Here is a 56,480-nt window from a genome sequence, read left to right as displayed (position 1 = left end):
TGCCGTTCCCGGTACCACGAGGCCGGAGATGTCTGTCCCACCGCCTGTAAGGAAGGTGATGAGGGGGTTGATGATGTTGTCGGTGAGCGAGGTGACGATGGCCGTGAAGGCGCCGCCGATGATGACGCCCACTGCCATGTCCATCACGTTGCCCCTGGCGATGAACTCCCTGAACTCACTCATGAACTTGCGCATGGGACTCCTCCCCTTGCCGCGGACGGACGGGCCTCTCCCGCCGCCCCGCGTCACGCTCGTCACGCCCTGCGGCGTGACAGCTCGTCCGTATCGATCATAAGGGTCACGGGGCCGTCGTTCACCAGCGAGACTGCCATCTCGGCGCCAAACACGCCCCTTCCCACGTGTGCCGCGTCCCGCTCCGCGAGGGAGCAGAAGTACTCGTACAGCGGCTCGGCGACGTCCGGTGACGCCGCGCCGGTGAAGCTGGGCCTCCTGCCGTGACGGACGTCAGCGTACAGCGTGAACTGGCTCACCACCAGCACCTCGCCTTCCACGTCGGTAAGCGAGAGGTTCATCTTCCCCTCGCTGTCGTCAAAGGCCCGGAGGTCGCGGACCTTCTCCCACAGACGTCGCGCGCTGTCCTTCGTGTCTCCCGGCCCGACGCCGAGAAGGACGAGCCAGCCCTTCCCACAGTGCCCGACCTCCTGGCCGCCCACCGCGACCTCCGCGTGGGTCACCCGTTGTACCAGCGCCCTCATCGCAGGCCGTAGATGTCGGAGAACTTCTCGTCCAGGTACTCGACGTAGTACCGCGCGGAGAAGGGCTCGCCGCAGGCGTCCTGGATGATCTGCCCGCTGTCCTTGGCGCGTCCCCATTGCCACACGCGGTCGCGGAGCCACTCGCGGATGGGCGCCAGGTCACCGCTGCCCAGGACGCTGTCCCAGTCCATGCCCTCCACGATCATCTGGTGCCTGAGCTGGGCGCCAAAGGCACCGCCCAGGGCATAGGTGGGGAAGTAGCCCAGGAGGCCGTCCGACCAGTGGCTGTCCTGGAGCGCGCCGTGGGTGTCGTCCTTTACGTCCACGCCAAGGTAGTCGTGGTACTTCTTCCTCCACAGCGCGGGCACGTCGGCCGCCTTGGCCTCGCCGGAGAACAGCGCCTGCTCGATCTCGTAGCGAACGAGGATGTGGAGCGGGTAGGTGAGCTCGTCCGCCTCGGTGCGGATGGGCTGGCCCTCGGCCCGGTTGGTCGCCAGGTAGAACTGGTTGGGCGTGACCCTTCCCAGCTGGCCCCTGAAGTGCCGGGCCATGACCTCGAGCAGCCGAGGGGCGAAGGCGCGGTCGCGCCCGACGTAGTTCTCGAAGAAGCGGGACTGGCCCTCGTGCATGCCCATGGAGGTGCCGCCCTTGAGGGAGGTGTAGTTGAACGCGGGGTTTACGCCCGTCTCGTATAGCGCATGGCCGCCCTCGTGGAGCATGGTGTAGACGTTGCTCACCACGTCGTCGGGGTACACGTGCGCGGCGATGATTGCGTAGTTGGTGGTGAGGGCGTCGGAGTAGGGGTGCTCGGTGCTGGTGAGGAACATGACGTCGGGGTCCAGGCCCTCAAGGGCCATGAGGTCGTGCGCGAGCTCCCACTGGCGCCTCTCGTCGAAGTGCCCCTCGATGACCGAGCGGTCCGGCTGCCAGCCGCGCTTGCGGATCTCGGCGTAGAGGGGGACCACCGCGCCCTTGACCTCGGCGAAGAAGTTGTCGTAGAAGGCCCGGTCGGTGCCCGGCTCAAACTCGTCGAGCCACACGTCGTAGGGGTCGCGCGAGGGGTCGCGCAGGGAGGCAATCTCCTTCATGGCCACAACGATTCGATTGAGGTAGGGCTCGAACGAGGTCCAGTCGTTCTCGGCCTTGGCCTTGTGCCACACCTGGTCGGACTCGGCGAGGAGCCTGGTGAGGGCGGACTGCTTCTGGGCTGGGACACCGACGAGTCGGTCGCGGTCGCGGTGGAGCACCCTCACCTGCGCCCTCTGCATGGGGCTCAGGAGCGAGGACTCCGACGCAAGCCGGTCGAGGAGGGCGCCCGTCCCGGCGGAGCACAGGAGCGCCTGGTCCTCCTCCTTGAGGATCGCCTGTGCCTCTCCGCGGTCCGCGGTCGCGCGGGAGGGGTCGATCGAGGGACCGTAGCAGTCGATCCCGATCTCGGCATAGCGGTGGGCGTAGAGGTGCCGCTCGAGCCCGTCCAGGCTGGCCAAGTCCTCCTTGGGGTTGCCTATCGCCGCGGGATTGGGGACGGAGGGTGCGCCCGGGACGCGTGTCGGTGTGGGCTCCCTTCTCGTCTCGGCGCCCTCTACCTCGTCGATGTCCTCGAAGTCATGCATGCTGCTGGGGTCTGACATGCTCGTCCTCCTCCGTCTCTCGCGGCCGTCCCGTCCGGGGATGGCGCCGCGTTGCGATTCCATGGCTTGAGTCTAGCGTGAGGAGGGGGCATGCCGCGTCGCGTTCGGGCTTCTCCCCAGGCTCAGCGGCATTCACCTCCCACCGAGGCCCTTCCCAGCGATACTCTGTTCCTGATTGGCCCGTCGGGGCCGTTGCAGGCGAGGGATTCCCCTCTCCCTTGGGGGAGGGCGAGAGGATGGAGAGCACATGGCAGACACCACCCAGAACGAATGCGTCCTTGGAATTGACGTGGGCGGGACCTCGATCAAGGCCGGCCTCTTCACCACGGACGGCAAGCTCGTGGACGTCACCAAGATCCCGACCGGGGCGTTGGTGGGCGAGGAGGCGTTCTCGAGGGTCACCGAGGGCCTTCACGGCCTCGTGGAGAACTGCGGCCGCGAGGACGGCGACGTCGTGGCGGTTGGCCTCGACGTCCCCGGTCCCGTGGACGACCAGGGGCGCGTCGGCATGCTCCCCAACATCCAGCTCGACCCCGAAGGCCTCATGGCAGCCCTGGCTGCGAAGTTCCCCGACAGCGCCCTGGCCTTTGTGAACGACGCTAACGCCGCTGCCCTCGGGGAGCTTTGGCAGGGCTCGGGCAAGGGCTTTGGCTCGTTCGTGATGGTCACCCTGGGCACGGGCGTGGGCGGTGGCGTCATCGTCAACGGCAGGCTCGTCTCGGGCGCCTTCGGTGCCGGTGGCGAGATCGGCCACATCACCGTCGAGCCCAACGAGACGCTCTCGTGCGGGTGCGGACGCAAGGGCTGCCTCGAGCAGTACGCATCGGCAAAGGGCCTTGTCCGCATGTACCGCGAGCAGTGCGCGCACCTTGGCCTGGAGGCCGCAAAGATCGAGCACGCGACCGACACCATCTCGGTGTTCGAGGCCTACAAGGCTCAGGATCCCGCCGCTGTCAGGGCGGTGGGGGACATGTGTGACAAGCTCGGCCTCGCCCTCGCGCAGATCAGCTGCGTCATAGACCCCGCCGCCTACCTGATCGGCGGCGGGGTCGCGGGCGCCTTCGACCTCTTCGGCGAGTCGCTCTCCACTGCCTTCCGCTCGCACTGCCTCGCCACGTCGGCAGGCGCCAAGATTCTCCCGTGTTCCCTGGGGAACAAGGCGGGTATGTATGGCGTGGCGTACGCGGCGCTCCAGCAGCGGCGTGTGAGGGCCTAGTCCGGTGGCTGCGCGGTGACGGCACCGCCCGTGGTCGACGGGCCGCCGCCGTTGCCGTCCGTCGTCGCGGTAGGCTTGTTCATCGGTGGTATCCTGTCCTTGGCGTTCAAGGCCTGCCGGCACAGCAGGAGGAACGGCAGCAAGGTCGTCGCGTGGGCATGGTCCACCAACGAGAAGGAGAGCTCAGATGAGTGACTTTGTGCAGGCTTCCCATGTCTTTCTGAACAACCCCGCGAAGAACGTGGAGGAGGCCCTCGAGTTCCTGTCCGCCCAGGCTGTTAAGCTTGGCATCGCGGACGACGAGAAGGCCGTCCTGGACGCGTTCAAGGCGCGCGAGGCAGAGGGCACCACGGGAATGATGGAGGGCTTCGCCATCCCGCACGCCAAGGCGGATGCTGTCAAGAAGGCCGCGGTCCTGGTCGTCAAGTTCGCGGGCGACGTCGAGTGGGAGTCCATGGACAACAAGCCCATCAAGGTCGCCATCGCGCTCTGCGTCCCCGGCGGCGAGGCGGGCACCACGCACCTCAAGCTCCTCTCCAAGGTCGCCGTCATGCTGATGGACGAGACCTTCCGCAAGGACGTCCTCGCGGCTGATGACCCCGCGGCCATCGCCGAGCGCATCAACGACGGGCTCGATGCCTAGCGCTGGGGTTGTTCCATAGCACCAAAGGAGGGGGTCCCGACCTGGTCGGGACCCCCTCGCTCGTACCGCACGGAATCGTCGGCGCCGAAGACTACTCCACGACCTCGACCTCGATCTGTCTCTCGAGCTCCGCGACCTGTGCGAAGTCGCCCAACCCGGCGCTCATCGCGACGTTTGCGCCCGTTGCCATCGCCCTCGTGAGCGCGGCGGGGACATCGTCGCGGTCGAAGAACCACAGCGAGAGGAAGCTGGCCAGGGTGGCGTCGCCGGCGCAGGCGGTGGAGTACATCCTGACCTTCGCGGCGTTGGCGCGCCACACGTGCCCCCCGTCGTAGAAGTACGCACCCGCCGCGCCAAGGGTGAGGAGGATGTTCTTGCAGCCGCGCTCGTGGATGAGGTGCAGCGCGCGCACGATGTCGGCCTCGTCGTGGATGTCGACACCGAAGATGGCGGCAACCTCCTCGTCGTTGGGCTTGATGAGGAGAGGGGCGCCCTCGACCAGCTGGGCGAGGTGCCGGTGGCTCATGTCCAGCACGACCTCGCCGCCGCGTGCGTGCACGTGCTCCAGGAGCTCGTCGTAGTAGGTGGGCTCGATCTGCGGGGAGAGGGAACCGGAGACGACCAGGCACTCGAGGTCGGGGAGCGTGTCGACCAGGCGCAGCATCTCCTCCTGGTGCTCGCGGGAGACCGGGCAGCCCGCATTGGGGAACTTGTACTCGTCGTCACCGCACGAGACGAAGGTGTTGATGCGCGTGATCCCGTCGACCTCGACGGGATGAACCTCGCAGCCCATCTCCCTTGCGCCGTCCACGATGAACCTGCCCGAGAAACCGCCGAAGAAGCCCAGGATTGGGGCGTCAACGCCAAAGTGCCGCAGCGTGAAGCTCACGTTGAGCCCCTTGCCGTTGGGGGTGTAGACGGCGTCGCGGGTGCGCGAGACGCGGTTGGGCGCGACGGAGTCCGCCGTGACGTTCATGTCGATGGCGGGGTTGGGCGTGAGGGTGTAGATCATCTCTTTGGTCCCCTTTCTGCGGTTGCACGAAGAGAGGGCCCGCGCCTGTGACGGCGTGGGCCCTCGCGACAGGGGTCAGTTTAAGCCTTGTTGGTGGAGCCGAGGTTGTCCATGTGGCTGGTGACGACCTTGTAGATCTCCTCCATGCCGGGCTTGGACGGCTTCTTGGGGTCAAAGTTGGTGGGGTTCTCGCCCATGTAGCCCATGAAGCCGCGGGTAAAGGCCTGGCGAAGTTCGGTGGCGTAGTTCACTTTGCAGATACCGTTGCGGATGGCCTCGGCGACCTGGTCGTCGGGCACGCCGGACGTCCCGTGGAGAACCAGGGGCACGTCGACCTTGCGGCGGATCTCCTTCAGAATCTCCTGCTCGATGTGCGGGGTGCCCTTGTACACGCCGTGCGCGGTGCCCACGCCAACGGCGAGCGAGCTGCACTGGGTGCGCGCCACGAACTCCTGGGCCTCGTCGGGATCGGTGAAGGGGTTCTCGCCCTTGACCGCCGGGCCGTCGTCCTCCTTGCCACCCACCTTGCCGAGCTCCGCCTCGACGGGCACGCCCATGGCGTTGGCGACCTTGGTCACGCTCTCGGTGAGGGCCATGTTGTCCTCGAAGGGGACGTGGGAGCCGTCGATCATGACCGACGTGTAGCCGGCACGCAGGGCCTGCATGCAGCGGTCAAAGCCGTCGCCGTGGTCCAGGTGCAGTGCCACGGGCACGCTCGCCTGCTCGGCGGCGACCCTGACCATGGCGGCGAAGTAGTCCAGGTTGGCGTACTTGATGGTGCCCGGGGTGGTCTGCATGATGACGGGAGAGTGCCTGTCCTCCGCGGCCCTCACGACCGCCATCACAAACTCCAGGTTCTCGACGTTGAACGCGCCCACGGCGTAGTGGCCCTCCTGGGCCTTGAGCAGCATGTCCTTGGTGGTGACCAGCATCTGTGACTCCCTTCGGACGACGTCCGGCTTCTCCGGACCCCTTGCCTTCGCCCTGCATTCTAGGGGGTTCGACGTGCGCGGGTTCCCGGCGGCGGGTACCGCCAGGCTATGCCGTGAGAAAGCAAACGCAGCCCATGGGTCAGGAAACCCTTTTGATATGCCCCCTACAATGTCGTATGCCTGCAAAACGCAACCAACGAAAAGGAAAAGCGTTTCTCCACAGGCAAGCAAAGGAAACACAAATGCTGCACAATGGGGCGAGAGGAGACGATAGGACGGGGCACGCGGCCGTCCGCGACGGCAGGGAGTGAGACGCGCATGGAGAGTCCTGCGGGGGAGAGGGGCCTATACGCAGAGGAGCGGAGGGCGGCCATCCTGCAGATGCTCGACCAGCGCTCCTCGCTGCAGGTGGCGGAGGTCGCCGACGCCTTTGGCGTGTCGAGGGTGACCGCGCGTGCCGACCTCGACGCGCTCGAGCGCGACGGCAAGCTCCGCCGCACCCACGGCGGTGCCGTGTCCCTCTCGCGCACGCTCACGGTCTCGATCCAGGACAGCAGGGTCAACGTCCACGCGGACGCCAAGCGGGCGATAGGGGCGCGAGCCGCCGAGCTGGTGGGGGACGGCGACTCCATCCTGGTGGACTCTGGCACCACTGCGCTCGAGCTGGTGCGCGCGCTGGGCTCTCGAGCAGGCGTAACCGTGGTTACCGATGACTTCACGATCGCCGACTTCGTGGACCGCTCGATGCCCGCGCTGGACGTGGTGATGCTCGGCGGGAGCCTGCGTAAGGGTCACCGCTACACCTGCGGGCCCCTCGCCCTCGCCGCGCTGGGCGCCCTCCACCCCGACGTCGCGTTCGTCAGTCCCACCGCGCTCGTTCCCGGCAGGGGACTCATGACCAACTACCAGGCGATGGCCGAGCTCAAGCGCGCGTTCCTGTCGTGCGCGGACAGGACCGTGGTGCTGCTCGACTCCTCCAAGGTGGGCGGCAGGGGCCTGATGCGCTTTGGGTCGCTGCGCGACGCCGACGCCGTGGTGTGCGAGGCGGACCCGGAGGGGGTCCTGGGGCGGGAGGCGGACGAGTCGGACTGCAGGCTCCTCCTTGCTCCCGCCTCGTCTCCTAACGGCGAGGCGACCGGCGTCGCCCCGTCGCGGGCGCGGGTGCGCTAGGCTGGAGCAAGGCGGCGGATGCCAGGAGGCGACGATGGGAATCAAGCTCATTCTCACGGACATAGACAGGACCATCCTTCCCCACGGGGCCGAGCGGGTCTCGCCCGGGACGGTCGCCGCCTTCCACGCCGCGCTCGACGCGGGAATCCATGTGGGGCCGGCGAGCGGGAGGGGCTACGGCTGGATCCCGCCGTTCTTTGGGGGAGACGAGGAGTGCTGCAAGACCTGCGTGGCGACCAACGGCAACCAGGTGTTCCTGGATGGCCAGAGGCTGCGCGAGGCACGCTTTGACGGTGACATCCTGGCGCCCGTCGTCAGGCACCTGAGGGACATCCCGGGCTCCGGCCTTATCGCCTTCGACGGGGATGTCCCCACGCTCGTTGCGGGCAGGCTCGAGGACCTCGCCGTCGTGTTCCCGGCGTATGCGAGGGCCTGCAGGACGGCCCCCGACGGAGGGCCGCTCGGCCTCCCCGACTTCCCCGCGACCAAGGCGAACGCGTTTCTCGCCCGGGACGGCAGGCGCCCCGGCGACGACGAGACGAGGGCGTTCGTGGAGGGCCTCAACCAGGCGGTGGAGGGGCTCGACTTCGACTTTCCCGAGCCGGGCTTCACCAACGTTATGCGTGCGGGCTGGAACAAGGCGAGCGGGATCGACTGCCTGGCGGACGCGCTGGGCATCTCGCTCGACGAGGTCGTGGTGTTTGGAGACGCCGGCAACGACCTGAGCATGTTCGCGCGGGTCCCCAACTCGGTCGCGGTCGCAAACGCCACGGAGGAGGCGGCGCGGGCGGCGCGCTGGCACATCGGAGCCTGCGAGGACGACGCCGTCGCCCAGGCCATCGAGGGGCTCGCGGCGGGGGAGTGGCCGTTCCACGAATGAGTCAGGGCGCGGGGCCCTGGGCCCGTCCGCCCGACGATATGGTGTCCGAGTGGTACCCCGGCTTCTCCTCGCCAAGAAGGGGTCCTGTGCTATCCTGTGCCACTAGGCAATGACGGAGAGGTCCGTTCGTCGCGTGGTCAGTGGAGAAGAGAGGGAGCTCGTAGGCTGAGAGGCTCCCACGCAGGCCGGCGGTCGGAGTTCACTCCACCAGCTGCGAGCTCAAAGCGCGCGAGCGCGAGTAGGCAAGCCGTCCGTCGCACGACACGCGACGCAAGAGTGGGCACGCGCGAGAGAAAACGTGCGCGCCAATCAAGGTGGTACCGCGGAAGTCTCCGTCCTTGGGCATTGGGCTCAGGGGCGGTTTTCTTTTTGGAAGGGGTTTCGCAGCATGGCGATGTCAGACGACCTGAATGCCATTCAGGAGCAGGTTGACCAGATGCTCAAGGGCGCCAAGTCGCTCGAGGACCTGGAGCGGGTTCGCGTACAGGCGCTGGGCAAGAAGGGGTCCATCACCACCATCATGCACATGATGGGCAAGGTCCCTCCCGAGGAGCGACCCACCATGGGAAAGCTCGCCAACACGGTGCGCGCAAACGTCCAGGCAGCGATCGAGCAGCGCAAGGTGCAGCTTGCCCGTGAGGCCATGGAGCGCAGGTTTTCCGCAGAGGAGGCGGACGTCACGCTGCCGGGTAGGAGGCTCTCCCCGGGCACCCAGCACCTCGTGAACCAGATACGCGAGGAGATCGAGGACATCTTCTGCGGGCTGGGCTACACGGTCGAGGACGGCCCGTTCGTCGAGACCACCTACTACAACTTCACCGCGCTCAACGCTCCTGAGGACCACCCCAGCCGCTCGGCGAAGGACACCTTCTACGTCGAGGACAACGCCCCGGAGGGGAAGGAGGCGCACGTCCTCGGCGAGTCCGACGTGCTGCTTCGCACCCAGACCTCGGGCGTCCAGGTCCACGTGATGGAGGAGAAGAAGCCCCCCATCTACATGATCTGCCCGGGTACCGTCTTCCGTCCTGACACGCCCGATGCCAACCACCTGCCCCAGTTCACGCAGGTCGAGGGCCTCGTGGTGGACGAGGGCATCACCTTTGGCGACCTCAAGGGCACGCTCGACTACTTCACGCGCGAGATCTTTGGCAAGGACCGCGCCACCCGCTACCGCCCGCACTTCTTCCCGTTCACCGAGCCCAGCTGCGAGGTGGACGTCTCGTGCGGCGTGTGCCACGGAGAGGGCTGCCGCTTCTGCAAGGGGACCGGCTGGCTCGAGATCCTGGGCTGCGGCATGGTCGACCCCAACGTGTTTGGGTACGTGGGCATCGACCCCGAGAAGTACTCCGGCTTTGCGTTTGGCATCGGCGTGGAGCGCGTCGCAGCCCTTCGCTACGACCTGCCTGACCTCCGCATGCTCATGACCGGTGACATGCGATTCCTGAGGCAGTTCTAGCCCGCGTCCGCAAGCAACCGTCTGCGGGCACGCCCCGCACAGAAAGGCAAGTATCATGCGCGTCTCCTACGAGTGGCTCAAGAGCATGGTTGACCTCCCCCAGGATCCCCAGGACCTGGTGAGGGAGTTCGTACGCACCGGTACGGAGGTCGAGTCCGTGGAGAGGGTCGGGGCCGAGATCACGGGCGTCGTCACCTCCCAGGTGCTGGAGAAGGTCCCGCACCCTAACTCCGACCACATGTACGTGTGCAAGATGGACGTGGGGTCCCACAACGTCGACGAGGACGGCAACCCCGTCCCGCTGCAGGTGGTCTGCGGCGCCCAGAACTTTGAGCAGGGCGACAAGACCGTGACGGCGCTCGTCGGCGCCACCCTTCCCGGCGGGGTGAAGATCAAGAAGGGCAAGCTACGCGGCATCGAGTCCCTTGGCATGAACTGCTCCAGCCGCGAGCTCGGCCTGGACGACGACCACAGCGGCATCATGATCCTCCCCAAGGACGCGCCCGTGGGCGTCGACTTCCTGGAGTGGAGGGGCCTCACCGACACCGTCATCGACTGCGAGATCACGCCCAACCGACCCGACTGCCTGAGCATGCTCGGCATGGCCACCGAGGTCTCCGCCATGCTCGACGAGGACGTTCACGCCGAGCTCCCCTCCATTGCGGAGGAGTCGGCGGACGCAGGGCGCACGGCGGACCTCGTCGACGTCACGATTGACGACCCCTCGCTCTGCCCGCGTTACACCGCCCGCGTGGTACGCAACGTGAAGATCGGCCCCAGCCCCGAGTGGCTGGCAAGGCGCGTGATGGCGGCGGGCTCCAGGCCCATCAACAACGTGGTCGACGTCACCAACTACGTCATGTACCTCACGGGGCAGCCGCTCCACGCCTTTGACCTGGGCAAGCTCTCCGAGCGCGACGGCAAGCGCCACATCGTCGTCCGCGCGGCGCGCGAGGGCGAGTCGATCGTGACCCTCGACGGCCAGGAGAGGGACCTCACGCCCGACATGGCGGTCATCACCGACGACGGGAGGACCCCGGTCGCCCTTGCAGGCGTGATGGGCGGCCAGAACTCCGAGATCGACGAGGGGACCGTCGACGTCCTGCTCGAGAGCGCTAGCTTCGAGAAGGGCCACATCTCCCGTACGAGCCGCAACCTCGACCTCATGAGCGAGGCCTCCATCCGCTACGAGCGCCAGGTCGACACCGCCCGCTGCGCCGATGTCTCCAACATAGCCGCCGCCCTCTTCGAGGCGTGCTGCGGCGCCCAGGTCTGCGAGGGCATGGTCGACGAGTACCCCGTTCCTGCGCTGCCCGCGACCATCAAGCTAAGGCCCGACCGGGTGCGCGCTCTCTGCGGGGCTCCCATCCAGACGTCGTTCATGGCGCAGAGGCTGCGCCGTCTTGGCTGCCAGGTGAGTGAGGGGGAGGGCGAGCACGACCCCATGACCGTGGTCGCGCCCACCAACCGTCACGACCTCACGCGCGAGATTGACCTTGTGGAGGAGGTCCTGCGCCTTTGGGGCGAGGGTGACGTGGAGCCGACGCTCCCCGCAGCGCGCAACCACGCTGGGGGCCTCTCCGTGGAGCAGCGCCGCACTCGCAAGATCTGTGCCACGCTGCGCTCCGCCGGCCTCAGCGAGACCAGCACGTACAACTTCGCCGACCCGCGCGACCTAGAGCGCCTGGGCATGCCCGAGCGCGGCAAGGGCATTCCGGTGAAGATCCTGCATCCCCTCGTCGCCGACCAGGGCGAGATGCGCCGCGACATGATCCCCGGGCTTCTCCGCTCCGTCGCCTACAACAAGGACCACGGCGTCCAGAACGTGCATCTGTACGAGCTGGGACGCGTCTTCTTTGGCCACGAGGGCAAGAGCCAGCCCGACGAGCCTACCTACGTCGCCGGCGTCATGAGCGGGCGCTGGGCCGATGACGCGTGGAACAAGAAGTACGCCAACCTCGACTTCTACGATGCCAAGGGCGTGGTCGAGACGTTGCTGGAGGCGCTCAGGATCACCAAGGTGCGCTTCCGCGTCGCCGATCCGGACGAGTACCCCTGGCTCCAGCCCGGTCGTGCCGCAGAGGTCCTCGCGCAGGGCGAGCTGCTGGGGTGGGTGGGCAACATCCACCCGCGGGCGCTCGGCAACTTTGGCATCGACGACCCGGTCGTCGCCTTCGAGCTCAGCGAGGCACCTCTCCTCAGGCTTGCCCAGGACGAGCTGCCCTACCAGGAGGTGCCCACGCTCCCCGGCGTCAAGATCGACCTCGCCCTGGTCGTGGACGAGTCCATGTCCTACGAGCAGGTGTCCCAGCGCATTAGGAGTGCGGGCGGCAAGCTGCTGGCGAGCGTCGAGCTCTTTGACGTCTACCGCGACGAGAAGCGCGTGGGGGCGGGCAAGAAGTCCATGGCGTTCTCGCTCGAGTACCGCGCCGCGGACCACACGCTCTCGTCCGAGGAGGTCGAGAGGGCGCACAACAAGCTGGTGACCAAGGTGATCAAGTCCACTGGCGGAGAGGTGCGCGGCTAGGCGGGATCCCAGGGCCCCTTCCCCCGGTCTGAAAAGCCTCGCGGGGGAGGGGCCGTCTTCTCTCCCCGCAACTGAAACGCATGGTAGGATAGGCCGTATGCCAAGCTGGAACATCCACATCGCACATGTCGAGGCGACCCTCCGCTCCGTGGGGGACCCGTCTGCCCTTGGCATTGGCGACCAGAACGCCTTCCTCTTTGGGAATTTCGTCCCCGACATCAACGTGGGTTACATGGTCAAGAACCCCGACCGCAGGATCGAGTACCGGGTCACGCATTTTGCGGATCCCGGCTTCATGCCCGAGCCGCACTACTGGGAGTTCTGGGAGCGCTACGCCCTTCCCTCCGCGGACGCGAATGGCAGGGTCTCGGACGCCACGCTGGGCGCGTGGTGCCACCTGGTGGCGGACAACCGCTACAACCACGCCGTCAACGCGCTTCTCCTTCGTCGCGGCCTCAAGCCGGGGGAGGACACCCGCATTCGCAAGCAGGGTGACTTCGACCTGTTTGGCAGGACGCTTCGTATAGGCATGACCTGTGAGCCCACGCCAAACCTGGTTCGGCAGGCGGCGGAGTTCCCCCAGTATGCGATAGACGTGCGCGACGCCCGAGCGGCCGTGGAGGTCGCCAACCAGATCGTGAGGAACAACTGGGTCAACCACTTCGACGGCGACCCCGTGTACAGGCTCCTCTCGTCCGACTTCTTTAGCACCGTCTTCGACGAGGTGCAGAACGTGATAGGGGAGGGACTCCTGGCCTACGCCCGCCAGGGGGCCGTGGCACCCGAGCTCCGAAGGGAGAGGGCGCATGCATAGGACCAAGGCCTCCACGCCAATCGACAAGTCAGCCGAGGGGGACCTGCTGTACGTGCAGGTCTCGGACTACGTGAGGGAGAAGATCTACTCCAAGGACTGGGGCGTCGACGAGCCCATCCCGTCGGAGCACGAGCTCATGAACATGCTCCACCTCTCGCGCGGCACGGTCCAGAAGGGCATCAGGCAGCTGGTGGACGAGGGGCTCCTCGTGCAGCAGCGCGGCCGTGGCACCTTCGTGGTGCAACCCGTCATGGCGCGGCCCTCCTCCAACCGGCTCCTCTCGTTTGGCGAGTCCATGAGCAGCCAGGGCATCAAGTACCAGACCCGGGTCATCGAGTGTCAGGTCAGGCCAGCCGGTCCGCTTTGCGCCGAGAACCTGCAGATTGGCGTGGGGGACGACTTCCTCTACCTCAGCAGGGTCCGTTACGTCAGCCGCCGCGCGGTCATGTTCATAGAGAGCCACCTCAACCTCGCCGCGTGCCCCGGGCTGGAGCAGAGCGACTTTGGCACCGAGAAGCTGTTCGCTGCCGTCGAGCGCACGAGCGGACATCAGATCGGCCGCTCCGAGATGGTCTACACCGCTCGTACCGCCGGCAAGGTGCGCGGTGGCTACCTGGAGTGCGACGAGCACGCCCCCGTCCTCGAGCTGGACCAGCTCGTGCGCCTGGACGACGGCACGCCGTTTGAGTGGGGGAGCGTGTGGCTCCCCGCAAACCGCTGCGTCATCTCCAGCGAGACCCAGCGCGCCTAGCGCCTGCGGTACCGGGCAAGCACGTCCCCAAACTCCTCCCTGCCGGCAACGTAGTCGGCAAAGGCCAGAAGCGGCTCCCTCCCGTGGAACGTCGCGCAGTTGCCGCACAGGTCGCAGTCTGACAGGCAGGGGAACCGCGCGCTCACGTAGGCGGAGCGCTCCTCCCTCGTCGACTCGCCGATCTTTGGTGCATCCATGGCACCACCCCCCAATCCGCCCCATTATGGCGCTCCCACACGTCGGACGGGGGAGAGGGGCGTGGCACCTCCGCCCCAACACGTTCCGTCGCCCGTGATGGTGGCGTGGCGGTCTCGTTTCGTCTTGTGTGGCGTGCCACCCACGGGGCGAAAGGGGGTACGAATAGAGAGGTACCAAACCACGGAGAAAGGACGTCCCATGGCACTTGACGGCAAGGTTGCGGACCTACTCAACACCCAGATCAACAAGGAGCTCTACTCGGCGTACCTGTACCTCACGTTCGCCGACTACTACGACGAGCGCGGGCTCAAGGGCTTTGCCAACTGGTACATGATCCAGGTTCAGGAGGAGGTCGCCCACGCCAAGATCCTGCGTCGCTACCTGCTCGACAACGATGTCAACGTGAAGATGCTCGCCATCGCCGAGCCCGACAAGACCTTCTCGAGCGACCTCGAGCCCCTTCAGGCTGGCCTGGAGCACGAGCGCTACATCACTAGCTGCATCAACGAGTGCTATGCGGCAGCCTATGACGTGCACGACTTCAAGACCATGCAGCTGCTCGACTGGTTCGTGAAGGAGCAGGGCGAGGAGGAGACCAACGCTTCTGACATGGTCAAGAACATGGAGCTGTTTGGCAGCGATCCCAAGGGACTCTACGACCTCGACCGCGAGTACCAGGCTCGCACCTTCGTCGCGCCCACGATGCCCATGTAAGGCATAGGCAGTTACTCGGGGCCCGGTTCGTCCGGGCCCCCTTCATGAGGGTCGACCTGATCGCCATGCCGACGAACCGTTCCAAGGGGGAAACATGAGCTGGTACGAGGAATCCGTCTTCTATCAAATCTATCCGCTTGGCCTCACGGGGGCGCCGTACCAGAACGACGGAACATCCGAGACCGTCCATAGGCTTGCCCAGCTCACGGCAAATGGCTGGGTGGATCAGATGGCCCGGCTCAATGCCAACGCGCTCATACTCAACCCCGTGTTCGAGAGCCAGAGTCACGGGTATGACACCGTCGACTACACCAAGGTCGACCGCAGGCTGGGTACAGGAGAGGACCTTCGCGCCTTCGTCGACGCCTGCCACAAGGCTGGCGTGAGGGTGCTTCTCGACGGCGTCTTCAACCACGTGGGAAGGGACTTCTGGGCCTTCCGAGACGTTCTAGAGAAGCGTGAGGCGAGCCCTTACGCGGGGTGGTTCTGCATCGACTGGGGTGGCAACGACCGTTGGGACGACCACCTCTCCTATGAGTGCTGGCAGGGGGTGGACGAGCTCGTGAAGCTCAACCACTCCAACTTTGACCTCAACGCATACCTCGCAGACGTCATCCGCGGCTGGGAGCGAGACTACGACATCGACGGTCTGCGCCTGGACGTTGCGTACTGCCTCGACCGCGGCTTCCTGGGGTACCTGCGCCAGATCGCTAACGAGCTGTCCGAGCGCCGGGGCCAGAAGTTCCTCCTCCTGGGCGAGACCATGTTTGGCGACTACCGCCAGTGGATGGGCGACGACCTCTGCGACACGGTCACAAACTACGAGGTGTACAAGGGGCTCTGGAGCTCGTTCAACTCGGCCAACATGCACGAGGTCGCCTACTCCCTCGACCGCCAGAGCGGTGACGCACCCTGGGACCTGTACACGGGGCTCCACCTGCTCGACTTCGCGGACAACCACGACGTCCCGCGCATCGCCACCAAGCTGGACGACAAGAGGCAGCTGGAGCCGCTCTACGGCCTCCTGTTTGGCATGCCGGGCGTCCCCTGCGTGTACTACGGCAGCGAGTGGGGGATAGAGGGCGAGCAGAACTACGGGGACCACGAGATCCGCCCCGCCCTCGACGCCCCGGAGTGGAACTCGCTCAGCGACTGGATTGCCTCCCTCGCACACGCGAGGAGGGGCTCCACGGCCCTCATGCTGGGTGACTACCGGCAGCTCCAGGTGGGTCCCACGGCACTCGTGTTTCAGCGCTCCTCCGCGGACCAGCGCGTGATTGTGGCGGTAAACGCCTCCGACGCGCCCCAGACGCTGCACTTCGACGCCGGGTGCGGCAGGGCGCGCGATCTCATCACGGGTGAGGACCACGACTTTGGTGGTGGCTCAGAGGTTCCCGCCTTCGGATGCAGGTACTGGCTCTGCGAGAGGTAGCGAGACAGGCACAGCCACGACGAGGAGGGGGGGCTTCCATCCAACGGTGGGAGCCCCCTCTCGCCTTGTCGCCCTTGCGGAGTGATGGACATAACAAACGGGGCTCCCGCGGAGATGCGGGAACCCCGTGTACTGTCTATCGGGCGGTCGTGCTACTGAATCTGGGCGACCATTGCCATGTTGGTCGAGGTGATGTAGTCACCCTGCGACGGGGAGGTCTGCGGGTCGCCCGCGGTGACGACGACGAGGTCGCCCTTGTTCGCGATGCCCTTCTCCTTGGCAACGGTGAGCGCGTTGTAGCAGGTTGCGGAGAGGGAGCCCTGCTCGGTGGTCTTGAACGCCTTCACGCCCCACTGGAAGCACGTCTTGCGGATGGCGTGGTTGGAGGGGGACATGGCGTAGATCGGGAGCTTGGGGCGGAAGTTAGAGATCAGGCGAGCGGTGCGGCCGGAGTGCGTGGGGCAGATGATGCACTTGGCGCCCACGCGATCGGCGACCTCGACGGCAGCCGCACCGATGGCGCTGTTGACGTTGCGCATGCCGCCACGGTCGTGGTACTCGGTGCGCTCGAGGAGGTACTTCTCCGTCTCGAGGCAGATGGACGCCATGGTCTGCACCGCCTGGACGGGGTACTTGCCCGCGGCCGTCTCGCCGGAGAGCATGACGCAGTCGGTGCCGTCGTAGATGGCGTTGGCGACGTCGCTGACCTCGGCGCGCGTCGGACGCGGGTTGCGGATCATGGAGTCGAGCATCTGCGTCGCGGTGATGACCGGCTTGTAGGCGTTGTTGCACTTGCGGATGATGGTCTTTTGGATGTGGGGGACCTCAGCCGCGGGGACCTCGACGCCCAGGTCGCCACGGGCGACCATGATGCCGTCGGAGACCGCCAGGATCTCGTCGAAGTTCTTCACGCCCATGGCGCTCTCGATCTTCGGGAAGATGTAGACGTTGCGCATGCCGTTCTCGGCGCAGAGGGTGCGAATCTCGTCGACTGCCTTGGCGTTGCGGATGAACGACGCGGAGATGGCGTCGATGCCCAGCTCGCAGCCAAACATGATGTCGGCACGGTCCTGCTCGGTGACGGAGGGAAGGCCGATCTCGACGTTGGGGACGTTTACGCCCTTCTTCTCGCCGATCTCGCCGCCGTTGGTGACGGTGCAATGCATGTCCTGGCCCTCGACGCCCGTGACCTCAAGGCCAACCAGGCCGTCGTCGATGAGGATAACGGAGCCCTTGGTGACCTCCTTGGGAAGGTCGAGGTAGTCGAGGGAGATGTGCTTGGCATTGCCGTGAAAGTCCTCGGTGGTGGGCTGGGCAGTGACCACGATCTCGTCGCCGGTGTTGACGGTGACCTTCTGGCCGCCCTCGAGTAGGCCGGTGCGGACCTCGGGACCCTTGGTGTCGAGCATGATGGCGACGGGGATGCCAAGCTCCTCGGAGATGCGGCGAACGCGCTCGATGTTCTTGCGGTGGTAGTCGTGGCTGCCGTGGCTGAAGTTGAACCTCGCCACGTTCATGCCGCTCTTGATGAGCTCCCTCAGTACGTCATCGCTCTCGGTCGCAGGGCCCATGGTGCAGACGATCTTGGTCCTCTTAGCTACCATTTCGTTCCTTCCTCATCGTATGGATTGGCGGCACGTCTCACTTTCGCGAGGCGGTCCGCCATGATGCGCATATGGCAGATGCCTTTCGAAGTATAGCCTGCCTCCCTTTTGGCTTTGTTGTTCAAACGTCATGTGAACGCAAGCCGAAACGAAAGACAGGCAGGGCGTCTCCCCCTAGCAGACCACGCTGCGGTCCACAAACTCCCCGCCCGTGGCGTAGGCCTTGGCGTTCTCGAGCGTGACCGTCGCAATCTGGCCAAGGGCCTCGCGCGTGAAGAACGCCTGGTGGGAGGTCATGACAACGTTGGGGAACGAGCAGAGGCGCGCGGGGATGGACTCAAACACCTCGCCGGCGCGGTCCTGGTACACGTTCTCGTTCTCCTCCTCGTACACGTCGAGGCCAGCGGCGCCGATCTTGCCAGAGAGGATGCCGCGGATGAGCGCCTGGGTGTCCACCAAGCCGCCGCGACCGGTGTTGACGAAGATGACGCCGTCCTTCATCTTGGCGATCGCCTCGTCGTTGATCATGTGGTGGCTCTCCTCGTTGAGGAAGGCGTGGAGGCTGATGAGGTCCGCCCTCTCGTACAGGGTGTCGTAGTCAACGTACTCGTCGATCACGTGCTCCTCGTCGACCAGCCTCTGGTTGGGGTACAGGTCGGCGCCCAGGACCGTCATGCCAAAGCCCTTGCAGATGCGGCAGAGCGCGGCGCCAATGCGGCCCGTGCCGATGATGCCCGCGGTCTTGCCGTGCAGGGTCTCGCCAACGAGGCCGGTGAGCGAGAAGTTGTTCTCGCGCACGCGGTTGTAGCCCTTGCAGATGCGGCGGTTGGCGGCCAGCGCGAGCGCCATGGCGTGTTCGGCGATCGCCTCGGGGGAGTAGGCCGGGACGCGGGTGACCTTCATGCCCAGACTCTTGGCAAACTCCACGTTCACGGCGTCAAAGCCCGCGCAGCGCATGAGGACGAGGCCCACGCCTAGGCCGCGCAGCACCTCGAGCGTCATGGCCGAGACGTCGGCGTTGACAAAGGCGCAGACGGCGTCGTAGCCCTGGGCCAGGGTCGCGGTCAGCGGGGTCAGGTTGGTCTCGGTGAAGTCGACCTTCAGCTCGGGGTACTTGGGAAGCTCCCTCTCAAACGAGTCCCTGTCGTAGCTCTTGGTGCCGTACACGAGGATTTTCATGAGATTCCCTTCGACTGCTCCGGTTCCTACAACTGCCTGCCTGATTCGATTACGTGGATATTTTAGCTCAGGGCAGATACGCCTACCACGCCTTTTGTCGATAGCGGACAAGTCAGGAGGACATGTATATCGATGAACGGTCAACCGTGTGCGCACGCGGGGGGGAGAGGACCGTCCCCCCTCGCCCGACTCTCGGATATCTGGCGCATGGGGGTCTGTGGAGTCCGTTTGGGTGGTATAAATACGCGTACGCAAGGCGTCTGGCATGGCAGCCTTGGTGAGCCCTTGCCCCTCCTGGGGAATTATTAGCGGGCATCAATCTGCCGGGCGCGAGAGGACTCTGACCCAGGAGGAACAATTGAAGGAATACCTGTCTCCCGTCGATGACGTTGTCAAGGGGGTCGCGACCGACGCAGACTCCGGCCTGTCCCAGGCAGAGGCGGCGCGCCGCCTCGAGAAGGACGGGCCCAACAAGCTCAAGGAGGCCGAGAAGACCCCCGTCATCGTGAGGTTCTTCCAGCAGATGGCCGATCCCATGATCATCATGCTGATTGTGGCGGCGGTCATCTCGGCCATCACGGGCATGGTGCAGGGCGAGGCGGACTTCGCCGACGTCATCATCATCTGCTTCGTCGTCATCGTCAACGCCGTCCTCGGCGTGGTGCAGGAGAGCAAGGCGGAGGAGGCGCTCGCTGCGCTCCAGGAGATGTCTGCCGCCCAGTCCAAGGTGGTGAGGGACGGAAGGATCGTCTCGGTCCACTCCTCCGAGCTCGTTGCGGGCGACGTCGTCATCCTCGAGGCGGGCGACGCCGTCCCGGCCGACTGCCGCATCATCGAGTGCGCCTCCATGAAGATCGAGGAGGCCGCGCTCACCGGCGAGTCCGTGCCCGTCGAGAAGCACGCCGACTCCCTCTCCCTGGCGGAGGGGCAGGACGACATCCCGCTCGGCGACCGCAAGAACATGTGCTACATGGGTTCCACGGTCGTGTACGGCCGTGGCCGCGCCGTCGTGGTCGCCTGCGGCATGGACACCGAGATGGGCAAGATCGCCGACGCCCTCTCGCAGGCCAAGGACGAGGAGACCCCGCTGCAGAAGAAGCTCGACGAGCTGTCGAGGGTCCTCTCCGTCGCGTGCATCATCATCTGCGCCCTCGTCTTCGTCGTGACCTGGCTCAAGCACGGCATGGGCTTCTTCTCCAACATCAACCTCGTGCTCAATACCTTCATGGTGGCCGTCTCGCTCGCCGTCGCGGCAATCCCCGAGGGCCTCGCCGCCGTCGTGACTATCGTGCTCTCCATCGGCGTCACCAAGATGAGCCAGCACAACGCCATCATCCGCAAGCTCACCGCCGTCGAGACCCTTGGATGCACCCAGCTTATCTGCTCGGACAAGACTGGCACACTCACCCAGAACAAGATGACCGTCGTGCGCCACGAGACCCAGAACATCGACTCCCTGGTTACCTGCATGGCCCTGTGCTCCGACGCCAAGTGGGACGACGCCGAGGGCAAGGCCGTGGGCGAGCCCACCGAGGCGGCCCTGGTTGCGGATGCCGCCAAGCGCGGCTTCACCTCCGCCGACCTCGACTCCGCCAACCCGCGCCTGGGGGAGGCCCCCTTCGACTCGGGCCGCAAGATGATGTCCGTCGTCAACCAGGACGTCAACGGCAGGATCGTCCAGCACACCAAGGGCGCTCCCGACGAGATCATCAAGCGCTGCACCAGCATCCTCACGTCCGACGGCGTGGTGCCCCTTACGGACGAGACCCGCGAGCTCATGCTCCGCAAGAACAAGGCCATGGCAGACGACGCGCTGCGCGTCATGGCCGCCGCCCGCCGCGTATGGGACCACGAGCCCGAGAGCTATGACGCCTCCTACCTGGAGCAGGACATGACGCTCATCGGCCTCTCCGGCATGATCGACCCCGTCCGGCCCGAGGTCAAGGGCGCCATCGGCGAGGCTCACAACGCCGGCATCAGGGTCGTCATGATCACGGGCGACCACATCGACACCGCCGTCGCCATCGCCCGCGAGCTCGGCATCATCAAGGACCGCTCCCAGGCGATCACCGGCGCGGAGCTGGACAAGATCTCCGACGAGGAGTTCATGGACAGGATCGAGGACTTTGGCGTGTACGCCCGCGTGCAGCCGGAGCACAAGGTCCGCATCGTCGACACCTGGAAGAAGAAGGGCAAGATCGTCGCCATGACCGGTGATGGCGTCAACGACGCGCCCTCCATCAAGCGCGCAGACATCGGCGTGGGCATGGGCATCACCGGCACCGACGTCACAAAGAACGTCGCCGACATGGTCCTTGCGGACGACAACTTCGCCACGATCGTCGAGGCCGTGGAGGAGGGCCGCAGGATCTACGACAACATCCGAAAGGCGATCGCGTTCCTGCTCTCGTCCAACCTCGCCGAGGTAATCTCGGTCTTCGTTGCCTCGCTGATCGGCTTCACCATCCTCGAGCCCACGCACCTGCTGTGGATCAACCTCATCACCGATTGCTTCCCCGCGCTCGCCATGGCCATGGAGGTCGCCGAGCCCGGCCTGATGAAGCGCAGCCCGCGTAACGCCGACGACGGCGTGTTCGCCGGAGGCATGTGGCTCGACTGCCTGGTCCAGGGCATCGTCATCGCAGCCCTCACGCTCATCTCCTACTTTGTGGGCCTCTCCATCGAGAACGTGCCCCTGTCCGACGTGATCTCCGGCGCCAACCTGGGCAGGGACGGCATGACCATGGCGTTCCTCACCCTCTCGATGGTCGAGATGTTCCACTCCTTCAACATGAGGAGCCGTCGCCAGTCCGTCTTCAAGCTCCCCACCCAGAACGTGTGGCTCTGGCTCGCGTTCGCCGGGTCCCTCGTCCTCACCTTCGTGGTGATCGAGACCCCGCTCTCCGTCGCCTTCGGCTTTGCCGAGATCAACGTAGGGGAGTACGCGATCGCGATGCTGCTTGCGGCCTGCATCATCCCCATCGTCGAGGCCTACAAGGCAATCATGAGGGCGGTCGAGAAGAGGCGCGCCTAGCGCGCTCGCGGGAGGTCCCATGGCGAGGAGGGCAAACAGGAAGGGCAGGGGCTCGCGTCCCGCCCGTCTGCGCGGGGAGGGCGTCGGCTCCCTTCCTGCGCTCTCCTCGCTCCAGGACCTTCCCACCCTAGGGGAGCTGCACGCCACTCCCCCTCAGTTTCGAGCGTTCGACGAGGCGTCATGCGACGCGGTGCGCGAGCTGGGGGAGGGCGCCTCTCCCGCAATCGGCTGCGTCGTGAGGCTCGACCGCGGGTATCCCGCCGTCGCGACCGAGGACGGCCTCGTCCGAGCGGAGTTTGCCGCGTCTCTCACCAAGGGCGAGTTCTCGCGTGTCGCCGTGGGCGACTGGGTGTGCGTCCTCGTCCCCCAGGGGCACGACATGGCCATCATCCGGCAGATCCTGCCGCGCGAGAGTGACATCGCGCGCTGGCGCGGCGGGTCCAGGGGAGAGAGGCAGACCCTCGCCGCAAACGTGGACACCGTCCTCGTGGCGCAGGCGCTCGGCGCATCGGGCGTGGACGTCAATCGCATCGCGCGGTCCGCTGTCATCGCCCTGGACTGCGGGGCGTCGGTCGCCGTCGTGCTCACCAAGGCCGACAGGGCGGGTGCCGACGGTCTAGCCCGTTCCATCTCGTCGGTCCGTGCGGTGCTGGGTGACCAGGTTCCCGTGGTCGCGTGCTGCGCGGGCGCGGATGAGGAGGACGGCGACCTTCCCAGCGTCGCGCTCGGCTCCGGTGCCGGATGGGGGACGGAGGGCGTTCGCGCCCTCGTGCCACCCGGCAGCATCGCCATCGTCCTCGGGGAGTCCGGTGCCGGCAAGTCCACGCTTCTCAACGCGCTCCTGGGGCACGAGGTGCTCCAGACGGGGTCGGTCAGGGCGTCTGACGATGCGGGCAGGCATACCACGGTGGCACGTCGGATGGTCTCGCTTCCCAACGCCGGCGTCATCGTCGACGAGCCGGGCCTGCGCAGCCTCCCGCTGATCGGGCACGAGCGCGGCCTGGCAAAGCTGTTCCCCCGCGTGGCGCAGGCGGCCGGAGAGTGTCGCTTCCGCGACTGCACCCACACGCACGAGCCCGGGTGCGCCGTGCGAGACCTCGCCGACTCGGGGGAGGTCCCTCCGGAGCGCGTCGAGACGTACGTCTCCCTTGCCTCCGAGATGCGTGCCTCGGCTGCGGAGCTGGATCCCGACGTGACCCTCTAGCGACGCTTGCGGGTCGCTGGCCACGCGTTGGCATATCCGAACAGGCGCGTTCGGTCGCCCGCAGCTGCGGGCAACGTATGCACAACCTAGCTGCGGGGCTATTTCAGAAGGTGTCCCGATGCCGCCTCCCCAGACGGGAGAATCGCCCATGTGGGCAATTCGAACGCTTCTGGGGAGGTCACTTATGTCTCTGCGCTTCAGGTTGGCGCTGTCGACGGCGTGCGCCGTCCTTGCCGCCCTGTTGTTCGTCGTGTACGCGGGGCACGTCCGTGCCGAGGCGGACTCTGTTCGCGAGGAGGCTGCGGCGCGCTTTGGCGGTGACGTCGTGAGCCTCGTCGTGGCAACCAAGAACCTCAAGGCGGGGGACGAGGTCAGCAAGGCAAACGTCCGCGAGAGGGGCTGGGTCTCGTCCCTCGCCCCCGAGGGGGCGATCACCAGCCTCGACGTGGTCATGGGGAGCAAGGTCGCCATTCCCGTGGCAAAGAACGCCCCGCTCACCAAGACCAGCTTCGAGGACCCCTCTCCCATGGTCCAGGTTCCCTCCGGGTACGTTGCCGTGAGCATCCCCACGTCCGAGAGGGTTGGCGTCACGAGCGGCGTTCCCGCCGGGGCATCGCTCACCGCCTACCAGCTCGGCGACTCCGGGGCCAAGGTCATCGCCCGTGGCCTCAGGGTCCTCTCGTCCACGCAGGAGGGGTCGCTGGGGATGGACTCCCGCGAGCTGACCCTCGCGGTGAGGCCGGAGGACGTGGAGCGAGTCCTCTCCGCCAGCACCAGGGGAGACCTACGGCTCGTGCTGCCCTCCGAGGACATCGCGGCAGGCAAGGCGGACCAGGCCACCTCTGCCCCCGAGCAACGGGAGCAGGGCGAGGACGTCGCCTCCGCGGACTCAAAGGCGTCCGCCGGGGGATCTGGCGACCAGGGGGGCGAGGGACGATGACGGAGCTGTGGATCGGATGCTGCTCCCGGGGCTCGCGGCGCGACCTCGCACGCGCGCTCGATTCCGTGTCGCCGCTCGCGACTCTGGTGTTCGCGGCGGACGCAGCGGATCTTAGGAGGAGGTTCGAGGACGAGGAGCCCAACACGGTGGGTGCCGTGGTCGGGCTTACCGAGGACGGCATCTCCGACGTTAACGTCGCCGCTGCCGTCGCGCACGACGGCAGGGCATCCGAGGTCCTGCTCGTCACGCGCGAGGCGAGTGGGTCGCTCCGATCAAGGGCAAGGCAGGCAGGCATCACCCGCGTGGTCGAGATCCCGCGGCGCGTCGAGCCCGTCCGGGAGGAGGGGGCTCCCATCAGCCAGGCGCGGGGGCGCGTCGAGTCGGACGTCACCTCCGCCCGGACGGGGTTGGGAGGGGGAGAGGCACGGACCGCCGAGGTCGCATCCCCCTCCGCTGGCATAGCGCGTCCCGACGTCACGAGCGAGCGCCTGACGCCTCTCTCCTCAAGCGAGGAGGCAGTGTTTCCCGGCGGTGGGCCCATCCTATGCCTCTCCTCCGGGAGGGGTGGGGTGGGAAAGACCACCATCGCTGCATGCTGTGCTGTTGCGGCGGCGTCCTGGGGAATGCAGGTCGCCCTGGTCGACCTGGACCTGTCGTGCGGTGACCTCTGCTCTCGCTTTGGCATCGGGTCGCCGTCCGACCTCGCGCGACTTGGCGGGGAGCCCACCGCCGAGCAGATGGGGCGGCTCGGAATCAGGTGTGCCGAGGGCGTCTCCCTCTGGGGTCCCTGCGACCGGCCCGAGATGGCGGAGCGCGTCGCGCCGGTCGTCCCCACGCTCCTCAACTACCTGTCCTCGCGCCACGACCTCGTGGTGGTGGACACGTCGACCACGTTCTGCGAGGCGACGGCACGAGCGGCGCAGGTGGCAGACCGTGTCCTCCTCGTCCACGACGGCGCGCGCGGGTCGCTCGCCTCGCTCGGCAGGGCGAGTGCGCTCGCGGTGAGGCTGGGAGTCGCCAGGACGCGCATGGTGCGCGTGCAGAACATGGCGGACCCAAGGGCCCGGTTTGAGCCCGCGCTCGGAAGGGCGGAGGCGGGCCTTGAGGGTGCACGGGCGTTCATGGTCGCCGACGGGGGCGAGGCGGGCGAGGAGCTCCTCGACGCCGGCGAGGTGGAGGATCTCATGGGCGAGAGGGGCGACCTCGCGGAGTCGGTCTCCTACCTCGTTGCGCAGATCCTCTCGGAGCTGGGGAGCCTCCCCGACTGCGAGGACGCACGGCGCGCGCTCGAGGCGAGGCCGGGGAGGCGAAGGGGCCTGTTCGGCAGGAGAAGGGAGGCGGAGTGATGTCGGTTCTCGAGCTTGTCATGGATCAGGAGGGTGCAGCGACGCCAGCGGAGCGGGTTGCGGCGGCGGAGGGCGGGGGTCTCTCGCCCAACAGGGCACGGGAGCTCAGGGAGGTCCTCAAGCACGAGCTGGTCGAGAGGCTGGGGCTCGAGGCGGTGGCATCCATCGCCGCCTCGCGTGACCCGCAGAAGTCTCGCGGCGAGCTTGCCGTGGCCTGCCGAGCCATCCTCAACGGCGGACAATTTGCGTCCCTCTCGCCCGAGGAGGGGGAGCGGCTGGTTTCTCAGGTGCTCGACGACGTGTGCGGGCTCGGACCCCTGCAGCGCCTCCTCGACGACGAGAGCGTCACCGAGGTCATGGTAAACGGGAAGGACGCCCTGTTCTTCGAACGGGACGGCACCATCCACCCCGCAGAGACGGTCTTCGACTCCGACGAGCAGATCCTCATGGTCGTGGACCGCATCCTCGCGCCGCTGGGGCGAAGGTTCGACCGCAGCTGCCCCATCGTGAACGCGCGCCTCAAGAACGGGGACCGCGTGAACGCCGTGGCCCCTCCCGTCGCCATCGATGGGCCCATGGTGACCATACGCAAGTTCTCCAACCGCATCACGTCGATGGCGCGCCTGGTGGAGCTGGGGTCGCTCCCGCCCTGGTACGCGACGCTGCTCAGCTGGGCAGTGAGGCTGCGCCAGGACATCGCCGTGGCTGGGGGCACGGGGTCGGGCAAGACCACGCTCCTCAACGCGCTCTCGTGCGAGGTCCCCCTGGGGGAGAGGATCGTGACGATCGAGGACTCGGCGGAGCTCAGGTTTGACAGCCATCCCGACGTCGTGCGGCTCGAGGCGCGCACGGCGTCCATCGAGGGCTCGGGCGAGATCACCATCAGGGACCTCGTGAAGAACGCGCTCCGCATGCGGCCCGACCGCATCGTGGTCGGCGAGGTCAGGGGAGAGGAGGCGGTTGACATGCTCCAGGCCATGAACACGGGGCACGACGGTTCACTCACGACATTGCACGCCGGGACGCCCGACGAGGCGGTCCTGCGGCTGGTGCTGATGTCGCGCTTTGGGATGGACCTCCCCACCGACATCATCGAGGAGCAGGTAGCGACCGCCCTCGACCTGCTGGTCATGAGCCAGAGGTTCCCCGACGGCAGGCGCTACATCACCTCGCTCTCCACCGTAGGCAGGGCGGAGGGCGGCGGGGTCAGCCTGGGCGAGGTCGTCTCGTTCGACGAGGGTTCGCGGTCCTGGCACCTGGTAGGCGAGCCGGGCTTTGTCCAGAGGGCGTTGGACGAGGGCACACTCGAAGGCGGGGAGGTGGGGGAGTGGAGGCGCTCTGTGTGCTAGCGGTGGCACTGCTCGCATGGGTGACTCCGTTTACCCTGCTTGGCGGAGTCCTGTCGAGGCCCCATGGCTCCGGGGGCATCGCCAGGAGGGCGAGGCGCGCCCTCAAACCGCTCCTGCTGGCCCTGGGGAGGGGCCGCCTCGTTCGTCTCCTCCTGAGAAACGAGTCGTGGGAGGGCGCCTCCCGCGCGATTGCAGTGAGGTTTGCGGTGACCGAAGAGCTTGCCGACGACGAGGGAGGCTGCGCCGCCCTGGTTGCGGGAACCGCTGCGCTGGCTGTGCTCCTCTCACTCGCCTCCCGATCCCTGGCGGGGTTCCCCGTCGCCGTTGCCGTGGTGGGGTCGTCGGTCCCGGCGTGGTGGTCATCCAAGAAACGGGAGAGGCGACGCGAGCTCTCGCGGGCGATGCCAGGGGTGTTCAGGACGCTCGCGATGGCGATGGGGTCGGGGGAGACCCTCTCGCAGGCGGTGTCCTACCTCGGGAGCCACGAGCGCGGGGCGGCGGGCGAGGCGTTCTCGCGCGCGTCGCTCAGGCTGAGCTGCGGCGAGTCGGTGGAGGAGGTCATGGCGGCCCTCCCCAGGGAGCTCGACGCCCCGGGGGTCGCCCTTCTCGCCACCTCGCTTGCGATCTCTCAGCGAACGGGGAGCCCGCTCAGGGGACTCTTTGAGTACTCCGCGCGACTGGTCGAGAGGCAGGGGGAGTTCGAGCGCCTCCTGATGGTGAAGACCGCCCAGGTGAGGTTGTCGGTGCGCATCGTCTGCGCGATGCCCATCGCGATGATCCTCACGCTCTCGCTCATATCCCCTGACTTTCAGAGGGGGCTCACGCAACCCGTGGGAATCGCCTCGGTAGCGATCGCCGCCCTCATGGACCTCGCGGCGCTCGCCATAATCCGGCGGCTCATGAGGGGTGTCCTGTGATGGGGGCCATGGAAGCGTGCCTGGCGACCGCGGCGGCGGGTTCCGTGTTCCTGGGGACGATGGGACTCACCTCGGGGCACGCCCGTCGCGTACGGGAGACTACCCCCGGCTGGATGTCCGGGATTGCCGAGTCGGCGGCGACGATTCCCGTCGTCAGGGAGTCGAGGCGGCGTGCGGAGCTCGACAGGAGGCGTTCCGCGTGCCTGCGCGAGCTGCCCGGGCTCATCGACGTCCTGACACTCGGCCTCATGGCGGGGCTCTCGTTTGACGCCTCGCTCGAGCTGTACCTCTCGCGTTACGACACCGAGCTTTCGGCTGCCTTTGGCGAGGCGATGACCTCATGGCGCATGGGGATCTCCGGCAGGGGCGAGGCGCTGGAGGCGCTTGCGGGGCAGATGGGGGTCTCGGCGCTGGGGAGCTTTGCCTCGATCGTGTCTCAGGCGCTCGAGTTTGGCTCTCCGCTCGCGGACGCGCTCGAGGCGCAGGCACAGGTGATCCGTGACGAGCAGAGGTCCGAGTTGGAGGAGGAGATCGAGCGCGTTCCGGTGAAGATGCTCGTCCCTCTGGGGACGCTCATCGTCCCGGCGATGCTCCTCGCAATTCTGGGCCCGCTCCTCAGCTCGTCGCTGGGGACGGTCTAGCCGGAGGCGACATCGGTGCGGATGAAAGGAGAGGGAATGGGAGAGGAACGGTGCGGGGTTCGAAGGAGGGCCGTCGCGTTGCTGCGCGACTGCAGCGGGCAGGGGACCACGGAGTACGCGATCCTGGTGGGCGTTCTCGTGGTCATCGCGATCGTCGCGTTCAAGGGGAAGGTCCAGGAGCTCTGGACCGCCATCGCGGACGGCATGAACAGCCTCTGAGGGTTGTCGTGATCCCGCTCTGCCTCGCTGCCCTCATCGCCCTCCCCTCTGCCGTGGGGAGGGTGCAGGTGGAACGGGCGGATGGAGGGGAGAGCGGGACGGCGGGGGTGCCGTCGGACTCGGGGGACGAGGGCTCATGGCCCACGAGCCACGGAGGCGCGGGGCACGACGGAACGCCTCTCCCACACGGCAGGGACGTCCCCTCCCCCCTTCCCGTGGAGCAGAGCGCGGCTGAGCTGCTCGCAGAGTACGAGTGCCTGGGGACGTGTGTGCTCGTGCGTGCCGGATACCTCGACCTGCTAGGGGAGGTCTGGTGCTGCGTGGTGCAGGGAGACGGTTGGGTCGACGTCTGCGAGGTGCGCCCCGCGGAGGGCGGCGGGAGCCTGGTCACCAGGAGAAGGCTCGACTCGCGCGAGTGGGCGGAGCGATGCCCGGTTGGGAGGACGGATGGCTAGGGGAGACGGGAGGGGCGATCTTGATGGGACACGAGCCTCCCTGCGCCTGCTGTGGTCGCAGGGAGGGCAATCGACGCTCGAGTACGCGCTCGTGCTGGGGTCGCTGCTCGCGTCCGTCCTCGCTCTCGCCTCGGTGTGGCAGGCGGGCGGCGACGGGAGCTTGCAGCGCGTTGCCCTCGAGGCGGCCTCGCACGTCTTGGGGGCTGGCGGCTCGCAGGGGCTGCGTGACGTCCTCCTGTTCTAGTGAGAGGGGCTCGTCGCTCGGGCAGTCGAGCGTGGAGGCGGCGGTTCTCCTTCCCGCCCTCATGCTCGTCCTCGCGCTCCTCCTGGAGCCCGCCTGCCTTCTCTACACGCGGGCGGTCATGCTCTCCGCCGCGTCCGAGACCGCCCGCGCGATTCTCACCGACTACGACGGGGAGTTGGAAGACTGCAGGGAGTTCGCGCTGCGTCGACTCGCGGCGGTGCCCGAGGTCCCCCTCCTCCACGTTGGGGGGAGGGCGGACTGGGAGGTGTCCCCATCGCTCGATGGCGGGAGGGCGAGCGTCCAGATAAGGGGGCATGCGAGGCCCCTCCCGCTCATGGGGGCGATGGGCGCCCTTGCGGGGATGTGCGACGGGGAGGGGGTGGTCCTGTCCGTCAGGGTCGAGGAGGACCTGCGGCCAGGCTGGTTGGGAGGGACGTATGAGGAGTGGCAGGAGATGTGGGGATAGGGGAGGAGCCGCGCGCCCTCGCGGCAGGCTTGGGCTCGGGACCTTCCTGGACGACGAGGGAGGGTACACCACGGTGGCGGTCGCGGTGGCTCTGCTCATGAGCCTCGTCCTGACGTTTGGAACCGCCGCGGCGGCGTGGAGCCTGTCTCGCTCGGCAGACGTCCAGGAGGTCGCAGACGCAGTCGCGCTGGCCGGCTCCAACGTGGTGGCGGGATACGCGACCGTCGCGCAGGTGATGGACGCCTGCGTCCTGAGCATGGGGCTGCTGGGGAGCATGGTGTGCGCCGTCGGTCTGGTCGTCGCCGCGATCCCGGTGGTGAGCAAGGCTGCGCCGGCGATCCTTCGGGAGGGGAGGAAGATCCTCGACGCGAGGAAGTCGTTCGCGCGCTCGTCTGCGCGCGGGCTCCAGCGCCTCGAGAGGGCGATCCCCTCCCTCGTTATGGCGAACTCCGCCTCGTGCGCGAGGGCGAGCTCGGCGGGTGGCATCCCCTACTCGGGCGTGGCGGTCCCGCTCCCGCGACAGGGGAAGTCGGACTTCTCCTCGCTGGACGATGGGCTGGGGGGAGAGGAGCTTGAGCGGCGCGGCCAGAGGATCGCCGAGGCGTCTGCGAGGAAGCGCGATGCCGACGAGCGCGCGTTGAGGGAGCGTGAGAGGGCGTGGCGCGCGGACAACGTGGACGACCCGCTCTGCATGCGGAGCAGGGCTGCCTCGCTGGCCGGACTCCCCGCGGCGCAGAACCCCGCCTACCCGTCACCGGAGGCATGGGAGTTCGAGTACTCCCGGGTGAGGGCGTGCAACTACTACCTGGCACGCTGGGAGGCGGAGCCGTGTGCCGGCAACGGTCCCGACGAGCTGCAGCGCTCGTGCGCCCGCAAGGAGTTCTATCGGTACGCGCACCACAAGATCTCGAAGGCGACCTGCGTTGACGGACCGGACGAGGTCAAGATCGACCTCCCCGAGCTCCCGCACAACCGCGACATGGTGAGGGGGACCGAGCTCTACACCGACGTGGTCTGGCCCTGCACGCTCGAGGAGGGTGGGATAACGCTGCACTGCTCGCTCTTGTGCCCCGGAGCCACGGGTCCTTCCGCGGGCAATGCCTCGCTCGCGGAGGAGGAGGGCGGCGGGGTGCTGAGGTGCGAGGTGTGCAAGATGGACGCCAAGGCGATGGGCAACGTCGCAAACGCCAGCACCAACATCCCCAATGGGTTCGAGCACTACTGGAGGATCGTCGTGGAGGCGTCCCGCTCCTACCAGAGGGCGCGCGAGGAATCCATCGCCGCGGAGCGGGACATGCGCGACGCAGCAGAGGAGGGGAGGGGGACGTTTCGCACGGCCATCGACCTGCTGTCGGTCCCGCGCCCCAGGCTCGTGCCACCCGGGGCGTACGGATGCGTCTCGGTCGTGCGGCGCGGGGCTTCCGTCCCGGTCCCCTCGGAGCTCACCGCGGCGTTCCTCTCCCAGGCCGAGCTGCCCGAGGGCTGCGCCATCGCGGGGGCGACCCTCGCGCCAGACGACTCCACCGACGGGAGCGACGTCCTCTCCTCGGTGTACGAGGGGGTCACGCGGGGACGCGGCGGCCTCGTGCTGGACTTCGCCGGAGACGTGGTCGGTGCATGGGGCAGGCTGCTCGTCTCGTATGGCTCGTCCTACGAGTCCGCGTCGCGCGTCGCCGAGGACATGCTCGATGGCATCGGTCCCGTCTTTGGCGAGAGGGTCGCCTCGTGGCTCAGGTCCGAGCTCTCCGCGGCCGTTCGCGATGCAGGGTTCGAGCCGGCGGACATGCGGGTCGTGAAGCCGGTGCTGGTCAACAGCCAAGAGGTGATGGACAGGGCGGGTCTCGCAAAGGGCGAGCAGGTCAGGAGGGCAATCGAGTCGATCCCGGCAAGCCCGGGCGAGCTCGAGGAGAGGATGGAGGCAGAGGTGAGGTCCATGCTCGGGGAGGGCGAGGTCGTCCTGGCGGAGGTTCCCATCCCCGGGATGGGCGAGAGCGGCGTCCCTCTCGTCCTCGACCTCTCCACCCTCGGGGGTGCGGCATGAGGGGGCTGGCTGCGGGCTCCTCGCCGGGTAGGCGTGACGCATTCGGCGAGTCGGGGCAGATGACTGTGGAGATGGCGGTCCTCATGCCGGTCACGATCGTGGTGGCGCTGGTTGCCTACAACCTTGTCCGGTTCGTTGGTGCCTGCGCGTTGTTCGACCGTGCCGCAGCCGACTGCGTCATCGCCCATGGCGTCTCTCCCTCCGAGGGCGGGGGAGACGGGCCAGACGTCGAGTCGGTGCGGGCGGCGCTCGAGGGAGCGCTCCCAAGCGAGTCCTGCGAGGTGTCGGTCGAGGCGGAGGGATCCGGTTCCGCTGCGTCTCCGTCGGGGGCGGTGACGTTTCCCCTCTCCCCCTCGCTCACGACCTTCACCTGCACGCTGAGATATCGGCCGTGGCCGTCGTCATTCGTCCTTGCGGGCGTGGGGTTCTCGCCCCCGCTCGCGCTCGTGCACGAGCGTTCCGTCGTCGTTGACTGTCACAGACCGGGGGTGGTGGTGTAGATGGCATGCGAGGGTTGGGTCCTGGACGTCGTCGACCTGGGAGGCAGGAGGGTCGGGAGGTTCTGGGTCAGGGGAGGCGTCGTGGGGAGGCTGAGGGGGCTCCTGGGCACGGGGGACGACGCGGACCCCATCGCCCTCCTGGGGTGCGGCTCGATTCACACCCATGGGATGAGGTATTCCATCGACGTCGCGTTCGTGTCCGGGGACGGGAGGGTGTTGCTCGCCGCGAGGGGCGTCTTGCCCGGAAACGTCGTCAGCTGTCCCGGCGCCCGGACGGTGCTGGAGCGACCGAGTCGCGACGGGTGGTGGCCAGTCGTCGGCGACGTCGTAGAGCTGCGCCTGCTGAGGGGGAGCAGAGTCGGAGGGTCCGCCCCTCTCGCCTGTCCCGAGTCCTGCGGAAGGGAGTGAGATGGAGACCAAGACCTGCCCGTGCTGCGGGATGGAGCTGTTCTCCGACATGGACGTGTGCTATGGCTGCATGTACGACTTCGCCAGGGAGCCGACGGGCGAGCCTGCCCCCGACCCGCTGGCGATGGACCTGGACGAGCCGGACATCCCACGGCCTCCCGATCCGGTCCCGGGTGCCGTGGGCGAGGCGGGTGACACCCTCGTGCTGGGGGAGGGGTGCCGGCTTTCCCCGCGGGGCATGTCGATCGGACTCCGCGGCAACGACCTCGAAGTGACGATTCCCTTGCCAGACGGAGGGATCACGGTGGGGAGCCTCCCGGCAAACGATGTCGTCCTCCATTCGAGGGCGGTCGCGGGGCGGCAGCTGCGCATCTCCCCCTGCCTTGGTGGTGCGCTCGTGGAGGACGGGGGCTCGGAGAACCCGGCGACGCTCAGGGGGAGGTACGTGTCGTCTCTCGCCAAGATGACCCCCGGCGACGTGCTGGATGTGTGCGGGACCAAGATCACGCTCGTGTGCCCGCCCGTGGCGTGATGGCTGCGGCGTCGCACGGGGGCCTCTGGTAGACTTTTGTGTGCATGCGAATAGGCCCTGCGATGCGTGGACGACGAAGCGCTCGCACCCGGAAGGGAGCGGTTATGACCCTGCAACCTGCGATTAGAAGGCTGCGCCCCGCGTTCGCCGCCCTCATCGCGATGACCCTGGCCCTCGTCCTGCTCCCATCCCTGGCGTGGGCGGACGGCGACTACTCCATAGACAGCGTCGACATCGACGCGACGGTCGCCTCTGACGGGTCCGTCTCGGTGAGGGAGACCCGCGAGTTCAACTTTGACGGCTCGTTCCACGGGGTGTACTGGGACATCCCTACGGGGGACGAGGACTCGGGAATAGGGACCACCATCGGGCAGGTGGGCCTGCAGGAGGGGGACCAGTTCATCCCGTTCGCCGAGTCGGGCAGCGGCGAGGACGGCACGTACACCGTCACCCGCGAGGACGGCTACCTCGAGGTCAAGATCTACTCCGCCCACGAGGACGAGTCGGCGAGCTTCACGGTCAACTACACCGATACCAACCTCGCCACCAGGTGGGAGGACACTGGCGAGCTCTACTGGAAGTTCGTCTCGGATGGATGGCAGGTGGAGTCGCAGAACGTCACCTGCTCCATCCACCTTCCCGTTCCCTCCGGCACCACGGTGGTCCCTGGCAGCAACGTCAGGGCATGGGGGCACGGCCCGCTGGACGCCTACGTGGACGTGGGCACCACGGGGACGGTTACCTACAGCGTTCCCGGGGTGGGGACCTCCGAGTATGCCGAGGCGCGCATCGTATTCCCGCAGGAATGGCTCTCGCAGGAGGCCGTCACCCAGCAAAAGAGGCTCGACACGGTCCTCTCCGAGGAGCAGCAGTGGGCGGACGAGGCAAACGCACAGCGCGAGCGTGCCCGACTCATGGGCTACGTCGCCCTCGCGGTCTTCGTGGCTGCCGGGGTGGCCTCCGTCGTGGTAGCGGTCCTTCGCAGGAGGAAGTACGTCCGCGACCACACCGCGCAGTTCGACGACAAGTACTTCCGCGACGTGCCCACCAAGGACCATCCTGCGGTTCTGGGTGCGCTCCTCAACGGGGGAAAGCCCACGCAGGACGACTTCACGGCATCCCTCATGCGCCTGAGCGACCTTGGCCTGGTCAAGCTCGAGCAGGTCAAGCTCACGAAGAAGCGGATTCTGCTGGGCGAGAAGACCGTGGACGACTATCGCCTCACCCGTCTCGATGGCCCCGCGAGGGAGCAGGTGGACAAGAAGTCCGCCCGGATTGACGACGCGGTGCTCGACTTCCTCTTCGAGACCGTCGCATCCAACGTGGACGGGGCAAAGCCGCACTCGGACGAGCTCTACTTCTCCGATATCGAATCGGTTGCCAAGGATAATCCCGAGCTCTTCTCGGAGAAGTACACGGACTGGGAGGACACCGTCGAGGGCGTTGCGATTCAGCGTGGGTTCTACATCGATCCCAAGGCAACGAGCAAGACTCCCTGCATCGCCCTGTTCGTTCTGGACGCGTTGCTCGCCATCATCGACTTCTTCCTCATGGTGATCGAGACCGTGACCGTTGGGGTGGGGATGATCTCGCTGCTGGCCCTCGCGGTCGGTGCCATTGCGTCGATACTCGCCATAAAGGGGATGAAGGATCTCTCCCCCGAGGCAATCGAGACAACCGCCAAGCTCGAGGCCCTGCGCAGGTGGCTCAAGGACTTCACCCGGCTGGAGGAGGCCGTGCCCAGGGACGTGGTCTTGTGGAACCGCCTCCTGGTGATGGCCGTGGTCCTGGGGGTCGCCGACGAGGTCGTGAAGCAGCTCAAGGTCGCGGTTCCCGAGGTCGTGAGCGACCCCGGCTTCATGCCCGTGTATGGGTGGTACTACTACAGCCCGTCCATCGGGACGCCCGCGACGGTCTTTGCCAACGCCGCGGCTTCCGCTCACAAGGTCACCGCGGCTGCCCTCTCCGAGTCATCCAATAGCTCGGGCGGCGGCTTTGGTGGAGGGTTCTCCGGCGGTGGCGGCGGAGGCTTTGGCGGCGGAGGCGGAGGAGGTGCCTTCTGATGCGAGGGATAGTGAGCATCGGCGACGTCGTGGAGATGAACAAGGTTCTACAGGGCCAGGGGATACCCGTCTACGTCCATCTCCATGACACGTGTGGGAGCCAGTTCTTCACCTTCGGCCCTCCAAAGGGGAGTGACATCCAGGAGGTGTCGCGGCAGTCCCTCGAGGCAGCACGGGAGAAGGTGGGGGAGTTCCTCTCCTTCAAGGGAGTTAGGGCCGAGTTTTCCGAAGACGGCAAGTCGTTCTGGACTGTATGACCCTGATTCCGGGGGCGGTGCGTCGAAGGCAGTTTGTTGGGTGAGAAGAAAAATCTAGAATCTGGTTGACGCCCCTCGAATCTTTGTTATATTAAACAAGCTTGCTTTGCAGGCACTTCGGCTGGGTAGCTCAGTTGGTAGAGCAGGGGACTGAAAATCCCCGTGTCAGGGGTTCGATTCCCTTCCCCGCCACCATGAAAAAGTGCAGGTCAGAGGCTATGTTCTCTGGCCTGCTTTTCTTTAGAGCGGACGTCGGCCACGGACTCTGTAGGCACCGTCGGACTTGCGCGTATCAGAGACGTACTCGTCCCACAGCTCCTGCAGAGATAGGCCAAGGTAGTCGGCGATTACCTTGGCGCGGTCTACCGTCGGCATGTGTATCTCGCGCGAGGAAACGAGCCTCGAAATATAGGATTTTCCGAACCTCGAGTAGTTGGCCAGCCCCTGCTGGGTCAGGCCCCTCGCCCTCAACAATCTTAGAACCGTCGGGCCGAAGTCCAGGTCCTCCCTGTCGTACACGAAGGCACCTCCCAACTCATCCCAAACGTAGCACCTCTCACCAATTAACGTGCGTTACTCATAGCGCATTGTCACCCCTCCCCGGCACGGCAGGTGGAAGATCGTGGAGTCGAAGTTCTGTCCCAGGTACTGCTTGCCTAGCGCAATGAGCATGGAGCGGTCGCCGTCGAGCGCGGCAGAGCACCTGCACGTTGTCCGGGTCGAGGCACGCCCTGCGCCTCAGCTCCTCCGGGAGCCTGGACACGGGCACAATCTCGTCGAGCTCGGCGGAGTTGGGGAGGTACGGGTGGTCCCAGTCGAGCGTCGCCCCGCAGACGGGGCAGCGCTCGTACATGGCCCTGAGCCTCGCCCTTAGCTTCCTCCTGGCGTTGCCGTTGGCGTATCGGGGGTTGGTTCCGTGTCGGGACATGGCTCTGACCCCCCAACATGGACCGGAGTCGCGCGGACTCCGCCGCGCGACCGAGCGAAGCGAGGGTTCATGTTACCCCCTTCGGGACACATGCTCCGAGTCTACCTCATACACCCGAAATGCCCACTATGCACGAGATGGCGGGTGGTTCGGTTGGCACATGCCAATCAGTTACGACGTGGTTGGGGGGGTGATTGATATGCCCACCCAATTGGCGGAAGCCCTCATAAGGGCGATAGGCGAAGTCCTAGGACGTGCGATTGCGGCGCTCATTGCCGCGATAGCAGACGGGGCCACTAGAGATGAAAGAGGCTACACACCAAAACATCTCAAGCGACCCCGTTAGCCTGTTGGGGGGCGTGGGAGATGTCCCGCGCCCCCTTTTCGCTAGCCACATCATAGCGAGATAAGGGGGGAGTTTCAATGTCAACGAAGAAAGATAGGGTATGGGATTCCCGCAACCGCAACGCGCACAAGCTTGCGAAGATGGGGGACGGCAACGAGGAAAAGGCAATGAGCCTCATTCTCCGAACCATCCGCTATGCCCTCGCGGATGCGCACGAATTCGAGCGCGAGAACACAAGCGAACGATATTGCAACTCCCGCGCCCATGAACACAAGGCGGAACTGCTTGATAGGCGTCGCGCGAACCTGGAGCGCGAGTGGAACGAGTACGGGTTGACCATGGTGAACTATGGGCCTTACCCGACAATAAATGACCTGTTGAGCGGGACCCAAGACGTTATCCATCTGGCCTACTTTGACTGAGGGGATCGGAATGGGGCTCGGTCGGGATGGCGCCCTTCAGATGATGTAATGCACTACTGACAGCATTGGGGTGCTTAATCTTCCTAGGTCTCGTGGGATTTGACCTCGCGGTGCTTAGCTGTCCTAGGCCTCAGGTTGGTTTTTCGCTGCCCGAATCACACGAGGGCTAGGAGGATTAAGCATTTGGCCTTCAAATCCCCATGAGGGCTAGTGGCGCTAAGCAGAACGTGCGGAAATCCGCGTGAGGGCTAGCGGGATTAAGCATCGGCACCCCCACCCGCAGGTTTACCAGTTCGGCACCGTTTCCGGTGCTGCCATTTGCGCGGGCGCCGACGCAGATGGCCCCGTCCCTCTCACCTGCGAAGTGAGACGAGGCCGACTGTCCCTACTGGCCAGTGCACTCTAGAACCTCACGCGGAAGTCCACGCTCGCGGGATCGGGCTCGATCTCGGACTTCTCGTCGATGCGGTAGTCAATGGGAAAGCGCGAGTACGCCTGTTGAAAGTTGCCGAAGAAGTTCGCAATCTGGTCGTCGGTGCCCTGCAGCTCCATCGAGACGCTCCCGTCGGGCTCGTTTCTCACCCACCCCGTGCATCCCGAGCGGTCGGCGACACGCTGCGAGGTCCAGCGGAAGCCAACGCCCTGCACCTGGCCCACAAAGCGGAGCGAAAGCCGGCGGGTCCCCGTTGGGAGCTCGCGTGCCTCGCCCTTCTCACCTGTATCGTCGCGCTTCATGCCAAACACACCAACACCCCCAGCTGGGTTAGAACGCCTCCTTTACGCGTACAATACCCAAAGAAGCTCAGTAACCCACGATGGCGGAGGAAATCCAATGCCCGCAAAGTTCAACCTGCTCTGTGACTCCACGTGCGATTTCTCGCAGGAGCTCATGGACAAGTGGGGGCTCAGGTACGCCCCGTTCACCTACGTTGAGGCTGACAAGCCCGATGGCGGCTTCCATGGGGTGGACGACCTCTTCCAGTCCCGTTCCCCGCACGACTTCTACGAGAACATTCGCTGGGGCGCAGCGCCCCTCACCTCCCAGCCCTCCCAGGCTGAGTACGACAAGCTCTTTAGGGAGGCATTGGAGACGGGCCTGCCCTCGGTCATGGTGTGCATCTCAACCGGGATCTCGGGCGGCTACAACGGCGCCTGCACGGCCCTCGACCGCCTGAAGGAGGAGCGCGGGGAGGACGTCCCTATCTACGTGGTTGACTCGCTCCTGGCGTCTACGTCGCTCTTCCTCCTGATGCAGGAGGCCGTGAAGCAGCGCGACAAGGGCCTCTCCGCCGAGGAGTTCGTGCGCTGGATCGAGGACGCCCGCTACCACGTGCAGACCATCTTTATGGTGGATAACCTGGACACCCTGCATCACGGCGGGCGCATCCCCAAGTCGGTCGCCCTGGTCTCCGGTGCGCTGGACGCCAAGCCGCTCCTGTCGTGGAAGCTCGACGGCGGCCTCACCATCATTGGTGTCACCCGCGGGCGCAAGAAGGCCATGAAGAAGATGGTCGACTACTACGAGAAGAACCACTCCAACGCGCAGTACCCTGCAATCGCCTGCATTGGCAACGCGGATTGCGACCACGACGGGATGCGCCTGGGGGCAATGCTGGCCGACCTGGACGACTCCATCGAGATCATGACCTCCAACATCGGTCCGACCATCGGTTGCCACGTTGGCCCTGGCATGCTCTCGTGCGTCTTCTGGGGAGAGGACCGCAGGTCGAAGAAGTCCTTCTCCGGGAAGGTCCGCGGAATCCGCCAGGCCTAGCCCGGCAGCGAAGGGGGTAGCAGAGGCATGAACCTCACAAGAAGGGAATTTGTCACCGCTTCGTCAATCATGGCGGCCCTTGGGCTTGCGGGATGCTCCCGCGCGGCTACCGGTGGCGGCAGCAGCAGCGACTCGTCGCCCGACAGCAAGGCCTCGTCGGTCGACCTCAAGGAGTTTGAGTCCCTTGCCCTGGACGGTGACGCCTGGAAGTATGACAAGGAGAACGACTGCTACTACCAGCTTGGGCTCAAGTACTGCCTCAAGCCCGGCAGCACATCGTACGAGTCGCTCGCCATCTTCGTTCCCGGCGGGTACTTTGAGGGCAAGAAGAAGGGGAGCTCCTACACCTGCACGGTGAAGGAGGACGCCAAGGTGGGCAACTTCACCTCTTCCACGGCCCCCGTTCTCATGCCCATCAACTCCCTTCGCTTGAGCCCGCAATCGTGCCCCACCTCGTATGTCTACAACGGGCTGTCACGCTACCTCTCGGCGGGGTGCGTGTACGTGTACTCCGGCTTCCGCGGCCGCTCGAGCAGCTACGAGAGCGACTCGAGCAAGCTGGTCGCGGGTGGCGCGCCCTGGCCGGCGGTGGACCTCAAGGCGGCGGTGCGCTACATCCGCTACAACAAGAAGAGCCTTCCCATCGATGCGGAGAGGATCTTCACCTTTGGCTACGGCGCCGGCGGCGGGCTGAGCGCCGTGATGGGTTCCATGGGCGACTCCCCGCTGTTTGACAAGTACCTGGACGAGATCGGTGCCATCACGCACGACGTGGACGGCAAGGACGTCTCGGACGCCATCTTTGGGTCGGCTTCCTGGTGTCCGATTACCTCGTACGACACGATTGACAGCTCGTACGAGTGGATGATGGGGCAGTTCTCGAGCGACGACGCGCGAGCGGACGGCACCTGGACCGCCCAGTTCTCCAAGGACCTCGCCAACGCGTACGGGGACTACGTCAACCAGATGGACCTGCGTGACAAGGACGGCAACAGCCTGACCCTGGACCCCGTGGAGGATGGAACGTACCTTGCGGGGACCTACTACGACAAGGTCCTCTCGATTGTGGAGGGTGCCGCGACCGACTTCTTCAACGATACGTCGTTCCCCTTCACCTACACCCCGTCGCGCATGTCCGACCCATGCTTCCCCGGCGACCCCAACTTCGACGCCTCGGCGTCGGAGGAGATCGATGCCGTGACCGGGGGCACCGACGCCAACGCGACCACCACTGACCAGTCTGCCTCCGGCACGGAGGACGGGACCCAGGACGCCAACTCGACCACGGGGGTCTCGAAGGTCCAGTCGACGGTCTACGACTCCGCCTCCTCGTACATCTCGGCGCTCAACGGGGATGACCGCTGGCTCTCGTACAGCTCATCGGCGCAGAGCGCGCGCGTTAACGACCTCTGGAACTACGTGGAGCACTGCCGCAAGGCGGAGAAGTCGGTCTGCGCATTTGACGCGCTCGACCGCTCCAACACCACCAACCAGCTCTTTGGCATCGGTGACGAGAGCACGCTCCACTTTGACGCCACGGCAAGCGACCTGCTCGACAAGAACCAGGACACCTATGCCAAGCTCTCAAACTGGAAGGCGGACTACGTCAGCGACTGGAAGAACGACCTCGCGAAGAAGGACTCCGAGGACCAGACGGTGACCGACCGCGTAAACGCAATGAACCCGCTTTACACGCTGAGCGGCCACTACGACGGCTTTGGGAAGGCGACCGTCGCACCCCACTGGCGCGTGAACACGGGCCTGTTCCAGTCCGAGAACTCCCTTGCAAACGAGCTCAACCTGGCAAGCGCACTCGTGAACTACGACGGGGTCAAGGACCTCTCGTTCACGGCGGTGTGGGCAAAGGGGTTCGAGCTCGCCGAGAAGTCGGGGAACGCGCAGGACAACCTCATCACGTGGGTCGAGGGCTGCTGCAAATAGGGGAGAGAGGAACGACAAAACGCAATAGGCTACGACACACAGTTGCCTAACACAAGGGTTATTCGATAAAATGTGTGAACTTTGCTTCCTCCGTGGTAGACTTGTTTTAGTTGACACGGAGGGAGTGTTGGTATATGTACGAGGTTGGAGACTACATCGTCCATCCTGGCCAGGGCGTCTGCAAGGTGGACGAGATCGTGGACGGGCCCAACGAGTCCTACATGCTCATGCCCGTAGGCGGTCGCCACCCCATGCGCATCAGCTACCCGGTCTCGGGGGAGGGGCGCCTGCGTCCCGTCCTCTCCCAGAACGAGGCGGAGAAGATCATCGACGAGTATCCCAGCATGTCCGTCGAGGACTTTAGCTGCAAGAGCAACGCGCTCGAGGAGCAGCACTTCAAGGACGAGATGCGCCATGGCACCTGCCGCGACTCCGTCCGCATCGTCAAGACCTTCCGCGTGAGGATCGACCAGATGAGGGCCCGCAACAAGAAGCCGCCGGTGGCCTACGAGCGCATTCTCAAGCAAGCCAGCCAGCGCTCGCTCGAGGAGCTCTCGGTCGCCCTCGGCGTCAGCGTCGAGGACGTGCAGCAGCTCTTCAAGGCACAGGAGGGCGAGAGGCCCGAGGACAACTAGTAGGATCCCATCCCGCCGGCTGCGGCGGGCGAGAGGCCCCTTCCTGCGGCGCGTCACGTTGCAAACGTGGCGCGCCGCTCGTCTCTCCCGTCACCGAGGTTTCAAAATGGGCAACTGGGCCCCCATAATTGGTTGAGGCCTTTTCTCCTGGGTTACCATGGAGGGAAGGCGTCTTTTATGCCTTGACCCGCAAACGGCGAAGGGAACTGCTGTGGCAACCACGAACGACGACTCCAAGACGCGTGCCATCATCACTGTCCTGGGCAGCGACCGACCGGGCATCGTCGCCGCGGTCACATCCGCCCTCGCGGGGCACGACGCCAACATCCTGGACATCTCGCAGACGATCCTGCAGGGCATCTTCACCATGACCATGCTGGTGGACCTCGCCGGCTCCAGCGCCGACTTCTCCGCCATCCAGGACCAGCTCGCCCAGATCTCGTCCGAGCTTGGCGTGCAGATCACCATGCAGCGTGAAGAGGTCTTCAACTTCATGTATCGCCTCTAGGGAGGCAGGCGCAGGGCGCATGCCCCCAGGCGCAAGGAGACTCCCTCCCGCACGGGGGAGGAGGGCAATCGCCTGACCCCGGGTCTCACGCCCGGTAAGCAAGGGCACCCTGCCGCTCCCGTGACCCGAAGGAGGACAATGACCATAGGAGACAAGCCCATAGGTCGCACCAAGCGGCGCTTCCTCACGCCAAAGGACACCTCTGCCTTCACGCACATTGCGGACGCCTACCCCATGCCGTCCGTGGGCATGGGTCGTCCGCCCGTGTCTGACACCCTGTACGAGGGCATGCAGCGCGTGGACCGCGTGCCCGACGAGCTGTACACGCGCTATGACGTAAAGCGTGGCCTGCGCAACGCCGACGGGACGGGTGTCCTGGTCGGCCTCACGACCATCTCAAACGTGCACGGCTACAAGAAGGTGGACGGCAAGGTGGTCCCCGACAGGGGAGACCTCACCTATCGCGGGTACAGCATCGCCGACCTGGTGGCGGGGTGCCACGGCGAGGGTCGCTTTGGTTATGAGGAGGTCTCGTATCTGCTGCTCACGGGCGCTCTGCCAACGGCGGAGGAGCTCGTGGACTTTAAGGAGCGCATCGGCTCCAGGCGACAGCTCCCCGAGGGTTACCTGGGACTCTTCCCGCGCGTGACGTACAGCACCTCGATTATGAACGTCCTGCAGCGCGCGACGCTGCTTCTATACGCGTTCGACCCAAACCCCGACGACACCTCGCCCACGCACGAGATCGACGTGGCCCTTTCGCTCCTTGGTCGCTGGCCGCGCGTGGCGAGCGTTGCACACCAGGCAAACGAGGCCGCCAAGAACCGCGAGCGCGTGAAGGTTCCGCCCGCGCAGGAGGGCTACACCATGGCCGAGACGGTTCTGGACGTCCTGAGGGGCGACCAGGGCTTCACGCGTGACGAGGCCATGATGCTCGACGTGATGCTCATGCTCCACGCGGAGCACGGCGGCGGAAACAACTCCACGTTCACCTGTCGTGTTCTCTCGTCCTCGGGAACGGACGCCTACAGCGCCTACGCCGCGGCCCTCGGCTCGCTCAAGGGGCCCAAGCACGGTGGCGCCAACGCCAAGGCGGGCGAGATGATCGACGACTGCGCTGCCAGCGTCAGCGATTGGTCGAGCGACGACCAGGTGGCTGACTATCTCACCAAGGTCCTCAACAAGCAGGCCTTTGACCGCTCTGGCCTGATCTACGGGCTCGGCCATGCCGTCTACACCATCACCGACCCCCGCGCCGAGATCGTGAAGGGCTACGCCCGCAAGCTCGCGCGCGAGAAGGGCCAGGAGGACAAGCTCGACCTCATCGAGCGCGTGGAGCGGCTGGGCCCCCAGGTCATGCGCGACGTCAGGGGCATCACAAAGCCCATCAGCACCAACATCGACATGTACACCGGCTTCGTGTACTCCATGCTCGGCATCCCAAAGGACCTCTACACGCCCATCTTCGCGATTGCGCGCATGTCGGGTTGGGCGGCGCATCGTATGGAGGAGCTCTACGGGCCCGCCCGCATCATCCGACCCGCGTACAACTCGTACATGACGCACCAGGAGTACGTCCCCATCGACGAGAGGGGATAGGGCCGTGGCAGGCGAGAGACGCCTCGCGTTCTCGGACATGGACTCCACCTTCCTGGCGTCCGACAAGTCGATTCCCGCCGGCAACATGTCGGCGCTCGACCTCCTCGCCCGGCGGCGTTGGGGGTTCGTGCCATGCACGGGGAGGGCGCTCGGGGCGATGCCTCGGGAGCTCCTCTCCCATTCCTCCGTTCACCTTGCCATAAGTTGCAACGGTGCAATGGTGAGCGACGTGCGTACGGGAACCTCGCTCCGGCAGGCGCTGATGGGCGAGGAGCGCACGCTCGCCCTCTGGGAGGCGCTGAGGGATGTCGACTGCACCTTCGACGTCTTCGCGGACGGGCTGTCGATGGCGGACGGCGAGCGCTTCTCGCGCATTGGCCGCTATGGGATCGACGGGCAGAACGAGCGGTGGCTCAGGGTCACGAGGACGGTCCTGGACCAGAGGACCGACGACATCATTCGCAATCACCCAAACGTGGAGAAGGTCACGCTGTACCTGGGCTCCGATGAAGCCCGTTCCGCCGTGCGTGCGGCCGTGGCGCGCATCCCCGGGCTCCGCTGCACGAGTAGCCACCCCAACAACCTTGAGGTGGGGGACGAGCGCGCGACCAAGGGAGAGGCCCTGCTGTGGGTCTGCTCGCATGAGGGAGTTGACCCGCATGACGTCGTCGCCTTTGGTGACTCTCCCAACGACCTCCCGATGATCGAGGCGGCAGGAGACGGGGTCGCGGTGGCAAACGCCGTGCCCCAGGTCCTCCGTGCCGCCGACCACGTGTGCGGCACAAACGACGAGGCGGGCGTGGGTGCCTATCTGGAGGCCCTTCTCGCCTGATCAACCCCTGCTGGCAGCAAACGCCCCGCGTGAGAACTTTCGTGGACGAACGGCACTCGAAAAGGCTGGACATCACAACGTTTGCGCAGATAGACGAGCCATGCGAGAAGTACGACTCCACGTCCCTGGGAGCAAACGCCTGATGTGAGTGCACATGTCGGGAGCTTGTTGCCAAACGAGCCACATTTAGTGGTCGGACGGCAGAGGACTCCCGATGTGCGCACTCATATCGGGAGTCCCTTGCCATGATTGCAATGCATATGAAAACTCAACTGGGCAAACGCAGCTGGTCCCCCTGCTGTGCCGACGGAGTATGAAGCAAGTACTCACGTCGGGATTCTTCTGCCAGCAGGTCCGCTGAGAGATGGACCAGACCTGCGACCGGGGGCGGTTTCTAACTGCGGAAGAGCTCTAAGGGGGAAATATTGCGACCTAGCGCATATAGAGACGCGGCTGGTCCATATGGACGAGCGGCCAGTCCATTCTTAGCCTATTGAGTGGGATGCCCCGCCATACGCCAGTGTGCCAGGGGAGAGACCCCTCCGAAACAAAGGGCGCGGGGCCGAAACGATTGGTTTCGACCCCGCGCCGTCGTGTCTCTCCCCTGATGGGGGACGTGCCTACTCCTCGCCCTCCTCGGTGGAGTCCGACCCGTCCTCGTCTTCGTCCTCGTCAATCACGAGGGGACGGAAGCTTGCGGTGTCGCCGCCAACGACCTCGTGCTCGGTAGCCTCGATGACCTCGGAGTGCTCCTTGACCATCTTGTCCGAGAAGATGTCGCCCTCGTCCTCCTCCACCACGGAGGCGGCGCTGACGGGCTTCATGGAGCCGGTGCCGGAGGGCTCGGTGACGCGCGTGAGCCTGTGCTGACGCTTGGTCTTGCCAAACAGCGGTACGTACTCAAAGATCAGGCTGGAGTTCTCAAGGCCATACCAGCGAGCGGGCGAGCCGCAAACGTGGCGGATGGCGTACTTGAGGTTGATCACGTTGGCGTTGCCGCCGCTGATGTCAGACTCGGGGGTGAGCACCTTGCGAATGAGGCAGAAGCGGAAGTCGCCCACGTTGCCGTGGTCACGGTAGATCGAGTACTTGTGGTTCTGCGGAGCCAGCTGGTGGTGTGCCATGAGGTCGGCGACAATCTGGTACAGATAGGTGTTGACGCGCTGGTTGACCTTGAATCCCAGGCGCAGCTGAATCTTGAACACAAAGTTGGTGCCAAAGTCGTTCACGATGTACTCGTGCGTGAACGGGTCGTTGGTCACCTGGACGTTGAGGAAGTAGTACGCCTTGGCGCGCTTGGGGCGCTTGTCCAGGATGGAGTAGAGGATGTCGCGGTCGAGCTTGTCGGGCGACGAGTCGTTGGTGAGGAACACCAGGTTGTCAGCGATGTAGGGGTAGTTGTCGTCGTGGCTTAGCTGCTGGAGCTGGTCGATGTACTTGTTCACGGGCAGGTACACCGTCTGCGTGCGCTCGATGGCGGTGCCGCGGCGCCAGATGTACATGACGAAGAAGATTGCCGTTGCCATGAGGACGGTGAAGTAGCCACCGTGCATGAACTTGGTGAGCGACGAGAAGAAGAACATTGCTTCGATGAGCCCGAACGTGACCACAAAGAGGATTGCGGCACCGTGCTTGTGACGAATCTGCGAGAGGTACGTGTAGAGCAGCAGCGTGGTCATAAGCATGGTGACCGTGATGGCCAAGCCGTAGGCCGCTTCCATGTGGCTGGAGCGTTGGAAGAACAGCACCACGAAGATGCAGGCCACCCACATGATGTTGTTGACCAGCGGGATGTAGATCTGGCCGCGGGTCTGCGAGGGGTAGTTGATCTTCATGTGGGGCATGAGGTCCAGGCGGATGGCCTCCGAGACGATGGAGTAGGAGCCCGTGATGAGCGCCTGAGACGCGATGATGGCGGCAAAGGTCGAGAGGATGACCGCCAGCGCGCGGAGGTTCGCGGGGATCATCTGGAAGAACGGGTTGAGGTCCGCCACGGTGGCGAGCGACGCGACGTTGCGGTTGGCCAGGATCCAGGCTCCCTGCCCCAGGTAGTTAAGGATCAGGCACGCCTTCACGAACGGCCAGGTGGCATAGATGTTGGCCTTGCCCACGTGGCCCATGTCGGAGTACAGTGCCTCGGCGCCGGTGGTGCACAGGAACACGTTGCCCAGGACCATGAGGCCGGCGGCGTTGATCCTGTGGTCAAACAGGAAAGTAAGGCCGCGCACGGGGTTTAGCGCACGGAACACGTTGAGGTTGCCGCCCACGTTGAGGAGCCCCGTGATGCCCAGGTAGAGGAACCACACGGTCATTACCGGGCCAAAGAGCCTGCCGATGGTCGAGGTGCCCGCGCGCTGCATGCCAAACAGGATGCACAGAATCACGATGGTGATCACGATCACGATCTGCTGGTTGTCCCCGATGACCGAGTACACCGGGCCGATGGTGCGTAGGCCCTCGATGGCGGTGGTCACGGTGACGGCAGGGGTCAGGATGCCGTCGGCGAGAAGTGCAGCGCCGCCGATCATGGCGGGGACGATCAGCCACTTGGCGCAGCGCTTAACTAGGCTGTAGAGGGCGAAGATACCGCCCTCGTTGTGGTTGTCCGCCTTCATGGCCACCAGGACGTACTTCACCGTGGTTATGAGGGTGATCGTCCAGATGAGAAGGGAGAGCGCGCCAATTACCGTGTCGTCTCCCATGGTCGTGAGCCCGCCGTTGTCGGACATGATGGCCTTGAGGGTGTACATTGGGCTGGTGCCGATGTCCCCGTACACCACGCCCAGCGTGACGAGGATCATCCCCGCCGAGAGGGGTATCCCGGCGCTCTTCGACCCCTTGTGGGCCCTGCGGCCGGATTCCGCAGCTCTGACGTTACTCATTTCGCTCCTTCAGTCGGATGCGTTAAGCCGTCTCGCTTGGGAGGGAACGTGTTGGCTCCCCAACGAGAAAAGCATAGTGCAAATGTAGAATGCTAGCACTTTAAGCTAATGCAAAGGAGGGGTCCTGAGCGGGGCATATTCGGAGAATCTAAGCCGCCGGAAGGTGGAATACAATTATCCGACGTTTCCATTGCGAGCAGTTGGCCAAATGCCGGTAGGCGCAGGCCAGAGAGGAGAGCCCAGATGGCAGAAGACGGAGAGAACGCCCCGCGCGAGCAGGCGGCATCCGCGGTGCCCAGGGATGCGTTCATGACGGTTCCGGCCGACGCGCGGCTCAAGACCCCCGAGCCAGCGAGCGCCCACTTGTCGTGGGAGGGCTCAGGCGCGCATGCAGGCGAGAGGATCGACTACGTGGCAACGGCGGCCCACCTCGACGTGCGCGGGGACACCGGGGCGCTGGTGGGCAAGATGTTCTCGCTCTCGTACGTGGCCGACGGGGAGGACCCCGCCAAGCGCCCCGTCACCTTCGCGTACAACGGCGGTCCGGGCTGCGCCTCTGTGCCCATCAACTTCGGCGGTATCGGGCCCCGCAGGGTGGTCACGGAGGGCTGCGACCACCTGGGCACCCCGATCCGCATTGAGGACAACCCCTACACGCTGCTGCGTCAGACTGACCTTGTGTTCCTGGACGCGCTGGGGACGGGGTGGTCGAGCGTGGCCGAGGGGGCGGACACCGACAAGGTGTTTGGCGTCGACGGCGACGCCGACGCCTTCTGCCGCGCAATCACAACGTGGCTCGAGGAGAACGGCCGCTGGCAGAGCCCCGTCTACCTCTTTGGCGAGTCGTACGGAACGGTCCGCAACGCGGTTCTCATGAGACTTCTCGGCGAGCGCGACGTTAAGGTCGCCGGCGTTACGATGCTCAGCGCCATCTTCGACTGGGTCCAGGTGATCGAGGGAGAGGACCTCTATCACCTTGGCATGACCCCGACCATGGCGGCGACGGCGCAGTACTTTGGCAAGGCTGGCCAGGGCGTCGGCGTCGACGAGTGGTTCTCGCGCGCCATGGACTGGACCGATCAGACGCTTGCCCCCGCGCTTCTCCTTGGCGACCGCCTTCCCGCCGAGCGGGAGGCGGAGGTCGCGCGGGAGATGGGCGAGCTCATCGGGCTTCCCGCCGAGCACGTGAGGAGGGCGCACCTCCGCGTGACGCTGGACGACTTCCGCCGCAACCTGCTGGCTGACGAGGGGCTCGTCACCGGCAGGCTCGACATGCGCTTCACGAGCGACGCTCCGCTGGCGCTGCAGTCCGACGCCGCGTGGTTTGCGGGCGAGGACGCCGCGGACGACGCCGTGGAGGCCAGCTGGACGAGCGCCTTCCGCTCGTTCTGCCACGACACCCTGGGCTACCACGGCCCCGCCCGCTACCTCAGCAGCAACTACGAGCGCGTGGGCACCAACTGGAAGTGGGAGCATCACGAGCCGGGCAAGCTCGACGCCAGCGCGAGCCCTAACGTCGCCTACGACATCTCCGCGGCGCTGCGCCGCAATCCGCGCATGAAGCTCTCCATCCTGGGAGGTCGCTACGACGCCGCCACCACCTATTGGAACGTGGTGCACGACATGTCCACGCAGTTCCTCTCTCCCCGCCTCAAGGAGCGGGTGGAGTGGCACCTCTACAACTGCGGGCACATGGCCTACGTGGACGTCCCCACGCTGCAGGCGCTCTCCGCCGACATGGAGGCGTTCTACAACAAGGCATAGCGACCATAGCGACCCTGTGCAGGGGAGAGGAGAGGCCCCCGTCCGCGACCTGAACTGCTGCGGGCGGGGGCCGTGTTGTGTCTCGCCTTGGGGCCCGCGGCTACGGGCGGGTGGGAATCTCGGTTCTTCTCACCAGGTAGCAGTGGTGCACCTTGGGGTTGCGGGAGAAGTCCTCGGGGATGGTCTGGGCGGTCACATCCTCGATCTTGACGCCATAGCGTGCGAGGTAGTCAACGTCGGGCTTGAAGTCGCGGCGGTTGCACGAGAACACCGCCACCCCGTTCCTGGTGAGCAGGCGGCTGATGCCGATGAGGAGCTCGGCGTGGTCGCGCTGGACGTCCCAGCTCCCGCTCATGCGGCTCGAGTTTGAGAACGTGGGCACGTCACAGAACACCAGGTCCCAGCGGTTCTTGGTCCTGCGCTGGTCGCTCACCCAGCGCAGGACGTCCGCCTGGACGAACTCGTGGTCCTCCCCCACAAAGCCGTTTCGCTCCATGTTGCGCCGCGCCCAGTCGAGGGAGGGGGCGCTCATGTCCACGGTGGTGGTGTGCTTGGCGCCTCCGTCCGCCGCGTAGCAGGTGGCAGTGCCGGTGTAGGCGAAGAGGTTGAGGAAGCGCTTGGAGCCCATGGTCTGCTTGGCCATCTCGCGGACCATTGCGCGCGTCTCGCGGTGGTCGAGGAAGATCCCGCAGTCCAGGCGAGACGAGAAGTTGACCTCGAACACCAGGCCGCCCTCGTCGATCAGGTGGGAGCCCGGCGGGAGCGGCACCTGGCCGGGACGCGAGGCCCTCCGGCGATCCGCGAGGCCTCGACCCGCCTCGGCGTACTGCGATCCGCCCTTGGAGCGCGTGCGCACGTGGACGAAGGTGTTCTCGGGGCGCACGTCCAGGGCGAGGGGTGCGATCGAGAGCACGTCGAGCAGCCGCTCGCGCGCCAGGGCGGGGTCGATCTCGCGCGGGGCGGCGTACTCGCTCACCTGCAGCCAGCGGCCGCGCCTTCCCCTGGCGGGCATGATCTGCGACCCCTGGAACAGGTCGATCGTCACCGCGTAGTCGGGCAGGTCGGCGTCGTACACGCGATAGCAGTCGATGCCCTCCCTGCGGGCCCACTTGGCACGGAGCCTCGCGACCTTGGCCAGACGGCGGGCAAACTGCTCCGAGGTGGGGACCAGCACCGGCGTGGAGCCTCGTCCGGGGAGCTCGACGGTCGTGCGCTCGGGCGCCTCGGCCAGGTCGTACAGGCGGATCGAGGCCTCGTCCCTGCCCACCAGCACGGACGTCTCCTCCACGGGGCTGCCGCCCATCACCCGGTCGGTCATGGCGTTGGGGGAGAGGACCGCGGCCTGCGTGCCCTGCGGCAGCCCCGTGATGGCGGCGGTGAGGGCCGAGAGGGCGGATGCCTGGGTAGCGACCTCGTCCGCCTCGATCCAGGAGAGGTCCGCCACGAGGAGGGACCGCCCGGACGCCTCGCTCACGCAGGCGGGGACCTGCGGAGCGTCGACAAAGCGGGGCTCCACGTGGATGCCCGCCGCCCGGAGGGTCTGACGCGCCTCCGCCTGGACGTTGCCGCGGTGCTCGTAGGCCACGAGGGTGCAGCCGTGGGCCTCTCCCTCCTCCGCTCGCTCGCGGGCGTCATCGAGCAGGGCGTTCCATGCGTCGCCGTCGTGCCCGCCCCATCCCGTGAAGCCCCAGGAGGTGCGGAGCAGCCCCGGGGCGCGGTTGAGCGCCTGGCCGGCTGCCTCGGCGAGGATGGTGCCGGTGCCGCAGTAGAGCGAGGCGAGAGCGGGGTCGTTATCGCGGCAGGCGCGCCACCAGCCGCCCACCTCGAGGAGGGCGGCGGCGTAGTCGGGACGCAGGGGCACGACGCCCGAGCGCTGGCTGCGGGTGGACTCGTACCCCCTGCGGAAGAGGGGCCTTCCGGACAGGTCGATGCCCACCGCCGCGCGGTCGCGCGAGACGCGGACCGACACGCGGACGTCGGGGCTGTGCGTGTCGACCATGGGGCGCACGCCGCGTTTGCCCTGCAGCCGGTCGACGATGGCGTCCTTGGCGCGCAGGGCCACGAACTGGGAGTTCCTCAGGGCGTCGTTGGTGCCGTGCGCATCTACGGCGACGGTTGCCCCCATGGGTACGTGGTCCTCCCAGGGGATGTCGTACAGGCCGGAGTAGAGGGCGTCCGAGCTCTGCGCCCCCACGTGCCCCAGCTCCAGGACCACGCTGGAGGCGAGGCGCGACCACAGGCACACGCCGTAGGCGTCGGTCAGGGTGCCCCCAAAGCTCACCTGGCCGCGGAGGGGGCGTACCTGGGGGGTGCCAAAGGACGAGAGCTCCCCCGCAAGGAGGGACTCGAAGCCCTTGGGGCAGCGCGCGACAAAGCGAGGCTGCCCATCCTGGGTTGGCGCGTTCTGGTCAAGCTGTTGCATCGGGACACCTCTCGCCCGTGGGAATGCCGTCGTTTCCCCACATCATACGGGCTTCTCGCCTGCCTGGGACCTCCGGGCGGGAGCTACCAGCAAGACACCACAGGGGGCGATTTGAACGCCGTGGATTCGACTGGTCCCGATGACCCCCGAGCGCGTCGCGTTTGCCGTATCGCGGACGGGCGGAACGCGGGATGCGACTATCATGCGGTTTGTACGACCAACAGGGGCGCGCCCCGCCCCGTGAGCGATCGAGGAGATGCAGATGGACAAAGCTACAGAGGCCAAGGTCCAGCTTTGGAGGGACAACGTCACCGATCCCGACCTCAAGGATGAGCTCGAGGGGCTCGTGTCGGGTGACGAGGAGAGGCTCAACGACGCCTTCTACCGCGACCTCTCGTTTGGCACGGCGGGCCTGCGCGGCGTCCTCGGCGTGGGCACCAACCGCATGAACGTGTACGTGGTGGCCCAGGCGACCCAGGGTGTGGCAGACTACCTCAACGCACACTACGACCATCCCACGCTTGCCATCGCGCGTGACAGCCGCCTGAAGGGCGAGGACTTCCAGCGCGTCGCCGCCGGCGTGCTTGCGGCCAACGGCGTGCACGTGTACGTGTACCCGCGCATCGAGCCCGTCCCCACCCTGAGCTTCGCGGTGCGCTATCTGCACGCCTCGGCGGGCATCGTCCTCACCGCCTCGCACAACCCCGCCCAGTACAACGGCTACAAGGTCTACAACGACAACGGCGGCCAGATTGCCAACGAGGCGGCGGACGAGATCTCTGCCGCCATCGCCCGCACGCCCGTCTTCGGCGGCCCCAAGATGATGGACTTTGACGAGGGCCTGGAGAAGGGCCTCATCGAGTGGACGCCCGAGGATGTCCTGGACAACTACATCCAGGCGGTCAAGAGGGTCTCGGTTCCCGGGTTCAAGGCGTCTGACGACTACTCGGTGGTGTACACCCCGCTCAACGGCACCGGCATGGAGTGCGTGAGCCGCATCCTCAAGGAGATTGGCGTCAAGAACGTGACGGTCGTCCCCGAGCAGGCGGAGCCCGACGGCAACTTCCCCACCTGCAAGTACCCCAACCCCGAGTTCCGCGAGGCTCTCGACCTCGCCCTCAAGCTCGCGGACGAGAAGAAGCCCAACCTTGTGGTCGCGACCGACCCCGACGCCGACCGCATGGGCACGGCGATCCCGCACGCCGGCGAGTACAAGCTCCTCACCGGCAACGAGATGGGCGTCCTCCTCATGGACTGGCTTGCCGGTCGCGCCAAGGATGGCGGGGAGGACGTCTCACGCAAGGTTGCCGTCTCCACGATCGTCTCGTCGTCCATGCCCGATGCGCTGGCGCGTGACCTGGGCTTCGAGATGAGGCGCGTGCTCACCGGCTTCAAGTACATCGGAGACCAGATCGACCAGCTCAAGGACGAGGGCGAGGAGGACCGCTTCCTCATGGGCTTCGAGGAGTCCTACGGCTACCTCGTGGGCACCCATGCTCGCGACAAGGACGCCATCGTCGCCACCGAGATGTGCGTCGAGATGGCCTCCTACTACGCCGAGAAGGGCATGGACCTCTACGAGGCCATGGACGCCCTGTACAAGCGCCACGGCTACTACCTCAACGGAACCGTCAACGCCATGTTCCCCGGCGAGTCCGGTGCCGCCAAGATGGCGGCCATCATGGAAGGGCTCCGCAAGAACCCGCCCGCGCAGATCGGCGGCTTCAAGGTCACCGGTATGACCGACTACGAGACGGGTGCCCAGATGCCGCGCGTCTCTGGGCTCCAGAAGGAGCCGGCACAGAAGCTCCCGCCCGCCAACGTCATCGAGTTCAGGCTCGAGGACGACAACAAGGTCATCTTCCGCCCGTCGGGAACCGAGCCCAAGGTCAAGGCGTATCTCTTCTCCAAGGGCAAGACCCGCGAGCACTCCGAGGAGGTCCGCGCCAAGCTGCAGGCGGCCGCGGAGGAGATGCTCTCGTAGGCACGTCGCGTATCACGCCTGACGCAAAGGGGACCCGAGAATCGCCCTCGGGTCCCCTTTCTGTCTCGCGTGCGGATGCGATGGGGGAGAGGGTCGCGTCCGTCGCGATGGCATTCTCCCCTTGGGCGGCGGAACGAGGGCGTTGTCGCGCCCGTCTCCCTACTGGCTCACCGACAGGGCGTAGAAGCCCTCGGAGTTGCCGGCGATGGTCCCCATGGCCCAGGTGTGGCTCGACGCCTGCTTGGAGGTGGGGTCGCAGAGCGTGACCGAGTTGTCGTCGTTGAGCGCCGTCACCACGGCCCAGTGCTCGTAGGGGGAGTCGAAGTCCTTCTTGAGCTTCACGACCACCACGCTGCCACCCTCGGACAGAATCGAGTAGAGGTTGTCGCTCGAGGGCGTGTAGCCCGTGCAAGTCAGGCCAAGGTCGGCCGTCCCCTTGGAGAAGAGGTCGTCGGAGGTGAATGGGTCGGAGTCGGTGGCATAGCCCGCCGAGGTGGAGGCGGAGGCGATGTCGGCGGGGGTCTTGTCAGACTTGCCCGTGAGGCCCATGTAAGCAATGGAGAGGGACGTGGGGCCAGAACCCGTGACCGCGAGGACGCTGCCTGCATAGCTCACGTTGCCCCAGCGGGAGTCCCAGTCGAGGAGCTGCGGGTAGGTGCCCTGCTTCACCTCGTCGTCGTAGGAGGACGCCTTTGTGCTCGCATTGGGCTGCGAGGCGACGAACGAGATCGCGTCGGGCTCGAGCAGGGCAAGCTCGGGAAGCCTCTTGTCCGAGTAGTCGCCCGCACTCCGTGCGATCTTGGCGAGCTTCTCGTTACTGTCCAGGGCGGTCGTGAACTTCTGGGTGAGCTCGGAGGACGCGCCGGCCGAGACGCGCGAGTCTGCCTCGTTCCCGGTGCCCGATGCGGCGACGGAGTCCGACGTCACGTCGCTCCCCTTGCTGCAGCCGCGTGCGCAGGACGAGATGCCCAGGATGAGGACTACGAGGGCGACGATCGCCACGACGGCGAGGATGAGCTCCCTCCGCTGGCCACCGCCCCCCAGCGGGGAGCGGCCACGGCGCTTCCCGCTCAGGGAGTAGCCGGTGTCGTGTCCCGTGAGGGTGCGGTAGTTGTGGTCGCTCCGGTACTTTCCGTCCCGCCTCGTGCTCTGGTGAGAGTGCCCCTTGAGGTCCCTGCCGGGGCGGTTTCTGGTGTAGTCCCGCTCGTTCGTGGAGCCAAAGCGACGAACGTCGTGAGGCTGGCGCCCGTTTCGTCCCGAGTTGCTTGACAAGGCCATTGCGCGTCCCCCTGGTCTTCTCGCGCGCCAACGGCGCGCCTGGGATTGGTTCCGCCAGGCTGAAGGATGCCCAACGTCTGAGCGCATCATAAGGCAGGTGTGCGTGCATGTTTGCAGGAAATGAGGGGAACGGGCATATTCGACCCGCTGGGATGCACGTGGGGAAGGGACGGGCGAGAGGCGCGTGCTAGTATTTTCACGCAATCTCAGCGGCGGGAAGGGCCATCCATGGGCAAGCTCATAGCACAGTTTCTCAAGTTCGGCGTGGTGGGCGTGATCGCCTTCTTCATCGACTACGGCGTACTCATGCTCCTTTCCGTCGGGATAGGCTTGGACCCCGTCGTCTCCGCAGCCATTTCGTTCACCGTCTCGGTCGTGTTCAACTACGTCGCATCCATGCGGTTCGTCTTCACCCACCGCGAGGACTTGAGCAAGAGGCGGGAGTTCGTGATCTTCGTCATTCTGTCCGTGATCGGCCTTCTCATAAACGAGGCAATCATGTACGCGGGCGTCGCGGCGCTGGGGAAGAGCCCCCTCGCCATCACCGTCACCAAGGTGATCGCCACCGCGGTCGTGATGGTGTGGAACTTCCTCAGCCGCAAGAAGTGGCTCGATGCGGGGGACTCCCGCGAGGCCTAGCCAGGGGATAAAAACTTAGGCGAGCGTGGTTTTGCGCCAATTGTCGGCATGCCGAGAATTGCGGTGCGTTTAACCAATACTTCTTGACTCTTATCAACTCTACGCTTAGCTTCATTCATGTGAATGAGAATAACGCGACGTGCATGCAGCAAATTCGATTGCAGGCACCTGAGGGGTAGAGATGGTCAAGAGGCGTAACAACAGGCAGGATGCCATAAGGGACATCGTGCGAGGCAAGTCGATACGCACGCAGCGTGCACTGGTGGACGAGCTGCAGGCTATCGGCTTCAACTGCACGCAGGCAACGGTCTCGCGCGACATCGCAGACATGGGCCTTCGCAAGCTGAGCGAGGGTATCTACGTCCTGGCGGAGGACCTCCACCTCCAGCGCATGGTGTCGGAGTTCGTCAACTCCGTGGACCGTGTGGACAACTTCGTGGTCATCAAGAGCCAGCCCGGCACGGCGCCCGGCGTTGCCGCCGCTGTCGATGCCGCCGCGCTCCCCGAGGTCATCGGCTCCGTTGCTGGCAACGACACCGTCCTCGTTGTTGCGGCAAGCTCCGAGGCCTCGGATGATTTGGTCAACCTCATCAACAAGCTCCGCGACGCGCAGAAGTAGCGGTCTGCGCCCTAGGGATTGGAAGTAGGGGAGAGGGAATCGTCCCTCTCCCCATATTTATGCCGCCGGCAATTCCCACACCTGCTCGCATGGTTGTTTGGCCTAACAAGAGAGGGACCCCGGGAAAGTCCCGAGGCCCCTCTCTTGCCATGCTGGATACGCGGTATACCTACTGGCCGCCTCCGGTCTCCCCGCCGGTATCACCGCCGCCCGTGGTGGCTCCGCCTGCGTCGCCGCCCGTGGTGGCTCCGCCATCACCGGTGTCGCCGCCACCCGTGGTGCCTCCGGTGTCTGCGGTCGTGTCGGTGGTCGTCGTGCCGTTTCCGGTGTTGCCGGTGTAGCCCGAGTTGGTGTTGGTCGATGGCGCATACGTGGTCGTCGTGGTGTAGTCGGTTCCGCTCTCCTCGTCATCGTCG

The 56,480-nt window shown here is 65.9% G+C and carries 52 protein-coding genes and 1 tRNA gene (2 of these 53 cut by a window edge); 39 read left to right on the top strand and 14 right to left on the bottom strand.

Translation table 11 applies throughout. From position 1 onward, the window contains the following. The 3 genes in view from mscL to FYJ68_RS06265 are tightly spaced (at most 59 nt apart) and all read right to left on the bottom strand, a layout consistent with a single transcriptional unit that may run on beyond the window. On the bottom strand, positions 1–195 hold the 5' portion of the coding sequence (mscL, locus tag FYJ68_RS06275; RefSeq protein WP_154435119.1) for a large conductance mechanosensitive channel protein MscL. The gene continues 243 nt to the left of window position 1, outside the view; 195 of the gene's 438 nt are visible here — the first part of the coding sequence; its start codon is at positions 193–195; the stop codon falls past the left edge of the window. Positions 196–254: 59 nt separating this feature from the next. After that, a complete protein-coding gene (gene dtd, locus FYJ68_RS06270; protein ID WP_154435116.1) occupies positions 255–716 on the bottom strand; it encodes a D-aminoacyl-tRNA deacylase in 462 nt (153 codons plus the stop codon). Beyond that, positions 713–2,347, bottom strand: coding sequence for a carboxypeptidase M32 (locus FYJ68_RS06265; protein WP_154435114.1), 1,635 nt, complete (start codon positions 2,345–2,347; stop codon positions 713–715). The genes dtd and FYJ68_RS06265 overlap by 4 nt, the downstream gene beginning before the upstream one ends. A 247-nt stretch (positions 2,348–2,594) precedes the next feature. On the opposite strand from FYJ68_RS06265, the gene FYJ68_RS06260 reads away from it, so the two are divergent. Beyond that, the gene (locus FYJ68_RS06260; RefSeq protein ID WP_154435112.1) at positions 2,595–3,563 is read left to right on the top strand and encodes an ROK family protein; all 969 of its coding nucleotides are present in this window, start codon (positions 2,595–2,597) and stop codon (positions 3,561–3,563) included. A 187-nt stretch (positions 3,564–3,750) separates the two neighbouring features. Further along, positions 3,751–4,206: a PTS sugar transporter subunit IIA gene (locus tag FYJ68_RS06255; protein ID WP_154435110.1), complete on the top strand. Its 456-nt coding sequence runs from the start codon at positions 3,751–3,753 to the stop codon at positions 4,204–4,206. Positions 4,207–4,297: 91 nt separating this feature from the next. Here FYJ68_RS06255 and FYJ68_RS06250 read toward each other — a convergent pair whose 3' ends face one another. Both FYJ68_RS06250 and FYJ68_RS06245 read right to left on the bottom strand, forming a co-directional pair. Continuing rightward, complete coding sequence (locus FYJ68_RS06250; RefSeq protein ID WP_154435108.1) at positions 4,298–5,218, bottom strand: 1-phosphofructokinase family hexose kinase; 921 nt, start codon at positions 5,216–5,218, stop codon at positions 4,298–4,300. An 80-nt stretch (positions 5,219–5,298) separates the two neighbouring features. Further along, positions 5,299–6,150 carry a class II fructose-bisphosphate aldolase gene (locus FYJ68_RS06245; protein ID WP_154435106.1) on the bottom strand — a complete coding sequence of 284 codons (852 nt, stop codon included), beginning with the start codon at positions 6,148–6,150 and terminating at the stop codon, positions 5,299–5,301. A 318-nt stretch (positions 6,151–6,468) separates the two neighbouring features. On the opposite strand from FYJ68_RS06245, the gene FYJ68_RS06240 reads away from it, so the two are divergent. From FYJ68_RS06240 to FYJ68_RS06215, 6 genes are all read left to right on the top strand, one after another. Next, positions 6,469–7,320 carry a DeoR/GlpR family DNA-binding transcription regulator gene (locus tag FYJ68_RS06240; RefSeq protein ID WP_154435104.1) on the top strand — a complete coding sequence of 284 codons (852 nt, stop codon included), beginning with the start codon at positions 6,469–6,471 and terminating at the stop codon, positions 7,318–7,320. A gap of 34 nt (positions 7,321–7,354) precedes the next feature. Beyond that, positions 7,355–8,200 (top strand): HAD family hydrolase, encoded by an 846-nt coding sequence (locus FYJ68_RS06235; protein WP_154435102.1) that lies wholly within the window; start codon positions 7,355–7,357, stop codon positions 8,198–8,200. A 388-nt stretch (positions 8,201–8,588) separates the two neighbouring features. Further along, positions 8,589–9,656: a phenylalanine--tRNA ligase subunit alpha gene (gene pheS, locus FYJ68_RS06230; protein ID WP_154435100.1), complete on the top strand. Its 1,068-nt coding sequence runs from the start codon at positions 8,589–8,591 to the stop codon at positions 9,654–9,656. A gap of 55 nt (positions 9,657–9,711) precedes the next feature. Continuing rightward, complete coding sequence (gene pheT, locus FYJ68_RS06225) at positions 9,712–12,183, top strand: phenylalanine--tRNA ligase subunit beta (RefSeq protein ID WP_154435098.1); 2,472 nt, start codon at positions 9,712–9,714, stop codon at positions 12,181–12,183. Positions 12,184–12,280: 97 nt separating this feature from the next. Further along, positions 12,281–12,997 carry a zinc dependent phospholipase C family protein gene (locus FYJ68_RS06220; RefSeq protein WP_154435096.1) on the top strand — a complete coding sequence of 239 codons (717 nt, stop codon included), beginning with the start codon at positions 12,281–12,283 and terminating at the stop codon, positions 12,995–12,997. Further along, entirely contained in the window at positions 12,990–13,748 is a 759-nt protein-coding gene (locus tag FYJ68_RS06215; RefSeq protein WP_154435094.1) for a GntR family transcriptional regulator, read from the top strand. The genes FYJ68_RS06220 and FYJ68_RS06215 overlap by 8 nt, the downstream gene beginning before the upstream one ends. Here FYJ68_RS06215 and FYJ68_RS06210 read toward each other — a convergent pair. Then, the gene (locus tag FYJ68_RS06210) at positions 13,745–13,945 is read right to left on the bottom strand and encodes a hypothetical protein (protein WP_154435092.1); all 201 of its coding nucleotides are present in this window, start codon (positions 13,943–13,945) and stop codon (positions 13,745–13,747) included. The genes FYJ68_RS06215 and FYJ68_RS06210 overlap by 4 nt on opposite strands. A 199-nt stretch (positions 13,946–14,144) precedes the next feature. Here FYJ68_RS06210 and FYJ68_RS06205 point away from each other — a divergent pair, with 199 nt between their 5' ends. Beyond that, entirely contained in the window at positions 14,145–14,660 is a 516-nt protein-coding gene (locus FYJ68_RS06205) for a ferritin (protein ID WP_154435090.1), read from the top strand. A gap of 94 nt (positions 14,661–14,754) precedes the next feature. Further along, a complete protein-coding gene (locus tag FYJ68_RS06200) occupies positions 14,755–16,092 on the top strand; it encodes an alpha-amylase family glycosyl hydrolase (protein WP_154435088.1) in 1,338 nt (445 codons plus the stop codon). A gap of 152 nt (positions 16,093–16,244) precedes the next feature. On the opposite strand, the gene pyk is transcribed toward FYJ68_RS06200, so the two are convergent. Both pyk and FYJ68_RS06190 read right to left on the bottom strand, forming a co-directional pair. Continuing rightward, the gene (gene pyk, locus FYJ68_RS06195) at positions 16,245–17,696 is read right to left on the bottom strand and encodes a pyruvate kinase (RefSeq protein WP_154435086.1); all 1,452 of its coding nucleotides are present in this window, start codon (positions 17,694–17,696) and stop codon (positions 16,245–16,247) included. Positions 17,697–17,870: 174 nt separating this feature from the next. Further along, the gene (locus FYJ68_RS06190; RefSeq protein WP_154435084.1) at positions 17,871–18,875 is read right to left on the bottom strand and encodes a 2-hydroxyacid dehydrogenase; all 1,005 of its coding nucleotides are present in this window, start codon (positions 18,873–18,875) and stop codon (positions 17,871–17,873) included. A gap of 358 nt (positions 18,876–19,233) precedes the next feature. Between FYJ68_RS06190 and FYJ68_RS06185 the strand changes: the two genes are divergently transcribed. From FYJ68_RS06185 to FYJ68_RS06105, 18 genes are all read left to right on the top strand, one after another. Next, the gene (locus FYJ68_RS06185) at positions 19,234–21,909 is read left to right on the top strand and encodes a cation-translocating P-type ATPase (protein WP_154435082.1); all 2,676 of its coding nucleotides are present in this window, start codon (positions 19,234–19,236) and stop codon (positions 21,907–21,909) included. A gap of 19 nt (positions 21,910–21,928) precedes the next feature. Further along, on the top strand, positions 21,929–23,113 hold the full coding sequence (rsgA, locus tag FYJ68_RS06180; RefSeq protein WP_154435080.1) for a ribosome small subunit-dependent GTPase A: 1,185 nt from the start codon (positions 21,929–21,931) through the stop codon (positions 23,111–23,113). A gap of 184 nt (positions 23,114–23,297) precedes the next feature. Then, complete coding sequence (gene cpaB / locus FYJ68_RS06175) at positions 23,298–24,053, top strand: Flp pilus assembly protein CpaB (RefSeq protein WP_195837739.1); 756 nt, start codon at positions 23,298–23,300, stop codon at positions 24,051–24,053. Beyond that, positions 24,050–25,399, top strand: a complete 1,350-nt coding sequence (locus FYJ68_RS06170; protein WP_154435076.1) for a P-loop NTPase — start codon at positions 24,050–24,052, stop codon at positions 25,397–25,399. Before cpaB ends, FYJ68_RS06170 begins: the two co-directional genes overlap by 4 nt. Then, entirely contained in the window at positions 25,399–26,748 is a 1,350-nt protein-coding gene (locus tag FYJ68_RS06165) for a CpaF family protein (RefSeq protein ID WP_154435074.1), read from the top strand. The genes FYJ68_RS06170 and FYJ68_RS06165 overlap by 1 nt, the downstream gene beginning before the upstream one ends. Beyond that, positions 26,727–27,665: a type II secretion system F family protein gene (locus tag FYJ68_RS10485; protein ID WP_154435072.1), complete on the top strand. Its 939-nt coding sequence runs from the start codon at positions 26,727–26,729 to the stop codon at positions 27,663–27,665. Before FYJ68_RS06165 ends, FYJ68_RS10485 begins: the two co-directional genes overlap by 22 nt. Next, complete coding sequence (locus FYJ68_RS06155; protein WP_229772076.1) at positions 27,665–28,306, top strand: type II secretion system F family protein; 642 nt, start codon at positions 27,665–27,667, stop codon at positions 28,304–28,306. The genes FYJ68_RS10485 and FYJ68_RS06155 overlap by 1 nt, the downstream gene beginning before the upstream one ends. Positions 28,307–28,342: 36 nt before the next feature. Further along, positions 28,343–28,525: a Flp family type IVb pilin gene (locus FYJ68_RS06150; protein ID WP_154435070.1), complete on the top strand. Its 183-nt coding sequence runs from the start codon at positions 28,343–28,345 to the stop codon at positions 28,523–28,525. 68 nt (positions 28,526–28,593) lie between these two features. Further along, positions 28,594–28,980: a hypothetical protein gene (locus FYJ68_RS06145; RefSeq protein WP_154435068.1), complete on the top strand. Its 387-nt coding sequence runs from the start codon at positions 28,594–28,596 to the stop codon at positions 28,978–28,980. Next, positions 28,973–29,224 (top strand): hypothetical protein, encoded by a 252-nt coding sequence (locus tag FYJ68_RS10195; RefSeq protein WP_229772075.1) that lies wholly within the window; start codon positions 28,973–28,975, stop codon positions 29,222–29,224. Before FYJ68_RS06145 ends, FYJ68_RS10195 begins: the two co-directional genes overlap by 8 nt. Next, positions 29,205–29,690: a TadE/TadG family type IV pilus assembly protein gene (locus tag FYJ68_RS10190; RefSeq protein ID WP_326832248.1), complete on the top strand. Its 486-nt coding sequence runs from the start codon at positions 29,205–29,207 to the stop codon at positions 29,688–29,690. Before FYJ68_RS10195 ends, FYJ68_RS10190 begins: the two co-directional genes overlap by 20 nt. Beyond that, complete coding sequence (locus FYJ68_RS06135) at positions 29,662–31,731, top strand: TadE/TadG family type IV pilus assembly protein (RefSeq protein ID WP_154435064.1); 2,070 nt, start codon at positions 29,662–29,664, stop codon at positions 31,729–31,731. Before FYJ68_RS10190 ends, FYJ68_RS06135 begins: the two co-directional genes overlap by 29 nt. Then, entirely contained in the window at positions 31,728–32,231 is a 504-nt protein-coding gene (locus tag FYJ68_RS06130) for a hypothetical protein (RefSeq protein WP_229772074.1), read from the top strand. Before FYJ68_RS06135 ends, FYJ68_RS06130 begins: the two co-directional genes overlap by 4 nt. Further along, positions 32,232–32,639: a DUF192 domain-containing protein gene (locus tag FYJ68_RS06125; protein WP_154435062.1), complete on the top strand. Its 408-nt coding sequence runs from the start codon at positions 32,232–32,234 to the stop codon at positions 32,637–32,639. It begins immediately after the preceding gene. A 1-nt stretch (position 32,640) separates the two neighbouring features. Beyond that, positions 32,641–33,171, top strand: coding sequence for an FHA domain-containing protein (locus tag FYJ68_RS06120; protein WP_154435060.1), 531 nt, complete (start codon positions 32,641–32,643; stop codon positions 33,169–33,171). Positions 33,172–33,275: 104 nt separating this feature from the next. Then, complete coding sequence (locus FYJ68_RS06115) at positions 33,276–35,234, top strand: DUF2207 domain-containing protein (protein WP_154435058.1); 1,959 nt, start codon at positions 33,276–33,278, stop codon at positions 35,232–35,234. Positions 35,235–35,245: 11 nt separating this feature from the next. Continuing rightward, complete coding sequence (locus FYJ68_RS06110; protein ID WP_154435056.1) at positions 35,246–35,491, top strand: RDAC family protein; 246 nt, start codon at positions 35,246–35,248, stop codon at positions 35,489–35,491. 119 nt (positions 35,492–35,610) lie between these two features. Beyond that, positions 35,611–35,686: transfer RNA gene (locus tag FYJ68_RS06105), tRNA-Phe, on the top strand. A gap of 45 nt (positions 35,687–35,731) precedes the next feature. Here FYJ68_RS06105 and FYJ68_RS06100 read toward each other — a convergent pair. After that, positions 35,732–36,010, bottom strand: coding sequence for a helix-turn-helix domain-containing protein (locus tag FYJ68_RS06100; RefSeq protein ID WP_195837738.1), 279 nt, complete (start codon positions 36,008–36,010; stop codon positions 35,732–35,734). An 832-nt stretch (positions 36,011–36,842) separates the two neighbouring features. Here FYJ68_RS06100 and FYJ68_RS06095 point away from each other — a divergent pair. Continuing rightward, positions 36,843–37,187 carry a hypothetical protein gene (locus FYJ68_RS06095; protein ID WP_154435052.1) on the top strand — a complete coding sequence of 115 codons (345 nt, stop codon included), beginning with the start codon at positions 36,843–36,845 and terminating at the stop codon, positions 37,185–37,187. Between the two features lie 402 nt (positions 37,188–37,589). On the opposite strand, the gene FYJ68_RS06090 is transcribed toward FYJ68_RS06095, so the two are convergent. Continuing rightward, positions 37,590–37,922: an acylphosphatase gene (locus FYJ68_RS06090; protein ID WP_154435050.1), complete on the bottom strand. Its 333-nt coding sequence runs from the start codon at positions 37,920–37,922 to the stop codon at positions 37,590–37,592. Between the two features lie 97 nt (positions 37,923–38,019). On the opposite strand from FYJ68_RS06090, the gene FYJ68_RS06085 reads away from it, so the two are divergent. The 6 genes from FYJ68_RS06085 to FYJ68_RS06060 all read left to right on the top strand — a co-directional run bounded on the left by FYJ68_RS06085 (position 38,020) and on the right by FYJ68_RS06060 (position 44,476). Next, entirely contained in the window at positions 38,020–38,961 is a 942-nt protein-coding gene (locus FYJ68_RS06085; RefSeq protein WP_154435048.1) for a DegV family protein, read from the top strand. Positions 38,962–38,988: 27 nt separating this feature from the next. Further along, on the top strand, positions 38,989–40,902 hold the full coding sequence (locus FYJ68_RS06080; protein ID WP_154435046.1) for a subtype A tannase: 1,914 nt from the start codon (positions 38,989–38,991) through the stop codon (positions 40,900–40,902). 134 nt (positions 40,903–41,036) lie between these two features. Beyond that, complete coding sequence (locus FYJ68_RS06075; protein WP_154435044.1) at positions 41,037–41,537, top strand: CarD family transcriptional regulator; 501 nt, start codon at positions 41,037–41,039, stop codon at positions 41,535–41,537. 211 nt (positions 41,538–41,748) lie between these two features. Continuing rightward, positions 41,749–42,045: an ACT domain-containing protein gene (locus FYJ68_RS06070; RefSeq protein ID WP_326832247.1), complete on the top strand. Its 297-nt coding sequence runs from the start codon at positions 41,749–41,751 to the stop codon at positions 42,043–42,045. 138 nt (positions 42,046–42,183) lie between these two features. Next, the gene (locus FYJ68_RS06065) at positions 42,184–43,644 is read left to right on the top strand and encodes a citrate/2-methylcitrate synthase (protein ID WP_229772073.1); all 1,461 of its coding nucleotides are present in this window, start codon (positions 42,184–42,186) and stop codon (positions 43,642–43,644) included. Between the two features lie 4 nt (positions 43,645–43,648). Further along, entirely contained in the window at positions 43,649–44,476 is an 828-nt protein-coding gene (locus tag FYJ68_RS06060; protein WP_154435040.1) for an HAD family hydrolase, read from the top strand. Positions 44,477–45,096: 620 nt separating this feature from the next. On the opposite strand, the gene FYJ68_RS06055 is transcribed toward FYJ68_RS06060, so the two are convergent. Further along, positions 45,097–47,358, bottom strand: coding sequence for a KUP/HAK/KT family potassium transporter (locus tag FYJ68_RS06055; RefSeq protein ID WP_154435038.1), 2,262 nt, complete (start codon positions 47,356–47,358; stop codon positions 45,097–45,099). Positions 47,359–47,601: 243 nt separating this feature from the next. Between FYJ68_RS06055 and FYJ68_RS06050 the strand changes: the two genes are divergently transcribed. Then, on the top strand, positions 47,602–49,122 hold the full coding sequence (locus tag FYJ68_RS06050) for a S10 family peptidase (protein WP_154435036.1): 1,521 nt from the start codon (positions 47,602–47,604) through the stop codon (positions 49,120–49,122). A 100-nt stretch (positions 49,123–49,222) separates the two neighbouring features. Here the strand turns inward: FYJ68_RS06050 and rlmKL are convergent, their stop codons facing one another. Next, the gene (gene rlmKL / locus FYJ68_RS06045; protein WP_154435034.1) at positions 49,223–51,544 is read right to left on the bottom strand and encodes a bifunctional 23S rRNA (guanine(2069)-N(7))-methyltransferase RlmK/23S rRNA (guanine(2445)-N(2))-methyltransferase RlmL; all 2,322 of its coding nucleotides are present in this window, start codon (positions 51,542–51,544) and stop codon (positions 49,223–49,225) included. A 262-nt stretch (positions 51,545–51,806) separates the two neighbouring features. Between rlmKL and FYJ68_RS06040 the strand changes: the two genes are divergently transcribed. Beyond that, the gene (locus tag FYJ68_RS06040; protein ID WP_154435032.1) at positions 51,807–53,528 is read left to right on the top strand and encodes a phospho-sugar mutase; all 1,722 of its coding nucleotides are present in this window, start codon (positions 51,807–51,809) and stop codon (positions 53,526–53,528) included. A gap of 159 nt (positions 53,529–53,687) precedes the next feature. On the opposite strand, the gene FYJ68_RS06035 is transcribed toward FYJ68_RS06040, so the two are convergent. Then, positions 53,688–54,806: a cysteine peptidase family C39 domain-containing protein gene (locus FYJ68_RS06035; RefSeq protein WP_154435030.1), complete on the bottom strand. Its 1,119-nt coding sequence runs from the start codon at positions 54,804–54,806 to the stop codon at positions 53,688–53,690. Positions 54,807–55,034: 228 nt separating this feature from the next. Here FYJ68_RS06035 and FYJ68_RS06030 point away from each other — a divergent pair, with 228 nt between their 5' ends. Next, positions 55,035–55,445 (top strand): GtrA family protein, encoded by a 411-nt coding sequence (locus FYJ68_RS06030; RefSeq protein ID WP_154435028.1) that lies wholly within the window; start codon positions 55,035–55,037, stop codon positions 55,443–55,445. A 181-nt stretch (positions 55,446–55,626) separates the two neighbouring features. After that, positions 55,627–56,064 carry an arginine repressor gene (locus FYJ68_RS06025; RefSeq protein WP_154435026.1) on the top strand — a complete coding sequence of 146 codons (438 nt, stop codon included), beginning with the start codon at positions 55,627–55,629 and terminating at the stop codon, positions 56,062–56,064. A gap of 169 nt (positions 56,065–56,233) precedes the next feature. Here FYJ68_RS06025 and FYJ68_RS06020 read toward each other — a convergent pair whose 3' ends face one another. Beyond that, positions 56,234–56,480, bottom strand: partial view of a transglycosylase domain-containing protein gene (locus FYJ68_RS06020; RefSeq protein WP_154435024.1) — the end only. Its footprint extends 1,967 nt past the window's final position; the window shows 247 of its 2,214 coding nt (coding positions 1,968–2,214); its start codon lies beyond the right edge, outside the window; the stop codon is at positions 56,234–56,236.

This window comes from Olsenella porci, assembly GCF_009695875.1.
In the GTDB taxonomy this organism is placed as follows: domain Bacteria; phylum Actinomycetota; class Coriobacteriia; order Coriobacteriales; family Atopobiaceae; genus Olsenella_H; species Olsenella_H porci.
The sequence above is the reverse complement of the archived record's forward strand: the minus strand, read 5'-3'. Positions and strand labels throughout refer to the sequence as shown.

Coding starts and splice junctions, on each gene's coding strand:
- dtd (WP_154435116.1), bottom strand. CDS start 716: ATGAGGGCGCTGGTACAACGGGTGACCCACGCGGAGGTCGCGGTGGGC.
- FYJ68_RS06265 (WP_154435114.1), bottom strand. CDS start 2,347: ATGTCAGACCCCAGCAGCATGCATGACTTCGAGGACATCGACGAGGTA.
- FYJ68_RS06260 (WP_154435112.1), top strand. CDS start 2,595: ATGGCAGACACCACCCAGAACGAATGCGTCCTTGGAATTGACGTGGGC.
- FYJ68_RS06255 (WP_154435110.1), top strand. CDS start 3,751: ATGAGTGACTTTGTGCAGGCTTCCCATGTCTTTCTGAACAACCCCGCG.
- FYJ68_RS06250 (WP_154435108.1), bottom strand. CDS start 5,218: ATGATCTACACCCTCACGCCCAACCCCGCCATCGACATGAACGTCACG.
- FYJ68_RS06245 (WP_154435106.1), bottom strand. CDS start 6,150: ATGCTGGTCACCACCAAGGACATGCTGCTCAAGGCCCAGGAGGGCCAC.
- FYJ68_RS06240 (WP_154435104.1), top strand. CDS start 6,469: ATGGAGAGTCCTGCGGGGGAGAGGGGCCTATACGCAGAGGAGCGGAGG.
- FYJ68_RS06235 (WP_154435102.1), top strand. CDS start 7,355: ATGGGAATCAAGCTCATTCTCACGGACATAGACAGGACCATCCTTCCC.
- pheS (WP_154435100.1), top strand. CDS start 8,589: ATGGCGATGTCAGACGACCTGAATGCCATTCAGGAGCAGGTTGACCAG.
- pheT (WP_154435098.1), top strand. CDS start 9,712: ATGCGCGTCTCCTACGAGTGGCTCAAGAGCATGGTTGACCTCCCCCAG.
- FYJ68_RS06220 (WP_154435096.1), top strand. CDS start 12,281: ATGCCAAGCTGGAACATCCACATCGCACATGTCGAGGCGACCCTCCGC.
- FYJ68_RS06215 (WP_154435094.1), top strand. CDS start 12,990: ATGCATAGGACCAAGGCCTCCACGCCAATCGACAAGTCAGCCGAGGGG.
- FYJ68_RS06210 (WP_154435092.1), bottom strand. CDS start 13,945: ATGGATGCACCAAAGATCGGCGAGTCGACGAGGGAGGAGCGCTCCGCC.
- FYJ68_RS06205 (WP_154435090.1), top strand. CDS start 14,145: ATGGCACTTGACGGCAAGGTTGCGGACCTACTCAACACCCAGATCAAC.
- FYJ68_RS06200 (WP_154435088.1), top strand. CDS start 14,755: ATGAGCTGGTACGAGGAATCCGTCTTCTATCAAATCTATCCGCTTGGC.
- pyk (WP_154435086.1), bottom strand. CDS start 17,696: ATGGTAGCTAAGAGGACCAAGATCGTCTGCACCATGGGCCCTGCGACC.
- FYJ68_RS06190 (WP_154435084.1), bottom strand. CDS start 18,875: ATGAAAATCCTCGTGTACGGCACCAAGAGCTACGACAGGGACTCGTTT.
- rsgA (WP_154435080.1), top strand. CDS start 21,929: ATGGCGAGGAGGGCAAACAGGAAGGGCAGGGGCTCGCGTCCCGCCCGT.
- cpaB (WP_195837739.1), top strand. CDS start 23,298: ATGTCTCTGCGCTTCAGGTTGGCGCTGTCGACGGCGTGCGCCGTCCTT.
- FYJ68_RS06170 (WP_154435076.1), top strand. CDS start 24,050: ATGACGGAGCTGTGGATCGGATGCTGCTCCCGGGGCTCGCGGCGCGAC.
- FYJ68_RS06165 (WP_154435074.1), top strand. CDS start 25,399: ATGTCGGTTCTCGAGCTTGTCATGGATCAGGAGGGTGCAGCGACGCCA.
- FYJ68_RS06155 (WP_229772076.1), top strand. CDS start 27,665: ATGGGGGCCATGGAAGCGTGCCTGGCGACCGCGGCGGCGGGTTCCGTG.
- FYJ68_RS06150 (WP_154435070.1), top strand. CDS start 28,343: ATGGGAGAGGAACGGTGCGGGGTTCGAAGGAGGGCCGTCGCGTTGCTG.
- FYJ68_RS10195 (WP_229772075.1), top strand. CDS start 28,973: ATGGCTAGGGGAGACGGGAGGGGCGATCTTGATGGGACACGAGCCTCC.
- FYJ68_RS06135 (WP_154435064.1), top strand. CDS start 29,662: ATGAGGAGTGGCAGGAGATGTGGGGATAGGGGAGGAGCCGCGCGCCCT.
- FYJ68_RS06130 (WP_229772074.1), top strand. CDS start 31,728: ATGAGGGGGCTGGCTGCGGGCTCCTCGCCGGGTAGGCGTGACGCATTC.
- FYJ68_RS06125 (WP_154435062.1), top strand. CDS start 32,232: ATGGCATGCGAGGGTTGGGTCCTGGACGTCGTCGACCTGGGAGGCAGG.
- FYJ68_RS06120 (WP_154435060.1), top strand. CDS start 32,641: ATGGAGACCAAGACCTGCCCGTGCTGCGGGATGGAGCTGTTCTCCGAC.
- FYJ68_RS06115 (WP_154435058.1), top strand. CDS start 33,276: ATGACCCTGCAACCTGCGATTAGAAGGCTGCGCCCCGCGTTCGCCGCC.
- FYJ68_RS06095 (WP_154435052.1), top strand. CDS start 36,843: ATGTCAACGAAGAAAGATAGGGTATGGGATTCCCGCAACCGCAACGCG.
- FYJ68_RS06090 (WP_154435050.1), bottom strand. CDS start 37,922: ATGAAGCGCGACGATACAGGTGAGAAGGGCGAGGCACGCGAGCTCCCA.
- FYJ68_RS06085 (WP_154435048.1), top strand. CDS start 38,020: ATGCCCGCAAAGTTCAACCTGCTCTGTGACTCCACGTGCGATTTCTCG.
- FYJ68_RS06080 (WP_154435046.1), top strand. CDS start 38,989: ATGAACCTCACAAGAAGGGAATTTGTCACCGCTTCGTCAATCATGGCG.
- FYJ68_RS06075 (WP_154435044.1), top strand. CDS start 41,037: ATGTACGAGGTTGGAGACTACATCGTCCATCCTGGCCAGGGCGTCTGC.
- FYJ68_RS06065 (WP_229772073.1), top strand. CDS start 42,184: ATGACCATAGGAGACAAGCCCATAGGTCGCACCAAGCGGCGCTTCCTC.
- FYJ68_RS06055 (WP_154435038.1), bottom strand. CDS start 47,358: ATGAGTAACGTCAGAGCTGCGGAATCCGGCCGCAGGGCCCACAAGGGG.
- FYJ68_RS06050 (WP_154435036.1), top strand. CDS start 47,602: ATGGCAGAAGACGGAGAGAACGCCCCGCGCGAGCAGGCGGCATCCGCG.
- rlmKL (WP_154435034.1), bottom strand. CDS start 51,544: ATGCAACAGCTTGACCAGAACGCGCCAACCCAGGATGGGCAGCCTCGC.
- FYJ68_RS06040 (WP_154435032.1), top strand. CDS start 51,807: ATGGACAAAGCTACAGAGGCCAAGGTCCAGCTTTGGAGGGACAACGTC.
- FYJ68_RS06035 (WP_154435030.1), bottom strand. CDS start 54,806: ATGGCCTTGTCAAGCAACTCGGGACGAAACGGGCGCCAGCCTCACGAC.
- FYJ68_RS06030 (WP_154435028.1), top strand. CDS start 55,035: ATGGGCAAGCTCATAGCACAGTTTCTCAAGTTCGGCGTGGTGGGCGTG.
- FYJ68_RS06025 (WP_154435026.1), top strand. CDS start 55,627: ATGGTCAAGAGGCGTAACAACAGGCAGGATGCCATAAGGGACATCGTG.